This is a genomic window from Parendozoicomonas verongulae (assembly GCF_009711465.1).
GTDB lineage: Bacteria > Pseudomonadota > Gammaproteobacteria > Pseudomonadales > Endozoicomonadaceae > Sansalvadorimonas > Sansalvadorimonas verongulae.
Genome location: NZ_SMME01000859.1, coordinates 601 through 58,022, shown reverse-complemented (window position 1 = coordinate 58,022; position 57,422 = coordinate 601). Strand labels below are relative to the sequence as shown.

At 51.1% G+C, this 57,422-nt stretch carries 53 protein-coding genes and 5 tRNA genes (1 of these 58 running past the window's edge); 43 read left to right on the top strand and 15 right to left on the bottom strand.

Annotation, left to right across the window (positions count from 1 at the left end):
* A protein-coding gene (locus tag E1189_RS17095; RefSeq protein ID WP_155161831.1) for a DUF2062 domain-containing protein crosses the window boundary here: on the bottom strand, positions 1-464 show its 5' portion. 70 nt of this gene lie to the left of the window's left edge; the window shows 464 of its 534 coding nt (coding positions 1-464); its start codon is at positions 462-464; its stop codon lies beyond the left edge, outside the window.
* Positions 465-622: 158 nt separating this feature from the next.
* Between E1189_RS17095 and E1189_RS17090 the strand changes: the two genes are divergently transcribed.
* From E1189_RS17090 to murB, 8 genes are read left to right on the top strand one after another with little or no spacing between them, the layout of a single operon-like run.
* Complete coding sequence (locus E1189_RS17090) at positions 623-2,983, top strand: DNA internalization-related competence protein ComEC/Rec2 (RefSeq protein ID WP_155161829.1); 2,361 nt, start codon at positions 623-625, stop codon at positions 2,981-2,983.
* 56 nt (positions 2,984-3,039) lie between these two features.
* Entirely contained in the window at positions 3,040-3,723 is a 684-nt protein-coding gene (locus tag E1189_RS17085; RefSeq protein WP_329602099.1) for a MotA/TolQ/ExbB proton channel family protein, read from the top strand.
* Positions 3,720-4,148: an ExbD/TolR family protein gene (locus tag E1189_RS17080; RefSeq protein WP_155161826.1), complete on the top strand. Its 429-nt coding sequence runs from the start codon at positions 3,720-3,722 to the stop codon at positions 4,146-4,148. The genes E1189_RS17085 and E1189_RS17080 overlap by 4 nt, the downstream gene beginning before the upstream one ends.
* A 31-nt stretch (positions 4,149-4,179) precedes the next feature.
* Positions 4,180-5,184 carry a tetraacyldisaccharide 4'-kinase gene (lpxK, locus tag E1189_RS17075; RefSeq protein WP_155161824.1) on the top strand — a complete coding sequence of 335 codons (1,005 nt, stop codon included), beginning with the start codon at positions 4,180-4,182 and terminating at the stop codon, positions 5,182-5,184.
* A gap of 36 nt (positions 5,185-5,220) precedes the next feature.
* On the top strand, positions 5,221-5,400 hold the full coding sequence (locus E1189_RS17070; protein WP_155161822.1) for a Trm112 family protein: 180 nt from the start codon (positions 5,221-5,223) through the stop codon (positions 5,398-5,400).
* Positions 5,401-5,421: 21 nt separating this feature from the next.
* On the top strand, positions 5,422-6,204 hold the full coding sequence (gene kdsB, locus E1189_RS17065) for a 3-deoxy-manno-octulosonate cytidylyltransferase (RefSeq protein ID WP_155161820.1): 783 nt from the start codon (positions 5,422-5,424) through the stop codon (positions 6,202-6,204).
* Complete coding sequence (locus tag E1189_RS17060) at positions 6,201-6,365, top strand: arsenate reductase/protein-tyrosine-phosphatase family protein (protein WP_155161817.1); 165 nt, start codon at positions 6,201-6,203, stop codon at positions 6,363-6,365. The genes kdsB and E1189_RS17060 overlap by 4 nt, the downstream gene beginning before the upstream one ends.
* A complete protein-coding gene (murB, locus tag E1189_RS17055) occupies positions 6,362-7,387 on the top strand; it encodes a UDP-N-acetylmuramate dehydrogenase (RefSeq protein ID WP_329602095.1) in 1,026 nt (341 codons plus the stop codon). The genes E1189_RS17060 and murB overlap by 4 nt, the downstream gene beginning before the upstream one ends.
* 65 nt (positions 7,388-7,452) lie before the next feature.
* Here the strand turns inward: murB and rne are convergent, their stop codons facing one another.
* Positions 7,453-10,557: a ribonuclease E gene (gene rne, locus E1189_RS17050; RefSeq protein ID WP_230460482.1), complete on the bottom strand. Its 3,105-nt coding sequence runs from the start codon at positions 10,555-10,557 to the stop codon at positions 7,453-7,455.
* 623 nt (positions 10,558-11,180) lie between these two features.
* Here rne and rluC point away from each other — a divergent pair.
* Positions 11,181-12,194, top strand: a complete 1,014-nt coding sequence (rluC, locus tag E1189_RS17045) for a 23S rRNA pseudouridine(955/2504/2580) synthase RluC (RefSeq protein ID WP_155161815.1) — start codon at positions 11,181-11,183, stop codon at positions 12,192-12,194.
* Between the two features lie 46 nt (positions 12,195-12,240).
* Complete coding sequence (locus E1189_RS17040; protein ID WP_155161813.1) at positions 12,241-13,203, top strand: S49 family peptidase; 963 nt, start codon at positions 12,241-12,243, stop codon at positions 13,201-13,203.
* A gap of 68 nt (positions 13,204-13,271) precedes the next feature.
* Here E1189_RS17040 and E1189_RS17035 read toward each other — a convergent pair whose 3' ends face one another.
* Positions 13,272-13,847 carry a Maf family protein gene (locus tag E1189_RS17035; RefSeq protein WP_155161811.1) on the bottom strand — a complete coding sequence of 192 codons (576 nt, stop codon included), beginning with the start codon at positions 13,845-13,847 and terminating at the stop codon, positions 13,272-13,274.
* 160 nt (positions 13,848-14,007) lie between these two features.
* Between E1189_RS17035 and E1189_RS17030 the strand changes: the two genes are divergently transcribed.
* From E1189_RS17030 to E1189_RS16970, 13 genes are all read left to right on the top strand, one after another.
* Complete coding sequence (locus tag E1189_RS17030) at positions 14,008-14,550, top strand: YceD family protein (RefSeq protein ID WP_155161808.1); 543 nt, start codon at positions 14,008-14,010, stop codon at positions 14,548-14,550.
* Between the two features lie 19 nt (positions 14,551-14,569).
* Positions 14,570-14,749, top strand: coding sequence for a 50S ribosomal protein L32 (rpmF, locus tag E1189_RS17025; protein WP_155161806.1), 180 nt, complete (start codon positions 14,570-14,572; stop codon positions 14,747-14,749).
* Between the two features lie 17 nt (positions 14,750-14,766).
* The gene (plsX, locus tag E1189_RS17020; RefSeq protein ID WP_329602094.1) at positions 14,767-15,777 is read left to right on the top strand and encodes a phosphate acyltransferase PlsX; all 1,011 of its coding nucleotides are present in this window, start codon (positions 14,767-14,769) and stop codon (positions 15,775-15,777) included.
* 168 nt (positions 15,778-15,945) lie between these two features.
* Entirely contained in the window at positions 15,946-16,872 is a 927-nt protein-coding gene (fabD, locus tag E1189_RS17015; protein ID WP_155161803.1) for an ACP S-malonyltransferase, read from the top strand.
* Between the two features lie 45 nt (positions 16,873-16,917).
* Positions 16,918-17,676: a 3-oxoacyl-ACP reductase FabG gene (gene fabG / locus E1189_RS17010; RefSeq protein ID WP_155161801.1), complete on the top strand. Its 759-nt coding sequence runs from the start codon at positions 16,918-16,920 to the stop codon at positions 17,674-17,676.
* A gap of 157 nt (positions 17,677-17,833) precedes the next feature.
* Positions 17,834-18,067 (top strand): acyl carrier protein, encoded by a 234-nt coding sequence (acpP, locus tag E1189_RS17005; RefSeq protein WP_087111464.1) that lies wholly within the window; start codon positions 17,834-17,836, stop codon positions 18,065-18,067.
* A gap of 150 nt (positions 18,068-18,217) precedes the next feature.
* Positions 18,218-19,459: a beta-ketoacyl-ACP synthase II gene (gene fabF, locus E1189_RS17000; RefSeq protein ID WP_155161799.1), complete on the top strand. Its 1,242-nt coding sequence runs from the start codon at positions 18,218-18,220 to the stop codon at positions 19,457-19,459.
* A 35-nt stretch (positions 19,460-19,494) separates the two neighbouring features.
* Entirely contained in the window at positions 19,495-20,313 is an 819-nt protein-coding gene (pabC, locus tag E1189_RS16995) for an aminodeoxychorismate lyase (protein WP_329602098.1), read from the top strand.
* Positions 20,306-21,358, top strand: a complete 1,053-nt coding sequence (mltG, locus tag E1189_RS16990) for an endolytic transglycosylase MltG (protein ID WP_155161797.1) — start codon at positions 20,306-20,308, stop codon at positions 21,356-21,358. The genes pabC and mltG overlap by 8 nt, the downstream gene beginning before the upstream one ends.
* A gap of 14 nt (positions 21,359-21,372) precedes the next feature.
* Positions 21,373-22,035 carry a dTMP kinase gene (gene tmk, locus E1189_RS16985; RefSeq protein ID WP_155161795.1) on the top strand — a complete coding sequence of 221 codons (663 nt, stop codon included), beginning with the start codon at positions 21,373-21,375 and terminating at the stop codon, positions 22,033-22,035.
* Entirely contained in the window at positions 22,028-23,020 is a 993-nt protein-coding gene (locus tag E1189_RS16980) for a DNA polymerase III subunit delta' (RefSeq protein ID WP_155161793.1), read from the top strand. Before tmk ends, E1189_RS16980 begins: the two co-directional genes overlap by 8 nt.
* A gap of 58 nt (positions 23,021-23,078) precedes the next feature.
* Positions 23,079-23,429, top strand: a complete 351-nt coding sequence (locus E1189_RS16975; RefSeq protein WP_155161791.1) for a PilZ domain-containing protein — start codon at positions 23,079-23,081, stop codon at positions 23,427-23,429.
* 16 nt (positions 23,430-23,445) lie between these two features.
* Positions 23,446-24,231, top strand: coding sequence for a TatD family hydrolase (locus E1189_RS16970; RefSeq protein ID WP_155161789.1), 786 nt, complete (start codon positions 23,446-23,448; stop codon positions 24,229-24,231).
* 176 nt (positions 24,232-24,407) lie between these two features.
* Here E1189_RS16970 and E1189_RS16965 read toward each other — a convergent pair whose 3' ends face one another.
* The 6 genes from E1189_RS16965 to gloB all read right to left on the bottom strand — a co-directional run bounded on the left by E1189_RS16965 (position 24,408) and on the right by gloB (position 32,478).
* Complete coding sequence (locus tag E1189_RS16965; protein ID WP_155161787.1) at positions 24,408-25,985, bottom strand: ABC transporter ATP-binding protein; 1,578 nt, start codon at positions 25,983-25,985, stop codon at positions 24,408-24,410.
* Positions 25,978-27,021 (bottom strand): ABC transporter permease, encoded by a 1,044-nt coding sequence (locus tag E1189_RS16960; RefSeq protein WP_155161784.1) that lies wholly within the window; start codon positions 27,019-27,021, stop codon positions 25,978-25,980. Before E1189_RS16960 ends, E1189_RS16965 begins: the two co-directional genes overlap by 8 nt.
* Complete coding sequence (locus tag E1189_RS16955) at positions 27,021-28,112, bottom strand: microcin C ABC transporter permease YejB (protein WP_155161839.1); 1,092 nt, start codon at positions 28,110-28,112, stop codon at positions 27,021-27,023. Before E1189_RS16955 ends, E1189_RS16960 begins: the two co-directional genes overlap by 1 nt.
* The gene (locus E1189_RS16950) at positions 28,112-29,893 is read right to left on the bottom strand and encodes an extracellular solute-binding protein (RefSeq protein ID WP_155161782.1); all 1,782 of its coding nucleotides are present in this window, start codon (positions 29,891-29,893) and stop codon (positions 28,112-28,114) included. Before E1189_RS16950 ends, E1189_RS16955 begins: the two co-directional genes overlap by 1 nt.
* 134 nt (positions 29,894-30,027) lie before the next feature.
* Complete coding sequence (locus tag E1189_RS16945; RefSeq protein ID WP_155161780.1) at positions 30,028-31,659, bottom strand: LysM peptidoglycan-binding domain-containing protein; 1,632 nt, start codon at positions 31,657-31,659, stop codon at positions 30,028-30,030.
* Positions 31,660-31,698: 39 nt separating this feature from the next.
* Entirely contained in the window at positions 31,699-32,478 is a 780-nt protein-coding gene (gloB, locus tag E1189_RS16940) for a hydroxyacylglutathione hydrolase (RefSeq protein WP_155161777.1), read from the bottom strand.
* An 81-nt stretch (positions 32,479-32,559) separates the two neighbouring features.
* Here gloB and E1189_RS16935 point away from each other — a divergent pair, with 81 nt between their 5' ends.
* The 5 genes from E1189_RS16935 (at position 32,560) to nudC (ending at position 37,137) form a co-directional block, all read left to right on the top strand.
* Complete coding sequence (locus tag E1189_RS16935) at positions 32,560-33,342, top strand: class I SAM-dependent methyltransferase (protein WP_155161775.1); 783 nt, start codon at positions 32,560-32,562, stop codon at positions 33,340-33,342.
* On the top strand, positions 33,339-33,788 hold the full coding sequence (gene rnhA / locus E1189_RS16930; protein ID WP_155161772.1) for a ribonuclease HI: 450 nt from the start codon (positions 33,339-33,341) through the stop codon (positions 33,786-33,788). The genes E1189_RS16935 and rnhA overlap by 4 nt, the downstream gene beginning before the upstream one ends.
* Before the next feature lie 12 nt (positions 33,789-33,800).
* Complete coding sequence (gene dnaQ / locus E1189_RS16925) at positions 33,801-34,526, top strand: DNA polymerase III subunit epsilon (protein ID WP_155161770.1); 726 nt, start codon at positions 33,801-33,803, stop codon at positions 34,524-34,526.
* A 120-nt stretch (positions 34,527-34,646) separates the two neighbouring features.
* Positions 34,647-36,350, top strand: a complete 1,704-nt coding sequence (locus tag E1189_RS16920) for a FimL-related protein (protein WP_155161768.1) — start codon at positions 34,647-34,649, stop codon at positions 36,348-36,350.
* Between the two features lie 106 nt (positions 36,351-36,456).
* Complete coding sequence (nudC, locus tag E1189_RS16915; protein ID WP_230460480.1) at positions 36,457-37,137, top strand: NAD(+) diphosphatase; 681 nt, start codon at positions 36,457-36,459, stop codon at positions 37,135-37,137.
* Between the two features lie 76 nt (positions 37,138-37,213).
* Here the strand turns inward: nudC and E1189_RS16910 are convergent, their stop codons facing one another.
* A complete protein-coding gene (locus E1189_RS16910) occupies positions 37,214-37,528 on the bottom strand; it encodes an SCP2 sterol-binding domain-containing protein (protein WP_155161763.1) in 315 nt (104 codons plus the stop codon).
* Positions 37,529-37,803: 275 nt separating this feature from the next.
* On the opposite strand from E1189_RS16910, the gene sohB reads away from it, so the two are divergent.
* A complete protein-coding gene (gene sohB, locus E1189_RS16905) occupies positions 37,804-38,850 on the top strand; it encodes a protease SohB (protein ID WP_155161761.1) in 1,047 nt (348 codons plus the stop codon).
* Between the two features lie 113 nt (positions 38,851-38,963).
* Here the strand turns inward: sohB and yjjX are convergent, their stop codons facing one another.
* Together yjjX and E1189_RS16895 are read right to left on the bottom strand one after the other, a co-directional pair.
* A complete protein-coding gene (yjjX, locus tag E1189_RS16900; protein ID WP_155161759.1) occupies positions 38,964-39,503 on the bottom strand; it encodes an inosine/xanthosine triphosphatase in 540 nt (179 codons plus the stop codon).
* A gap of 174 nt (positions 39,504-39,677) precedes the next feature.
* Positions 39,678-39,830: a hypothetical protein gene (locus E1189_RS16895; protein WP_155161757.1), complete on the bottom strand. Its 153-nt coding sequence runs from the start codon at positions 39,828-39,830 to the stop codon at positions 39,678-39,680.
* A gap of 85 nt (positions 39,831-39,915) precedes the next feature.
* Here E1189_RS16895 and E1189_RS16890 point away from each other — a divergent pair, with 85 nt between their 5' ends.
* On the top strand, positions 39,916-41,616 hold the full coding sequence (locus E1189_RS16890; protein ID WP_155161754.1) for a glutamine--tRNA ligase/YqeY domain fusion protein: 1,701 nt from the start codon (positions 39,916-39,918) through the stop codon (positions 41,614-41,616).
* Positions 41,617-41,629: 13 nt separating this feature from the next.
* The gene (cysS, locus tag E1189_RS16885; protein WP_408014757.1) at positions 41,630-43,012 is read left to right on the top strand and encodes a cysteine--tRNA ligase; all 1,383 of its coding nucleotides are present in this window, start codon (positions 41,630-41,632) and stop codon (positions 43,010-43,012) included.
* 55 nt (positions 43,013-43,067) lie between these two features.
* Here the strand turns inward: cysS and E1189_RS16880 are convergent, their stop codons facing one another.
* A complete protein-coding gene (locus E1189_RS16880) occupies positions 43,068-44,690 on the bottom strand; it encodes a serine/threonine-protein kinase (RefSeq protein ID WP_155161752.1) in 1,623 nt (540 codons plus the stop codon).
* Positions 44,691-44,831: 141 nt separating this feature from the next.
* On the opposite strand from E1189_RS16880, the gene E1189_RS16875 reads away from it, so the two are divergent.
* Complete coding sequence (locus tag E1189_RS16875) at positions 44,832-45,599, top strand: DUF3581 family protein (RefSeq protein ID WP_230460479.1); 768 nt, start codon at positions 44,832-44,834, stop codon at positions 45,597-45,599.
* Positions 45,600-45,678: 79 nt separating this feature from the next.
* Here E1189_RS16875 and E1189_RS16870 read toward each other — a convergent pair whose 3' ends face one another.
* The gene (locus E1189_RS16870) at positions 45,679-46,251 is read right to left on the bottom strand and encodes a PhnA domain-containing protein (RefSeq protein ID WP_155161750.1); all 573 of its coding nucleotides are present in this window, start codon (positions 46,249-46,251) and stop codon (positions 45,679-45,681) included.
* A 260-nt stretch (positions 46,252-46,511) separates the two neighbouring features.
* Between E1189_RS16870 and E1189_RS16865 the strand changes: the two genes are divergently transcribed.
* The 11 genes from E1189_RS16865 to E1189_RS16815 all read left to right on the top strand — a co-directional run bounded on the left by E1189_RS16865 (position 46,512) and on the right by E1189_RS16815 (position 56,706).
* A tRNA-Pro gene (locus tag E1189_RS16865) sits at positions 46,512-46,588 on the top strand.
* Between the two features lie 81 nt (positions 46,589-46,669).
* Positions 46,670-46,746, top strand: a tRNA-Arg gene (locus tag E1189_RS16860).
* 165 nt (positions 46,747-46,911) lie between these two features.
* Positions 46,912-46,987: transfer RNA gene (locus E1189_RS16855), tRNA-His, on the top strand.
* 36 nt (positions 46,988-47,023) lie between these two features.
* Positions 47,024-47,099: transfer RNA gene (locus E1189_RS16850), tRNA-His, on the top strand.
* Positions 47,100-47,148: 49 nt separating this feature from the next.
* Positions 47,149-47,233: transfer RNA gene (locus E1189_RS16845), tRNA-Leu, on the top strand.
* A gap of 284 nt (positions 47,234-47,517) precedes the next feature.
* Positions 47,518-48,873, top strand: a complete 1,356-nt coding sequence (gene tig, locus E1189_RS16840) for a trigger factor (protein WP_155161747.1) — start codon at positions 47,518-47,520, stop codon at positions 48,871-48,873.
* 87 nt (positions 48,874-48,960) lie between these two features.
* On the top strand, positions 48,961-49,608 hold the full coding sequence (clpP, locus tag E1189_RS16835) for an ATP-dependent Clp endopeptidase proteolytic subunit ClpP (RefSeq protein ID WP_155161745.1): 648 nt from the start codon (positions 48,961-48,963) through the stop codon (positions 49,606-49,608).
* 295 nt (positions 49,609-49,903) lie between these two features.
* Positions 49,904-51,196 (top strand): ATP-dependent Clp protease ATP-binding subunit ClpX, encoded by a 1,293-nt coding sequence (gene clpX, locus E1189_RS16830; RefSeq protein WP_155161743.1) that lies wholly within the window; start codon positions 49,904-49,906, stop codon positions 51,194-51,196.
* 310 nt (positions 51,197-51,506) lie between these two features.
* Positions 51,507-53,921 (top strand): endopeptidase La, encoded by a 2,415-nt coding sequence (lon, locus tag E1189_RS16825; protein ID WP_155161741.1) that lies wholly within the window; start codon positions 51,507-51,509, stop codon positions 53,919-53,921.
* A 336-nt stretch (positions 53,922-54,257) separates the two neighbouring features.
* Complete coding sequence (locus E1189_RS16820) at positions 54,258-54,533, top strand: HU family DNA-binding protein (RefSeq protein WP_329602093.1); 276 nt, start codon at positions 54,258-54,260, stop codon at positions 54,531-54,533.
* Between the two features lie 253 nt (positions 54,534-54,786).
* Positions 54,787-56,706: a SurA N-terminal domain-containing protein gene (locus E1189_RS16815; RefSeq protein WP_155161739.1), complete on the top strand. Its 1,920-nt coding sequence runs from the start codon at positions 54,787-54,789 to the stop codon at positions 56,704-56,706.
* 267 nt (positions 56,707-56,973) lie between these two features.
* On the opposite strand, the gene E1189_RS16810 is transcribed toward E1189_RS16815, so the two are convergent.
* Entirely contained in the window at positions 56,974-57,120 is a 147-nt protein-coding gene (locus E1189_RS16810) for a hypothetical protein (RefSeq protein WP_155161736.1), read from the bottom strand.
* Positions 57,121-57,422 lie beyond the last annotated feature (302 nt).

The following is a 57,422-nucleotide window of genomic DNA, read 5'->3' as shown; positions in this document are numbered from 1 at the left end:
AACAGGCGTATGCCTATGTAGCTGATAATGGCAAAAAACAGTCCTGTAAGGAAGGAGCCCAGATAGAGAGGCATCCAGATTCGGCTGAATTCTGTAGTGAACCACTCCACGCTCACCTCAAAGCCCGTATGGGCTGCGACGGGGGTTTGCAGAATAAAGCAGCCAATTTTATAGGTGCTGTACCACATGATAGGCATGGTCACTGGGTTGGTTATCCACACCAGAGCGACGGATACAGGCAGGTTGCACTGGATAATCAGCGCCAGACAGGCTGATACCACCATTTGAAAGGGTATAGGGATAAAGGCAACCAGAATCCCAACAAAAAACGCCGATGCAACCGACCGGCGATTCATATGCCAGAGATTGGGGTTAAGAATGTGGTCACCCAGAAACCTCAGAGATTTGTTATCCCTGATTTGGGCGGGGTCCGGTAAATACCGTTGAATCAATTTCCTTGCCATGCCGAATAGAGTAGGCCTGTTCCTTGATAATTCACAACGTTGCAGCAGCCTGCTAACTGAGCCTGCCTGAACAACAAAATAGTCTATGATTCAGGCTTTTCAGGCAGCACAGCAGTATGCCCTGAAATCTGTTTATTCTCCATACGTGACAGGTGCTTATGTGGCAGGTACTGGCCGCTTCGGCCGTGGGCATAATGGTTTCTCCCTGCCTGTTTACAGATTTCTCACCTGTCGCGGTGGCTGTGCTGGTGTTTTGCCTGTTGCTTCTGACATTGGTTGCCCGTAAATCGTTCCCTGCAGTGACGTGGATGACCTTGGTTGCACTGATAGTGGGGAGTGTTTATGGAGGCTGGAGCCAGCTGTATCGTTATCAGGGCTGGCTGCCGGAGAGTTGCAGCAATCAGAATGTGCTGATTACGGGTGAAATCGTTAATCTGCCTTCGATCAGGGAGGGGCGTGGGCGCTTTCAGTTTCTGGGAACTTTTAATCAGCACGAATCACATTTTAAAGGGCTGCTTTCCCTGAGTTGGTTTGACGCGCCGGAGTTGAAGCCAGGCCAGCAGTGGCAGCTGTGTGTGCGTTTAAAGCGTCCCCACGGTTTTGCCAGCCCCGGAACCTCTGATTATGAAACAGTTTTACTGCGGCAGGGCATAACGGCAACAGGCTATGTCCGTGATGGAGAGCAGGTGGAGAACCTCTTGCTGTCTGAAGCTCGTGGTGTTTCTGTTCTCGGCCTGCGCAATCGGTTAAGTCTTTGGCTGGCGGAGCACTTGTCTGAAAAAGGCGGTGGCATGGTGCGGGCACTGCTTCTCGGGGATACACGAGGTATGCCGCCCGAAGTTTGGGAATTGTTTCGTAAGACAGGCACCGTGCATCTGCTGGTGATTTCCGGACTGCATATCAGCTTGATTGCCCTGTTTGGCTGGGGTGTGGTGCGGCTTTTGGTGCTGGCTGGAGTGATTCCTGTTTACCGCGTGCCATTGCCGTATTTCTCTATGGCAGCAGGGTTGGGAATGGCTGTTCTCTATGGTTGTCTGGCCGGGTTTGGTCTGCCGGTGCAACGGGCACTGATTATGCTGGCTACCGGAGTGGTTGCCCTGGGTTTTGGTTTTCGTCTTCCCTTACTTACGGTTTATCTTCTTGCCCTGTGGCTGGTGCTTGTTATTGAGCCACTGGCGGTGACGGCTTATGGGTTCTGGCTCTCATTTCTGGCGGTGGCTGCGTTACTGTATGCCTTCAGTTATCGCAAAGGTTCTCTCAGGCTAAGCCGGGTGTTTTCGGCGCAGATTGTTGTGGCGCTTGCGCTGGCACCGGTACTGGCCTGTATGCATCAGCCTGTGAGCTGGCTTTCTCCACTAGTGAACCTTGTATCTATTCCTCTGGTGGGTACGCTGCTTATTCCGCTGATGTTTGTTGGATTAGGGCTTTCGGTGTTCTGGGAACCGGCAGGCATCGAAGTTCTCAAGGCTGTAGCGGTTGCTTTGGAGTGGTGGCAGAGAATGCTGCAGTGGTTTGTTGAGTTTGGCCCTGAGGGATTCAGTGTTCCAGTACCATCCCTATGGCAGTTGGCAATTGTTCTTACCGGTGTTTTACTACTGTTAACCCCACGGGCTTTGGGTTGGCGCTGGCTGGGGCTGGCCTGTTTTCTGCCATGGCTTTTTCCGAATATAAAAAAGCTGAATGAGGGCGAAGCAGACATCACTGTGCTGGATGTGGGGCAGGGGCTGGCGGTGGTAGTTCGTACTCGGGATCATACTTTGGTTTACGATACTGGTGATCGTTTCTCCCCCCACTTTACTGCGGCCGGTGCGGTGATTCTTCCTTATCTGAAGCAGGCTGAAATTATGGCACCTGATAAGGTTTTGGTTTCCCACAGTGACCGCGACCATATCGGCGGTCTTGATGTTCTGAAAGAGTATTTCCCTCATGCTGAGGTCATGGCACCGGACGATCAGGGTTTCGCATACTGTCTGCCTGGCTGGAAATGGCATTGGAATGGTGTGGAGTTTCTCACTCTTGGGGCAGGACAGGAGTTTGAGAGCCTGCCGGTTAATGACCGTTCCTGTGTGTTGAAGGTGTGTACCGGTGAACAGTGTGCACTGCTGGCGGGGGATATTACCCGCCGCCGTGAGAAACTGTTGGTGGAAGAGTATGGCAGTGAGTTAGAAGCCCAGCTTTTGATTGTGCCCCACCACGGCAGTGACACTTCTTCTTCCGATATTTTTCTCGACGTTGTGAAACCGGAGTATGGCGCAGTCTCGGCGGGTTTTTACAATCGTTTTCATCACCCATCAAAACGGGTTGTGGGGCGTTATAGGGAACGGCATGTGAAACTGCTGAATACGGCCGAAACGGGCACACAAACCTACCTGCTGGGGCACGCTGAAAGTATCACAGCGAAATGTTATCGGGGAGAGTCAGGAGGCTGGTGGCGGCGATTGTTGCCTGATGGTCGACAGCTTGAAAACTGTGAGCCTGTTCCGTCCCACGCTGGTAGACTGGCTCGGAGGTTGTGGTAAAGTGAGCGAAATTGCTTTTACAAGCCGATTCCCATCATAACAAGGTGTTACCACAGGTGTTCGAACTGTTTAAAGCTGGTGGCTGGTTGATGCTGCCGATTGTCCTCTGCTCTATGCTGGCTATGGCCATTGTTATCGAACGTTTCTGGGCTCTGCGAAGGGAAAAAGTTGCGCCTAAGAACCTTCTGCCCCAGGTATGGAAGTGGTTTAAGGATGGCGATCTGAATAATGACAAACTGAAAGAGCTGCGTCGGAACTCTCCTCTGGGGGAAATCATGGCTGCCGGACTGGCCAATGCACGCCATGGCCGTGAGATCATGAAAGAGAGTATCGATGAGGCTGCCAGTAAGGTGGTTCACGAGCTGGAGCGCTACCTGAATGCTCTGGGTACAGTAGCAGCTATTGCCCCACTGTTAGGTTTGTTGGGTACGGTGATTGGTATGATCGACGTATTCACCGTGATTATGCTGGAAGGCAGTGGCAATGCTGCGATTCTTGCGGGGGGTATTTCCAAGGCGCTGGTCACCACTGCAGCGGGCTTGAGTGTGGCGATTCCTGCAGTCATCTTCCATCGCTTTCTGGTACGTCGTGTGGACGAGCTGGTTGTTACCCTGGAACAGGATGCAACCCGATTGGTTGAAGTTGTACAGGGTGAGCGTCAGGTTGATTTCAAGGAGATGGGAAACGGTACGACCAAGAGTGCCGGTAAGAACACGTCTAACAAGGGTGTGAAGGCATGAGGTTTCGCCGCCAGCCTGTTCAGGAGGTGAGTGTAAACCTGACACCGCTGATTGACGTTGTCTTTCTGCTGCTGATCTTCTTTATGGTATCCACCACATTTACCAAGGAATCCCGGCTGGAAGTGGATTTGCCGGAAGCTGCGGAGGTGACCACTGCAGTGAAAGAACGGCGGGAAATCAGTATCGAGATCAGTCAGACCGGCGTGTATGCTATCTCTGGTCAGGTTCTGCCAGGTAACAGCCTTGAGGTTGTGAAGGCCGCTCTGGAGCGTGCTGCCAGTGGCGATACTACCCGTCCGGTGGTGTTAACGGCTGATGCCAAAACACCCCATGAGTCTGTGGTTGTCGCCATGGAGGCGGCGGGTGAGCTTGGATTTTCCAAACTCAGTATTGCTACCCAGCAGCCCGTAAAAAACACGCGTTGATTGATATTCGTCGCAACAGGTACTGATTTTTTTGTCCCGCTTTACACACGCACTTTCTGAAAAACTGGTTCAGGCCTGGTACAGACCTGAACTCAGTTTTGCTTTGCTACCTCTCCTTCCTCTGGCAGCCCTTGTTAAGCGTGAAGCCTCCAGGCGCTATCAAAACTTTCGGCAGTTTCCCCCATGGAAACCGCCGGTGCCTGTCATTGTGGTGGGTAATGTAACTGCTGGTGGCACCGGTAAAACGCCTATGGTGGCGGCGCTGGTAAAAAGGCTGGTTGCGGAAGGTTATCGGCCGGGTGTGATCAGCCGGGGTTATGCCTCTAACAAAAGCTCATCCCCTGTGCTGGTTGGCGTGGGAAGTGACCCGGAACAGTGTGGTGATGAACCGGTGATGCTGGCAGAACTGACTGGTGTGCCGGTAGTCGTGGATGCTGATCGCCAGCGGGCGGTGAGGCACCTGTTAGATGTGACGGACTGCAATCTGGTGATCAGTGATGATGGGCTTCAGCACTATCGCCTGCACCGGGATCTGGAGATCGCACTGGTGGATGGCACAAGAGGGCTCGGTAACGGTTACTGTCTGCCCGCAGGGCCGCTGCGGGAGTCCGGTGATCGATTACGGGATGTAGATTTGGTGGTGACCAATGGCCCCTGCCAGAGAGCATTGCCCGTTGACCCTGTTTTAATGACTCTTAAATCGTCACAGGTTCTACCCGTTGATGGTAAATCCCGTGACTTTACGGGTGGCAGTGGTGACGCTGTTCACGCAGTCGCCGGAATTGGTAACCCTCAACGTTTCTTCTCAACCCTGGAAAAGCAGGGCTTTACTGTGCATCCCCATGTTTTTCCCGATCATCACAGCTTTGTCGTTGATGATCTGTCGTCCCTTGGGGACGGAACCGTTATAATGACCGCCAAAGACGCAATCAAGTGTCGGCCCTTTGCCCGGGACAACTGGTGGTATCTCACAGTTGAGGCCCAGCTTCCGGAGTCCTTCTGGACTACAGTACTGGGCCGATTATCTAACCTCTGAATCCGGCTGTAACCGGTGCTTACTAGTGGTGATTTCATGGATAAAAAGCTATTTGAAATCCTGGCCTGCCCCCTGTGCAAAGGGGATTTGAAGCATGAATGCGAGCAGGATGAGTTAATCTGTCGCCCCTGTGGGCTGGCGTTTCCCGTTCAGGATGAGATTCCGGTGATGCTGGAATCTGAAGCGCGCACCCTGACCACCGATGAGCGCCTTTAAGGCCGGAACCCGTCTCTTTTTATGTCCTATACCGTAATTATTCCCGCCCGCTTCGCCTCCACACGCCTGCCAGGCAAACCTCTCGCTGATATTGGAGGCAAGCCCATGATTCAGCATGTGTGGGAACAAGCCTCCCGTAGCAAGGCTTCCCGCATCATTATCGCCACCGACGATAAACAGGTGCAGAGCGCTGCTGTGGGCTTTGGTGCCGAAGTGTGCATGACCCGCGCAGACCATCCCACGGGCACTGACCGCTTGCAGGAAGTGGTGACCCAATACAATTTCGCTGAAGATGACATTGTGGTGAATGTGCAGGGTGATGAGCCTCTGGTTCCTCCAGCGGTGATTGATCAGGTGGCTGAAAACCTGAAAGCTTGTGTGCAGGCATCGGTGGCAACGCTGTCTCACCGTATTACCGAAGCAGAGGAACTGTTTGACCCTAACGCTGTTAAGGTGGTATCCGATCAGACCGGTCTTGCTCTTTATTTCAGCCGTGCGCCCATGCCCTGGGATCGTGATCACTTTTCTGCAACCCGTGAAAGTGTGGGCAACAGTGCTTTGCATCAGCGTCATCTGGGTATTTATGCCTACCGCGTGGGTTTACTGAACCGCTTTGTCACTTGGGGAGAATCCCCTCTTGAAGTCACAGAAAGTCTGGAACAGTTGCGTATTCTTTGGAACGGTGATCGCATTCATGTAGCCGAAGCCTGTGAGATGCCTCCTGCTGGTGTGGATACTCAGGCTGATCTTGAGCGCGTTCGGGTTGTTTATGCATCCCGGCAGTGTGAAGAGGCTGTGGTGTGAAAAACGGCGGCTATCGAAAACGGGTATTGCTGATTTGTCTGGATAATATCTGTCGCTCTCCTCTGGCCCATGGTGTTTTACAGGCTAAGGTGGATCAAGCCGATCTGGTTGAAAAAGCAGCGGACATTTTGGTTGCCCGCCTCAGGGATGATGAATTGTGAATGTTAAAGTGGATCAATATGTTGATCTTAAACCCCATAACACCATGGGGATTTCCTGCTTTGCACGGTATCTGACCCGTGTCACTTCTGAACAACAACTCAGCGAAGTGCTGCTATGGGCGAAGGCTGAAAATCTACCGGTTTGCCCTTTGGGTGAAGGCAGTAATGTGGTGTTCAGTGGCGACTACGAAGGTTTGGTGATTCTTGTCGCCATAACCGGCTGTGAAACTACAGAGAGTAACGGCCGTGTTCTGGTGAAAGCCGGTGCCGGTGAAAACTGGCACGGTTTTGTGCGCTGGGCTCTGGATCAGGGATTGTATGGTATTGAAAATCTTTCCCTGATTCCCGGTTGTGTGGGTGCGGCTCCTATTCAGAATATCGGTGCCTATGGCGTCGAAATCAAAGATGTTTTTCACTCACTGCAAGCTATGGATGTGACCACTGGGGAAGTGATTTCTCTGGATGCTGACGCGTGCCAGTTTGGCTACCGGGATTCGGTGTTCAAGGGTGAATTGCGGGATCGCTACGTGATCACTTCTGTAACCCTTTCTCTGTCAAAAGTCTTTGAATCATGCCTCGGTTACGGCCATCTTCAGAAAGAGGTTTTGCAGGAGGCAGGAGATCAGCCTGTTACCGGGCAGCTGGTGAGTGATGTCATCTGCCGTATTCGTAATGCCAAGCTGCCTTCTCCTGAGCACTTGGGTAATGCGGGTAGCTTCTTCAAAAACCCGGTGATTTGTGATGGTCACTATAAGGAACTGTTAAAAACAGAGCCGGATATCGTACTGTTTCCTGCTGGAAACGGGCGCTGGAAGCTGGCAGCTGGCTGGGTGATTGAGCATTGTGGGTTTAAAGGCGTTGTTCGTGAATCCGGAGCGGGTGTTTATAAGCATCAGGCCCTTGTGCTGGTGAATCATGGTTCAGCTGATGGGCAGGCTATTCTCGCTCTGGCTGAAGAGATTCAACAGGCTGTACGTGAGCGTTTTGGAGTATTGCTTGAGAGGGAACCCCGAGTCTATTAGATTTCTTGCCTATAAAAAAAGCCCCGCCAACGTGAGTTAGCGGGGCTTTTTTGCCTCAGTAGAGATTACTGAGCAGGGTTGAAAGGTTCGTCAGTCGTTTTGGTTGCTGGCTTTTCTTCAGCGGGTGCTGCGGGAGCAGCGTTAGCTTCTGTCTTAGCAGCTTCCTGTTGAACAGGTGCTTCCTTGGTGGGAGCAGGGGCAGGCTCAGGCTTAACTGGCGCGCTCTCAGCTTTTGCAGGTGCCGGAGCCGCTGCAGGTGCAGGCTTCTCTTCTGCAGCCGGTGCTGGAGTGGCAGCAGGCTTGGGCACTTCCACAGGCTTGGCTGCTTCCACTGGCTTAGGTGCTTCCGCAGCAGCCTTGGCCTTTGCTTCTTCTTCCAGACGACGGCGACGAATCTCACGAGGGTCGTTGGCGGCACGGGATGCGCGACGGCGACGGCGTGGAGCTGGCTCAGCCTCGGTTTCTGCTTTTTCAGAAGCAGCCTTTTCAGGAGCTTTCTCTGCAACAGTTTTTTCTACAGCAGGTGCCTTTTTCTCTTCCACTTTTGGTGCAGGAGTTGCGGCCGCAGCAGGCTTCTCTGCCTTAGCTTCAGAGGCTTCTGTCTCAGGCGCTTTTGTGGGAGCGGCTTCTACAGGCCTGGCCTCTTGTACAGCTTCTGGCTTTTCCGCAGGAGCTGGCCTGGTGTCCTGTTGAGGTGCAGCGGTTTTTTCCTGCTTTTCCTGTACGGGAGTCTGTGGCTTGGCAGCCGCGGGTTTTTCAGCTGGGGCAGCTGCAGGAGCGGCTGGCTGAGGCTTACTTTCTGTCTTTTCGACAGGAGCTTCAGTTTTTGCAGGCCTGGTTTCAGCAGGTTTGGCGGCATCAGCCTTGGTTGGAGCTTCTCTCTGTGGCTTCTGCTGTGCAGGTGCTGGCTGCTCGACAGGCTTCTGATGCTGGCTTTCCTGTTGAACAGGTACGGCAGCTTCCTGAGTTTTCTGTGCTTCAACAGGGGCGCGATCCCGCTGGGATGGACGGTTGTTGCGGCGACGGTTCTGTAGGTTGCGTGGGCGACGGCGCCTCTCTTCCTGATCACCGGTGGCAGTGTTTTGCTGCGGACGGTTCATGGATTCAGAGGTACTGGCTTCGTTCTGACGTTCGTCTTGCTGCTGACGGCGGTCATCACGACGACGATCGCGGCGCTCCTGCTGATCGCCACGCTGTTCGTTGCGACGCTGAGGTTGGCGACGGTTCTGACGCTCTTCCTGCTGGCCATCACGTTGTTCGTTGCGTTGCTCGTTACGAGCATTGCGCTGCTCGTTACGGGTGTTGCGATCATCACGACGGCGGTCGTTGCTACGTCCGCGATCATTGCGACGGTTGTCTCGACCTTCACCGCGGCTGTCACGGCCTTCGTTGCGGTTGCTGCCTTGACGACGAGGCTTGTCCTGACGCTGTTGCCTGGCCTTTGGCTCAGGTTTCACTTCCTCTTCAGGAGCTGAGAACAGGTTGCCGAAGGTTTTGGCAATCGCTTTCAGCAGGCCGCCACCAGACTCTTGTGGAGCCGCCTGGGAAGTGGGTTTGCGGGCAGGGGCAGGCTGGTTGGGGGTAATGTTGCTGACAGCGGCCTTGGGAGTCTTCTGAAGTTCCTTGTCCTGCAGGTATTCCTGAGCTTCTGGTTGGATTTCATTACTGATTTCCAGACTGCTGGCAGGGATTTCACCGACATGATCATCACGCAGACGCTGTACTTCGAAGTGTGGTGTTTCCATGTGAGGGTTAGGAATCACCAGTACACGGGTGTTGCTGCGCTTCTCAATGCGGCTGATCATGTCACGCTTTTCATTCAGCATGAATGTGCCGACGGCTACAGGGACTGTGGTGCGGATTTCAGATGTACGCTCTTTGAGTGCTTCCTCTTCAACCAGACGCAGAATCGACAGTGCCAGAGAGTGAATGTCACGGATGGTGCCCTGACCGTTACAGCGTGGGCAAACGATGCCACTGGTTTCACCCAGAGAAGGGCGCAGGCGCTGGCGGGACATTTCCAGCAGGCCGAAACGGGAGATGCGACCCAGCTGAACGCGGGCACGATCCATCTGTAAGGCTTCGCGCATCTTGTTTTCAACGTCGCGCTGGTTCTTGTTGGCGCTCATGTCGATAAAGTCGATCACGATCAGGCCGCCAATATCACGCAGACGCAGCTGGCGGGCGATTTCTTCTGCCGCTTCCAGGTTGGTGTTGCGTGCGGTTTCTTCGATATCACCGCCACGGGTTGCGCGAGCGGAGTTGATGTCGATAGAGACCAGAGCTTCGGTAGGATCGATAACGATGGAACCACCGGAAGGCAGTTTCACTTCGCGTTGAAATGCAGATTCGATCTGGCTTTCAATCTGGAAACGGTTGAACAGAGGTACTTCATCCTGGTAAAGCTTCACACGGTTCTGGTACTGAGGCATGACCTGAGAGATAAACTCCAGAGCTTCTTTATGAACCACTGGGTTGTCCACCAGAACTTCGCCGATGTCCTGACGCAGGTAGTCACGAACTGCGCGGATAGTGACGTTGCTTTCCTGATAAACAAGGAAGGGAGCAGGGCGGTTCTGGGTAGCGTCCTTGATGGAGTTCCACACTTTCAGCAGGTAATTGAGATCCCATTGCAGGTCGGCGGCGTCACGGCCCAGGCCAGCGGTACGCACAATGACACCCATTTCGGATGGGATATCCAGTTGGGCCAGAGCTTCGCGAAGCTGGGTGCGCTCGTCACCTTCAATGCGGCGAGAGATACCACCGGCACGAGGGTTGTTAGGCATCAGCACCAGGTAACGACCAGCCAGACTTATCAGAGTGGTAAGGGCTGCGCCTTTGTTGCCGCGCTCTTCTTTGTCCACCTGAACAATGACTTCCTGGCCTTCCTTAATAACATCACGGATGCTGGGACGGCCGGAACCCGGGTTGCCGGTAAAGTATTCGCGGGAGATTTCCTTGAGAGGGAGGAAGCCATGTCGCTCGGAGCCGAAGTCTACGAAAGCCGCTTCAAGGCTGGGCTCTACGCGGGTAATTTTACCTTTGTAGATGTTGGCTTTCTTCTGTTCTCGTGCTCCAGACTCAATATCGAGATCATAAAGCTTTTGGCCATCGACCAGTGCAACACGCAGCTCTTCCTGCTGAGTTGCATTGATTAGCATTCTTTTCATGCAAATCCGGTTCTATCTGTTAGGCCATCCTCTTCATGCCTGGTGCGTCCTATTATTCATTCTTCTTTTCATCCTGAAGCTGTGGGGTGTGTTCGTTTTACGAACTCCACACAACAGGGAATGCCCTGAGCGCTTTCGGCTCAGGGGCTAATCTCGCCTTGGGCGAACCAGGGTTCAGGTCTTACCTGTTGCCGAGTTTTAAAGCCTTTACATGATCTGGGCGTTTCTCAGCAGGGATCGAGTGCCTGAACCCTTGACTACTTGAATTTGTAATAGGAGCGTCCAGTCAATCTGGATAGCGCTGGTTAACTCGCAGTGCAGAGTCTCTTTCTATCTCTCTGCGCCATTCTGTAAATGTGCCTTAGGGGCATGTCCGACAGAGATAACTGATGGATCATCCGGTCAGGCGCGCCGTACAGGGCACTGGTCTGTTGGACTGCCATAAGGGCAATTTTCTCCATGACCTTAGTGCAAAAATACGGACTTCTTATCACTTTGTTACCTATTTCTGCTGTGATTGCCTGCAGCTTTTATGTAGCGCACGTTCAGCTCACAGCAGTATTGGAAATATATCAGCTATTCCTAAGTGCTTCAAACTGCAGGAAAACTGTTACCATTGGCGGATGAGAAATGAAGTTTTTAAATCCGGCCGTCCGGATGTACGAAAATCCCCTGAGCGCCCTCGCAAAACGTCTGATACAGGTAGCCCGGCTGTTCGCTTTATCGCTGTTGATGAGGATCAGGCAGGTCAGCGCCTCGACAATTTTTTGCGTTACGTTCTGAAGGGCGTCCCCAAAACCCGTATCTACCGTATAATCCGAAAAGGTGAGGTGCGGGTGAACAAGGGCCGTGCCAAGGCGGAAACCAAGCTCCAGAGTGGCGATGTAGTACGTGTACCCCCAGTTCGGGTGTCCGAAGCGAAAATGCCGGTGGCTCCTGGTATGGATGTGGCGAGAAAGCTGGAGGCTGCCATCTTGTTTGAGGATGATTCCCTTCTGGTGCTTAATAAGCCCAGTGGCCTGGCGGTTCATGGCGGTAGCGGTGTCACTCTCGGTGTTATTGAGGCTTTGCGGCAGTTACGCCCGGATTGCCGTTTTCTGGAGCTTGTGCATCGCATTGATCGGGATACCTCCGGCTGTCTTCTGGTTGCCAAGAAAAGAAGCATGCTGCGTCATCTCCATGCCCAGATTCGTGAACATCACATGCTGAAGGTTTATAACGCACTGGTAGATGGTCGCTGGCCAGCCCGCAAGACAGCAGTGTCGGCGCCTTTGCAAAAGAATGTGCTGCAATCCGGTGAGCGGATGGTGAGCGTACATCCTGATGGCAAAGCATCCCGTACCCGTTTTAAGGTGCTGCAGCGCTATGGAGAGTCCACCCTGATTGAGGCAAGCCTTGAGACAGGGCGCACCCACCAGATTCGTGTGCACACTCTTCATGCCGGGCATCCGATTCTGGGTGACTCCAAGTATGGTTATGAGCGCACAGCACAACTTGCAGAGCAGGCAGGGCTGAAACGCCTTTTTCTGCATGCGGCAAAGGTGGGTATTAACCTTCCTGATGGCAGCTATCGAGAATTTGATGCGCCCCTGCCTGATGAGTTGGTGGAGGTGCTCAACGGATTGCCACAGGTCTGATATATTCAGGATTGCACCCGAATAAAAAGCATCGGGAGAATAATAAATGTCCGATAACCAGGATGGTGGAAAATCCATGGCTTCAGAAGATCGTGAGTTAATTGAAAAGCTGCTGTTCAGTGCTGCACAGGAGCAGCGTCGTGCAAGACGCTGGAGTATATTTTTCCGATTTCTGTTCTTTATCTGGCTGTTTGCAGCTATCGCTTCTGTGGCCTTCTCTCTGAAAGGAGGGAAGCCCGCCCCGAGCGAATACGTAGCGCTGATTGATATCTCCGGCCCCATTGCGGCAGGTAAACCTGCCAGTGCGGACACTATCGTGACAGGTCTGCGACGTGCTTTTGAAGATGAAAAGGTTAAAGGTGTCATCCTGCGTATTAACAGCCCTGGGGGCAGTCCGGTGCAGGCCAGTTATGTGTACGATGAAGTCAATCGTCTGAAGGCTACCCGTGACGACCTGAAGGTTTATGGTGTGATTGCAGATGTGGGCGCTTCAGCTGCTTATTATATGGCAGCGGCTACAGATGAGATTTATGCGGATCGTGGTTCGGTTGTTGGCTCTATCGGTGCCTACATGGCTACCTTCGGATTTGAAGGTGTTATGGAAAAGGTGGGGGTGACTCGCCGCTTCTATGCCTCTGGCGAGCATAAGTCTTTGAGTGATCCATTCCAGCCGGAAGATCCTGAAATTGCCCAGCACCTGCGTGGTACGGTGCGCAATATTCATGAGCAGTTTATTGAGAAGGTGAAAGAAGGGCGTGGTGATCGCCTGAAAGATGATCCTGAAATTTTCTCAGGTCTGATCTGGACGGGGCAGCAGGCCCTTGAGCTTGGTTTAGTTGATGGGCTTGGCAGTTCAGGTTATGTGGCCCGCGAGGTGATCGGAGTGGAAGAGATTGTTGATTTCACTTCCAAGCCAAGTGTCGTTGAACGTTTTGCCCGCCAGATAGGGGCGAGTGCTGCCGAGACTCTTGGCGTTCAGCTGGGTCTTGAGGGGCCGGTTGTTCGCTGATTGTTTGTTGGATAACACGGCTGTGGCTTTTGGGTCGCAGCCCTGTTTTGCCTACGGTCAGTGAGTTGTCAGGGCAGGTTGATACCTCGCTGCCGCAAAAGCTTACACAACGTAATCAGCGGTAACCCTTCCAGTGCTGTTGGGTCACTTCCTTCCATCTCTTCAAACAGACTTATACCCAGCTGCTCCCACTTAAAACTTCCGGCACAATCCAGAGGATTATCTGCCTGAATGTACCGTGTGATTTCACTATCGCTTAACGAACGGAATTTGACCTTGTAAGGAACGACACAGGTTTTAGGTTTGTTCTGGCTGGGAATGATAATCGTGATGCTGGTCAGAAACTCAACCGTTCGTTCACTGGATTCCTTGAGCTGTCTAAAGGCACTTTCTTCTGTTCCCGGTTTGCCCAGAATGGTTTGGCCTAGCACGGCAACCTGATCAGAAGCGATAATCAGGCTGTCAGGGTTGTCCCTGGCAACAGCCTGTGCCTTTTCTTCACTAAGCCTGCCTGCAAGTTGACTGGGTGTTTCTCCGGGGCGTGGAGTTTCATCAATGTCCGGGCTGATGCAGGCAAATGTGAGATTGAGGCGCTTAAGCAGTCGTTTGCGATAAGGAGAGCCGGACGCCAGAATGATCTTCATGGTGATTTTTTGAAGCTTTGTCTGGTATGTTAGGAAAGTTTCGCCATAGAGTGGCATATAAAATAGCGATTGTGCACTAGTCTATAGGGTCAATCCGGTGCGTGGAAATCATGTATTGCATCTTTACACCGAGTTTTGATGTCCCTATTATTGCGCGCTTATGTTTAACGGACAGTTACCCAAGCATATTTCACCCCGCAAGCTGGCTTATCAAAGTGCCGAGCTGCAGGGTGTTTTGCCTGTAGCCTCATGCCCCAGGCTCAAAGACATGCTTGCTGATGATCGGGCTGAAATCAGTGTTAACCTGCGCTTTGAGGTGGACGAACAGCGTCGGCCTCTGGTAACAGGTGAACTGGAAGCAACCCTCTCCATGGTTTGTCAGCGTTGTCTTGATGTGGCTGAGATTCAGTTTGTTGCCTGTGTCAACATGGCAGTCGTACGGAACGATGAGCAGGCCCGGAATTTACCGGCCAATCTCGATCCGCTGTTTGTGGAAGACGAAGCTGTTGAGTTGTTGCCCCTTCTTGAGGAAGAGGTGATTCTTAATATGCCAGCGTTCGCTTACCACGAGAACGATACCTGCCATAGCAACCAGGAAACATACAGCACTCTGCCGGAAGGCGGTGCTGATGAGTTGGATGTCGAAGACGTCCAGCGCCCCAACCCGTTCAGTGTGCTGGCCGGCTTGAAAACCGGCAAGTGATTTTTAGGAGATTATTCCAATGGCAGTTCAAAAAAATCGTAAGACTCGCTCCAAGCGTGACATGCGTCGTTCCCACGACGCTCTGACCGCTCCTTCTCTGTCTGTAGATGCGGCTTCCGGTGAAACTCACCGCCGTCATCACGTGACTGCAGACGGCTTCTACCGTGGTCAGAAAGTTATCGCTGACAAAGGCGAGTAATTCACGCTTTGGGTCCTGTGAAGACCATTGCGCTGGATATGATGAGTGGGGACTGCGGTCCCCATTCTCGTATTCAGGCTGCGCAGGAAGCGCTTGTCAGGCATCCGGATTTACATCTGGTGCTTGTCGGGGATGCCTCTTTCATTCGTGTAAGCCTGAAAGAGAATAATTTCCCCTCCGATAACGATGGCAGAGTCACCGTCGTGCATGCGGGTCAGACCGTGACTATGGAGGATCGCCCCTCTCTGGCTCTGCGCCGTAAACAGGACTCCTCCATGTGGCTTGCCCTTGAGCAGGTTGCTATGGGTATGTCTCAGGCCTGTGTCAGTGCCGGCAATACCGGAGCGCTAATGGCTATGGGGCGCCATCTCCTGAAAACCCTTCCCGGAATTGATCGCCCCGCACTGGTTGGGCAGGTGCCGTCTGCATCTGGCCAGACCCTGTTGCTTGATCTGGGGGCGAATGTCGACAGTTCTTCTGACCAGCTTCTCCAGTTTGCCGTGCTTGGCTCGTTAATGATGAGTGAGGTGCATGGTATTGCCCAGCCTCGTGTGGGGCTGTTGAATGTGGGTGAAGAGGATATAAAAGGCTGTGAGCGGGTGCGCCTTGCGGGGCAGCTGCTGGAATCTCATGAAAGCCTGAACTATTTCGGCTATGTGGAGGGGACTGATCTGTTCTCTGGCCGTGTGGATGTGGTTGTGTGTGATGGCTATCCGGGGAATGTGGCCTTGAAAGCCAGTGAAGGGGCCGTCCGTCTGGTTGTATCCAGGCTGCTTCAGGGAGAAGGTTTGTCCTGGAGGGGCAGGCTGCTGCTAAAGCTTGTGCGTCCGTTTGTTAAAGGGTTGTCCTCTGCAATAGATCCATCCCAGTTTAATGGCGCCACTCTGCTGGGTTTGCAGGGTGTGGTCGTTAAGAGCCATGGCGCTTCAGATAAGCGACAGTTTGGGTATGCAATAGATCAGGCTGTGAAGGCTGTGGAGCAATCCGCTGTGCTGCATATAAACGAGCGGTTAGAGTTGATGCTCTAGCTATCGGCACAGGAATGTCACCTTTCTGTTACCTTGCAGCAATGTCTGTGCAACATATTTTTACCGACTGTCGACTTCGATTTCCCTATAATGAGTACCCGATCATGTAGACGCCGATGTCTTCATATTTGATGCTCAACCTTTTCAGTAACAGGATTTTCAGAACCAATGAGTTCCAGTACTGCTTTTATCTTCCCAGGGCAGGGTTCCCAAAAGGTGGGTATGCTGGCCGAAATTGCGGCTCAGGAAGCCATTGTCAACGACACGCTGGTGGAAGCCAGCGATATTTTAGGTTTCGATCTGCGAGGGATGATTCTCGAAGGCCCCGCAGACGCATTGAACTCTACAGAAAACACCCAGCCAGCGTTGCTGACGTCCAGTGTTGCCCTGTGGCGCCTGTGGCAGGCCCGTGGTGGTGCACAGCCGGAGTTTGTGGCAGGCCATAGCCTGGGTGAATACTCTGCGCTGGTTGCGGGGGGAGTGTTGAGCTTTGCTGATGCTGTACATCTGGTGCGTAACCGGGGTATCTATATGCAGGAAGCTGTTCCTCCGGGTGAGGGTGCCATGGCTGCAGTGCTGGGGCTGGACGATGAAAAGGTTATCGAACTGTGCCAGGACACTGCACAAGACGGTGAGGTTCTCTCGGCCGTTAACTTTAATGCTCCCGGTCAGGTGGTCATCGCAGGCTCTGCAGTTGCGGTTGAGCGTGCGGCTACCGTATTTGCTGAGGCTGGTGCCCGTAAGGTGATGCCCCTGCCTGTCAGTGTGCCTTCCCACTGTGCCCTGATGAAGCCCGCGGCCGAACGTCTGGCAAAAGATCTTGACTCTATTATGCTGTCTGCGCCATCTATATCGGTTGTGCAGAATGTGACGGCAAGCGTAGCGAATGATGTCAATGTGATCCGTACGAATCTGGTGAGTCAGCTGAGTCAGCCTGTACGTTGGGTGGAATCTGTGCGCTATATGGTTTCGAATGGTGTAGCGGGGTTTAACGAATGTGGCCCTGGCAAAGTGCTGGCAGGGCTTGGGAAGCGAATTGAGCGTTCTGTGCCGGTTGTCGGGATGGAAAATCTTTCAGCCTTACCTGACGCATAACATGTGCAGAAAAGCTGATCTGAGTTAATGGGAGGATTCATAGGCATGCAGCAGGATAATGCTGGTCTGTCTGGAAAGGTGGCTTTGGTCACAGGTGCCAGCCGGGGGATTGGTCGTGCTATTGCGCTGCGGCTGGGGGCTGCAGGCGCAACGGTCATTGGTACTGCAACCAGTGAGTCTGGTGCGGCTGCGATAGCTGAAGTTTTATCTCACAATGGTGTGGCGGGCACAGGTATGTGTTTGGATGTTTCCAGCCCGGAATCCATCATTGCCGTTGTAAAAGAGATTGCTGAAAAATTTGGCGCCCCGACAATTCTGGTGAATAATGCAGGGATTACCCGGGATAATATCCTGATGCGCATGAAGGATGATGAATGGGACAGTGTGATCAACACGAATCTCAGTTCCATCTATCGCATGAGTAAGGCGTGTGTTCGTGGCATGACGAAGGCACGCTGGGGTCGGATTATTAACATCAGCTCCGTTGTTGGTTCCATGGGGAATGCCGGCCAGTCCAACTACGCTGCCGCGAAGGCAGGCCTTGAGGGTTACACTCGCTCTCTGGCCCGTGAACTGGGTAGCCGTCAGATTACCGTAAATGCGGTTGCCCCAGGATTTATCGATACAGATATGACCCGGGGTTTACCAGAAGAACATCGTTTGAATCTGCTGGCTCAAGTTCCTCTTGGGCGTCTGGGTGATCCGAAGGAAATTGCTGGTGTCGTGGCGTTTTTGGCGGGCGACGAAGGTGCTTACGTAACGGGTGAGACCTTGCACGTAAATGGCGGAATGTATATGGGGTGATACTTGGCGTATGCATAGGTGCATAACTAAGGTATCACGCTATAGACTCGCATTGATAAGTTTGATTGAATTAGCCGCTTGAAATTCATTCAAGCGTTTATATACACTACTCTTTCGCAGTTCAGTCTGCATGGAATAGATAGGAGCGAAGCAAGGCATGAGTACTATTGAAGAACGCGTCAAGAAGATTGTTTGCGAGCAACTTGGCGTTAAGGAAGAGGAAGTAAGCAATGAGTCTTCCTTTGTTGAAGATCTCGGCGCCGACTCCCTTGACACGGTAGAACTCGTGATGGCTCTGGAAGAAGAGTTCGAAACCGAGATTCCCGATGAGGAAGCTGAAAAGATTACTACTGTGCAGGAAGCTATCGATTACGTAGTTGCTCACCAGTAATCATTTTCACGTCATCCTTTGACGAGAATTCCAAAGAGGCCGCACATGACCAGCTCTTAACTGACTGGAAACAGTGCGGCCTTTCTTTATTTGGGTGAGGAGACCAGGGCACCATAGCCCTGCTGCAACAGGATATTGCAGGAGAAAAAAATGAACCGCAAACGTGTTGTTATTACCGGCGTGGGGGCTATTACACCACTGGCATCAGGTTTCCAGGCAACCTGGGATAAACTTTTAGAAGGGCAGAGCGGTATTGGCCTGATAGAGCACTTCGATACATCCTCTTATCCCGTGAAAATCTGCGGGGCTGTTAACGACTTTCAGGTGGCTGACTGGCTTAATCCCAAAGATGCCCGCAAGATGGATCTGTTTCTTCAATATGGTCTGGCGGCTTCTATCGAGGCCATACAGAATGCTGGCCTTGAGGTTGATGAGGCCCTCAGCCCCAGAGCGGGCGTTGCCTTTGGTTCTGGTATTGGCGGTATCACCACTATTGAGGAGACTGTTTCCCTGCTGGAGAAAAAAGGTCCTCGCCGTGTTTCACCCTTTTTTATTCCTTCTTCTATCACCAATATGGTAGCGGGTTGGCTTTCTATGCAGTACAACCTCCGGGGCCCTAACTTTGCCCTCACAACGGCTTGTACGACAGGGACTCACTGTATCGGTATGGCTGCCAGGACTATTGCCTGGGGTGATGCGGATGTCATGATTGCCGGCGGTTCAGAGAAGGGCTCTGCGGAAGTAGGTATTGCTGGTTTCTCTGCGGCTCGTGCGCTCTCTTCCCGTAATTGTGAGCCTGAGAAGGCAAGCCGCCCCTGGGATAAAGACCGTGATGGCTTTGTATTGTCCGATGGTGCTGCCGCTGTCGTGCTGGAATCACTGGAGCATGCTCAAAAGCGTGGTGCTAACATTCTTGCGGAAGTCAGTGGGTTTGCCATGAGTGGCGATGCCTATCATATGACGTCTCCACCAGAAGACGGCCATGGTGCTATGCAATCCATGACCGGAGCTTTGAAAGATGCAGGCCTGAATGTTGATCAAGTGGACTATATCAATGCCCACGGTACGTCGACCCCTGCAGGGGACGTGGTGGAATCCCGGGCAGTTGAGCGGGTGTTTGGTGATCATGCACAGCATCTGGCGATGAGTTCTACCAAGTCCATGACCGGCCATCTTCTTGGTGCTGCCGGGGCATTGGAGGCAGTATTGGTAGCGCAGTCCATCCACGAGCAAGTGGCTTTGCCCACTATCAATCTTGATAATCCTGATGAGGGCTGTGTGCTGGATTATGTGCCACACAGCTCACGCTGTATGCGCATTGAACATGCGCTTTCCAACTCATTTGGTTTTGGCGGATCCAATGCCACGCTGGCGTTTTCCCGTTATAAATAGCGTGCAATACACTGCAATAGGCTGATATTTTGAGCGTGTCTCTTCCTCTGTTTCTGGTGGATGGTGAGCCGGCTGATGTTGTACCGGTCTCTGATCGAGGTTTTCAATATGGAGATGGTGTTTTTGAAACGATTCGGGTCGTAAATGGGCGGCTGCCGCTGAAGTTATTGCACTTTCGTCGTTTACAGAGGGGGTGCGACCGTCTTCGTTTGCCTTTGCAGATGCCAGCGCTTGAGCAGCAGGTGGAACGCTTTATCCAGGGTTGTGAAGATGGTGTGCTCAAAATTACTGTCACCCGTGGCAGTGGTGGGCGAGGATACAATCCGCTCGGAGCAAAGGGGCGCACTGTTTTAGGTTTATTTCCCAGAACGCCGGCCGCTAATGATTGGGTGAACGACGGTGTAAGAGTGAAGGTATGCGAAACCCGTCTCGGTCATTCTCCAACTCTGGCAGGCTTGAAACACCTGAATCGTCTCGAACAGGTGCTTGCCCGTGGGGAGTTTACTACCCAGGATTTTGCAGAAGGCATGGTGCTTGATATTCACGACAATGTGATAGAAGGCACTATGAGTAATGTTTTTCTGGTAGCATCAGGAGATGTCCTTGTACCTGATCTTTCCCTGTGTGGGGTAGAAGGGGTCATGCGGCAGTGGTTGATTGATTCTTTCTCTCAGAATGTATTATTTCGTGTAGGTCAGTACACATTGGATGATGTGCGGCAAGCCGACGAAGTATTTTTTGCCAATAGTGTGATGGGAATATGGCCTGTGCGCGAATGTGCTGGCCGAACATGGCTTCCCGGTCCGGTGACCCGAAAGTTTCGAAAAGAGGTAGTTCAGCTCTTTAATGATTAAACGTGTTCTTCAAATCGTTTCTCTTTTGATAGTACTGGCTGTTGCTTCTGTAGCTGGTGCCTATGCTTATGTTTCCTCCTGGCTGAAAAAGCCTGTTGTTGATACTGATACCCAGTTTGTAGTTGAGCGTGGGGAGAATTTCTCCGGTGTTGTTCATCGCTTAACGGAAGAAGGTTTGGTCGACCAGCCTCTGCTGTTAAAGGCTTATGGTCGTTTAACAGGCAAAGATACAGGCCTTGTGGCAGGTGAATATAATATTGAGTCAGGTTCAACGGTGGTTGCTCTGGTTGACCATCTCTCCTCAGGAAATGTGATTCAGCATGCGGTGACTCTGGTAGAAGGAAAAACTCTGGCAGAGAATCTTCAGGACTGGTCGGACACCCGACTGGAAAAAGTGCTGGCAGCAGATGATGGCAAGCTTGAGGCGATTTTAAAAATTAGTGCGCCGTCTCCCGAAGGGTTGTTTTTCTCCGACACGTATTATTTCGAAGCCGGTGATACCGAGCTTTCCATTCTCCGCCGCGCCCATCAGCGTCTGCTGGATGTGCTGAATGATGAGTGGAAAGGGCGCCAGGAGGGACTTCCCTATAAAACACCTTATGAGGCACTGGTGCTCGCGTCTGTTATTGAACGGGAAACAGCTGTACCTGCAGAGCGGTCAGTTATTGCTGGGGTATTTGTGCGCAGATTGCAAAAAGGCATGCGTCTGCAAAGTGATCCAACGGTGATTTATGGTATGGGCAGTGCTTATGACGGCCGTATTCGTCGAAGGGATTTGAATACGCATACCCCCTACAATACATACCGTATTAATGGTTTGCCGCCCACACCGATTGCATCTGTTGGACGTGAATCTATCCATGCCGCGCTCCACCCGGCCGATGGAAAGGCGCTATATTTCGTAGCTCGTGGCGATGGCTCTCACAAATTCTCTACAACGCTCGCAGAACACAATAGAGCTGTGAGAAAATACCAGTTGAACAGGCGTGATGATTACCGGAGTACGCCTTTACCTGTTGCCAATGAGGCAACGGTGCAAAATTAGAGACAGGAAGAGATATGTCTGACTTGGGACATAACAGCGCAAATGCTGATTACCCCGGATTTTTCCTCACAGTTGAAGGTGGGGAAGGTGCGGGAAAAACAACCAGCATTGAATTTATTTCTACCTGGCTGAAAGAGAGGAATATCGACTTTATCCAGACCCGTGAACCCGGTGGCACACCGTTCGCGGAGCGTATCCGCGAATTGCTGTTGGCACCTGGTGATGAGAAAGTTGCGGATATGACCGAGCTGCTGCTGATGTTCGCAGCCCGTGCCCAGCATATCGAGTCTGTGATTAAACCAGCTTTGGCGGCTGGCAAGCTGGTGCTGTCTGACCGGTTTACCGATGCCAGCTTTGCCTATCAGGGAGCGGGGCGTGGTTTGAGCCTTAAGGCTCTTTCTACATTGGAGTCTCTTGTTCAGGGTGAGCTTCGCCCGGATATGACATTGCTGCTGGACCTGCCAGTGGAAGTGGGTATGGCCCGGGCATCGGGTCGTGGTGAGCTGGATCGTATCGAACAGGAAAAAACAGATTTCTTCGTGCGTGTGCGTCAGGGCTACCTGGCCCGCGCTGACGACGAACCCCAGCGGTTTGAGATTGTGGATGCATCCCAGTCTATCGAGAACGTACAGGTGGCCATAGCCGAAGTACTTGGCAAGCGAGTCAATCATGGCTGATCTGCATCAGCCTATGACCTGGCACGGGGGTAACTGGCAACAGTTGTCCCAGCGCCTTGCGGATAACCAGCTTCCCCATGCTTTGTTACTGCGTGGGCAGTCTGGCGTTGGCAAACGGGAGTTTGCACTGGCTTTTGCCCAGTATGTACTGTGTCAGGAGAAAACGTCCGGCATGGCCTGTGGACGTTGCCGGAACTGTCAGTTGAATAAGGCGAGAACTCACCCCGACCTTCTGCTCATTGAGCCTGAAGAGCGGGGCAAGCAGATCAAGGTGGCACAGGTGCGCGCCATGATTGAGTTTACCGAGAAAACCCCACAACAGGGTGGTTTTCGTGTTGTCGTTCTGTGTCCGGCTGAAGCCATGAACATCAGCTCAGCTAACGCACTGCTGAAGTGTCTGGAAGAACCCGGCCGTGATACCTTGATGCTATTGGTCAGCCAGCAGGTAAGCAGCCTGCTGCCTACAATTCGCAGCCGTTGTCAGCAGGTACTGTTCTCACGCCCTTCCACGGAAGATGCCTTACTCTGGCTGAAGAAACATGTGCCGGAAGATGAGAAAGCCAGAATCCTACTACAACTTGCGGCTGGTGAGCCTTCCACGGCTTTGCGCTATGAGCAGGAAGGCCTGCTTGAACAGCGAGAGGCTATGAAATCCGGCCTGGCAGGTCTTAGCCGAGGCAAGCTGACACCGGCGGAGTTGGCACTGAACTGGCAGGCTTATGATCAGGTTATTGTGCTGGAATGGCTGTGTCTGTGGGTGCAGGAGATGATCCGCTACTCCACTACGGGGCAGAATAAGTATCTGGAAACAGATGATATGGCGAAAATGTTCCGGTATATCGGTGATCGTGCGGGTAGCCGCAGGCTGCTGAATACACTGCAATGGCTTCTAGAGCAACGGGCCATTGTGCAATCTCAGGTGACTTTGAATAAACAACTGCTGATTGAAGCGGTTCTGGGTCGCTGGCTCGCGTTAACCGTATAGAATGTAAATAAGACAGTTTTTAAGAACGACGATTGAGAAGAATAACGGGGGAGTCTTTATGGCAGGGCTGGGCGGTGCGAAAGCTAATATTTTTTCTGTGGTCATTCAAGATGAAGCTGTACTTTATTCGTCCTATATGCCTTTTCTGAAGGGGGGAGGGCTATTTATTCCAACAAAAAAAACCTACAAAGTCGGGGATGAAGTGTTCCTTCGCCTGACCTTGATGGATGAGCCGGGCAAACTGCCTGTGGCCGGCCGGGTAGCCTGGGTGACCCCCAAAGGTGCTCATGGTAACTTCAAACAGGGTATTGGTATTCAGTTCACGGACTCAGATGATCTGGTTCGTGGAAAAATCGAAACTTATCTGGCCGGCACAATCAGTTCCGAGCGCCCGACCAGTACAATGTAAGCTATTTAGAATCTTCATGTTTGTAGACTCCCACTGTCATCTCGATCGACTGGATCTTGCTCCCTATAACGGAGATATAAGGGCAGCCATTGCCGCTGCCAATGAAGCAGGGGTGAATGGAATCCTTTGCGTTTGTATCGATATGGAGAACTTCCCCGCTGTTTTGAAGCTGGCTCAGCAGAATAATGTCTGGGCCTCCGTAGGGGTACACCCGCTGGAAGGCAAGTCCCGCGAGGCCACAGCCGAAGAACTTCTTGAGTGCACAAAGCACGATAAGGTGGTAGCTATTGGTGAAACCGGGCTGGACTACTACTATGCCAAAGATGAAAAAGAGAAGATGCAGCAGCGATTTGTCACTCAGCTGCAGGTAGCTGCTCAAAGCCAGTTGCCGGTGATTATTCATACCCGCGATGCGCGGCGGGACACTCTGGACCTTATGCATGCCCATGCTTCTCAAGAATCTGCGGGTGTTCTGCACTGCTTTACGGAAAACTGGGATATGGCAAAGGCTGCCATGGATATGAATTTCTATATCTCACTTTCTGGTATCGTCACCTTTCGCAATGCCGACGCTCTGCGCGATGTGGCTAAAAAAGTGCCTCTGGATCGTCTTCTGATTGAAACCGATGCCCCTTATCTGGCGCCGGTTCCCCATCGTGGCAAATCCAACGAACCCAAATATGTAGCAGATGTAGCTCGTTACCTTGCTGAGTTAAAAGGGGTTTCTGTAGAAGAGCTGGCGCAAGCGACAACTGACAACTTCTTCCGTCTGTTTAATAAGGCCTCTCTCACCCAGTCCTGACCCTAGCTGCTTTAACTATCCTTTCGTAACATCTTGCGCAGACTCTTCGCCTGGCCTGATTCTTATAGATATATTATACAATCATATATCTATACGAATAGATGAAACCTGCATCGACTACGTATTGAAATATAGAAAGCAGGGGGAACTGTCAGGAGGAGGCTCGTTAGAGCCTGTTATTCCGAGAGCGCAGCGTTAAACAGGGCTTGAGTGTAACTATGTTGTGGGGAGTTCAGGATTGTTTCTGTGTCTCCCCGTTCCACTATCTCGCCATCCTTCAAAACGGCAATGCGGTGGCTCATGGCACGAACAACAGAGAGATCATGACTGATAAAAATATAAGACAAGCCGTATTTTCTTTGTAATTCACGGAGCAAGTCAATCAGCTGTAACTGCAATCGGCGATCCAGAGAGGAGGTCGGTTCATCCAAAATCACCAGAGCGGGGCGCAGTACGATGGCTCTGGCAAGAGCGATGCGCTGGCGTTGACCGCCGGAAAACTCATGGGGATAGCGGTTAAGAACATTCGACTCAAAACCCACTTCCCCAAGGGTTTGCTGCATCCGCGTCAGGCGCTCATCCGCGTTTAATATCGTGTGAATCATCAAACCCTCTTCCAGAATGTCACTGATAGTCATGCGAGGGTTTAAACTGCCAAAAGGGTCTTGAAATACTAATTGAATATCTTTGCGAATAGGGCGGAAGGCTTTTTCGTTCAGGGTGTGAACAGCCCGCTCCTTCACATAAATCTCACCTTCCGAGTTCAGCATCTTGAGAATAGCAAGCCCCAGTGATGTTTTGCCGCTGCCGCTTTCACCAACAACCCCCAATGTTTCCCCGGCTTTTATGGACAGCGTAATGTCCTTAACAATCATTTGCCTCTGGTGTGCTTTAAACCATGTTTTCTGGCTGCGATACCAGGCAAACAGGCTGCTCAAGTGTAATGTCATAGTCTGATTTTGTGCCGGAGGGTAGGGAGAGCCTGATGGTCTGCTGTTAATCAGTTCTCGAGTTACCTGATGTTTTGGTGCAGAAAAAATCAGGTTTGTTGGCGCCTGCTCGATGATTGCCCCGTCAGCCATCACGCAAACCTTGTCACAATAGCGTTTTACAATACCTAAGTCATGGGTGATAAACAGAACTGCCATCTGATATTTACGCTGCAATCTTTGTATCAGCTGAAGAACTTGTTGCTCAACCGTCACATCCAGTGCCGTTGTGGGCTCGTCGGCAATTAATAGCCTGGGCTTGTTAGCGATAGCCATGGCAATCATCACCCGCTGTCGTTGTCCGCCGGAGAGTTGATGGGGCAAACGGTTCACTAGTTCTTCCGGCTGAGGCAATTCCACATCACGGAACAGCGCAATGGTTTTTTTGAGGGCTTCTTTTTTTGTCATGCTCTGGTGGATCAGTAGATTCTCTTCTACCTGTCTGCCCACCTTATGAAGTGGATTGAGCGATGTCATAGGCTCTTGAAAGATCATGCCAATCTGCTTCCCACGGATACGTTTCATTTGTTCAGGGGGCAGGGAGAGCAAGCTCTGGTCTTCATAGTGAATTTGGCCGGTCACCACCATATCCTCAGGAAGAAGGCCGGGGATGCTGTATGCCGTCAGGGATTTTCCAGCACCAGAATCTCCCACCAGAGCGACTGTTTCTCCAAGGTTGATAGAAAGACTCAGACGATTGACTAAGACCTTGTCCTTCAATGAGATGGTGACGTCTTGCATGGTGAGTAAAGGAGTATCAGCCATGAACCACCCTCGGGTCTAATGCATCTCTCACACCTTCACCTACAAAAACCAGAAGGATCAGAAGTGATGATGTGACAGTGAACGCTGTTATGCCCAGCCACGGTGCTTGCAGATTATGTTTACCTTGAGCAATTAACTCTCCCAGTGAAGGGGAGCCGGAAGGCAGACCAAAGCCAAGAAAGTCCAATGAGGCCAGGGTGGTAATTGCACCGCAAAGGATAAATGGTAAATAGGTCACGGTGGAGACAAGCGCATTCGGGAGAACGTGTCGGACAATCACTCGAGAAGGTGGAACCCCCATAGCCCGTGCGGCCAGAACATATTCATAGTTCTTGGCTTTCAGAAATTCTGCCCGTACCAAATCAACCAATGGCATCCAGGAAAACAGTAACAGGATGGTCAGTAATGCCCAGAAGCCGGTATTGATTAATCCCGATAAAATAATCAGTAAGTACAAAACCGGCAGACCAGACCATACCTCCAGAAAACGCTGCCCTGCTAAATCTACAGTGCCTCCGTAATAACCCTGAATCGCGCCTGCTGTGACACCAATCAGCGAGCTTCCCAGCGTAAGCAACAGGCCAAATAGAATGGATGTGCGTAAACCATAAAGAACTCGGGCCAGTACATCCCGGCCTTGATCGTCAGTCCCCAGTAAATTTTCCAGAGAAGGGGGGGAGGGACCGGATTTGTTGTAATTGACTGAGCTGTAACTAAACGGTATGGGGGCTGTGATCACCATTCCGTCGGCTTCTTGTATGCGTTGGTAGATATAGTTATCCTGCCAGTCGGGTTCCAGTTCCAGCTCGCCCCCAAAGTTTGTTTCTGTATAGGTCTTAATGAATGGGAAATAGAGCTGACTGTTATAGGCAATGAGCAGCGGCTTATGGTTGGCAATGACATCTGCAAACAGACTGACGAAAAACAGCACACCAAAGACTTTCAGAGAAATGATGCTGCGGCGGTGAGAGCGGAACACGTTCCAGCGTCTTCGATTAAGCGGGCTCAAATCGCAGAGTTTTTTAATCGCTGCCATCACAGAGTTGTCCTCGATTCAAAGTGAATACGAGGATCAATAGCAACGTAGGTCAAGTCACTAAGCAGCTTTATCAAAAGTCCCAGCAGGGTGAAAATATAGAGTGTTCCGAACACCACCGGATAATCCCGCTGAATCACAGCTTCAAATCCCAGCAAGCCGAGACCATCCAGTGAGAAAATAATTTCAATCAGCAGACTGTTGGTGAACAAAATACTTAACAGTGCGGCTGGTACCCCGGAAATCACTAGCAGCATGGCATTACGAAAAATGTGCCGAAATAATATCTGCTGTTCAGTTAACCCTTTAGAGCGGGCCGTAACGACATACTGTTTGCGAATTTCCTCAAGAAAGGCATTGCGGGTAAGGAGTGTGAGAGTGGCGAAATTTCCCACCACCAAAGCAGTAATGGGCAAGACCATATGCCAGGCATAGTCCTTGATCTGCTCAAACCAGCCCAGCTCTTCAAAGTTGTCGGATACCAGCCCCCTTAGGGGGAAAACCTGCCAGTAGGAACCACCAGCAAACAGGACCACCAGTAGCATTGCAAACAGGAAACCCGGAATCGCATAACCTGTTGTAATCACCAGGCTCGTCCAGGCATCAAAGGTGCTGCCTTGTTTAAGAGCTTTGCGAATACCCAGTGGTATGGAGATCAGATAAACCAGCAGGGTACTCCACAGTCCGAGGGAGAGGGATACGGGCATTTTTTCGAGAATCAGATCTGTTACATCAATGGTGCGATAAAAGCTTTGTCCCAGATCCATGGTGATATAGTTTTTTAACATTTTCAGAAAACGCTCATGGGGCGGGCGGTCAAAGCCATACTGCTTTTCTATCTGTTTGATAATTTCCGGAGAAACCCCTCGGCTGCTCTGGCCTTCATTCAGCTCAAGTGCGTTCAACTGGTTGGCGGCAGAGTTATCGCCAGATATGCGACGGGTTACATTGGTATCAAATCCCTCCAGCTGGGCAATCATTTGTTCCACAGGCCCACCGGGGGCGGCCTGAACAATGATGAAATTCAGCAAAAGAATGCCAAACAGAGTTGGCACCAGCAGTAATAAACGACGAAGGAGATAAGTAGCCATCAGTGAGGTTCTGCCCACCAGGTGGCTCTTTCCAGACTGAATTTTGGCAATCTTTCAGGGTGTTTGATGTTGCTGCTATGAATGACTCGCCAGCTGGAGTTGTAGAACAGGGGCACAACCTTGAAGTCCCAGAGCAGGCTGCGATCCAGAGCATGAACCAGAGTGACCAGTTCTGGCCATGTTTTGGCTGATGGTATTCTGTGTACCAAATTGTCTATAGCAGGATTGTTCACACCTGCAAAATTCAGAGTTCCGGGCTGGTCGCTGCCTTCACTGCCCCAGAAACTCATTTGTTCCTGACCCGGTGAAGGAGTATGTCGAAAACTGTGCAGGATGATATCGAAATCCAGTTCGCGAATATGTTTGAGGTAACGTGCGCTTTCTACAGTACGCAGACGCATCTCAATACCCGCTTCTGCAAGCCGTTGTACTTGCCCTTGCATAAGACGTTCAAGGCTGGGATCACCCAGCAGCATTTCTACGATAACGGGTTGACCATCTGCCTGCATTATTTTGCCGTTCACTAATAGGAAGCCTGCCTGCTGGAAAAGGTTGAGGGCATGCTTTAACTTCTCTCTCTTTTTCATCCCCGTAAACGGTGGCCATTGATGGGTAAAGACCCGTTGGGGCAGGTGATCTTTCAAAGGGGTAAGAAGGGCAAGTTCCTCTGAGTTGGGTAACCCTGCAGCAGCCAGCTCAGAACCAGCAAACAGGCTGGTTGCCCGTTCAGACGTGTTGTTCAACAGGTTTGAGAGCACCCAGTCAATATCGAAGAGGGTGGCAATGGCTTCTCGTACCCGGACATCGCTGAACAAAGGTTTGCGTGTGTTAAAAACAAGGGAGTCGGTTTGCGGGTTGTGGTTCACCCAAGTGCTTTTGACAAGCTTTCCTTTATCAAGAGCACGTTGGCTGTAGCCTTTTTCCCAGAAGCGTGGGTCACTTTCCAGTTGCCAGTTCAGCTGACCGCTGTTTATCGCTTCAACAGTGATATGGTTATCCCGAAAGAAGTCGTAGCGAACAATGTCGAAGTTGTAGCGGCCAATATTTGTGGGGATGTCTTTGGCCCAGTAATTGGGGTCGCGTTTGTATTCCACAAACCGACCGGGTTGAAAACGATGGATTTTGTAAGGCCCGCTGCCTATAGGGATATCCAGTGTGGTTTCACTGAAATCCCGATTTTGCCACCAGTGGCTGGCAAGAACAGGAAGCTGGCCGAGAAGCAGGGGTAGCTCCCGGTTTTGGTTGTGTTTAAATGTGAACAGTACGCGCTGGGGGGAAGTGGCTTCGACCGTGTCGACATCCTGATAAAACTGGCGCCAGAACAGGCTGCCTTTTTCGGTAATAGTTGTGAAACTGAATACCACATCGTCCGCCGTTATCGCTTTGCCATCGTGGAAGTGAGCTTTGGGGTTGATGTGAAAGGCAACCCAGCTGTTATCCTCGGGGCTTTCGACTTTTTCAGCTACTGCACCGTACTTACTTAATGGTTCATCCCACCCGCGCATCATCAGTGTTTCATTGGTATAGGTCAAACCGAAAGGTACTTTGCCGTTAGGGCCGTAGGCATTAAATGTGTCGAAACTGCCGATCTGTGCGACATTCAGTGTGCCACCTTTTGGAGCGTCGGGGTTGACAAAATCAAAGTGCTTCATGTCCGCGCCATATTGAGGCGTGCCATAAAGAGAAATTGCATGACTGAAGGTAACCGAATTATCACCTTCAGCCTGCAGGAAGTGAGCAAGCGTCCATAAAAAAACGACAGCGATAAAGCGAAGCGACATGTTTAAGCAGGCCTGATTATTTTCTGTGTCCTGCTTGAAACTATAGTCTGAAACTGTGTGTTCTCAGGTGTTTCTGTTTTAGATAAAAGAAAGGGGAGCGTTTGGCTCCCCTTGTCGTTTTTTTGTTTGAGTGATCAGCGCGTTACATCAACAAACAGAGTCAGGGTATCACCAGGCTGGAGATACTTGCCGAGAGTGTTGTTCCAGTTACGGATATCACTGACTTTCACGCCATATCGGTAGGCGATCACAGATAGGTTATCGCCACTGCGTACACGGTAGGTTAATTTTCGTACTACTCCCTGGCTGCTTTGCTTAGCAGCGGTGGTCCAGATCACCAGCTTCTGACCAATGCGCAGAGTGTCCCGTGGTGTCATGCTGTTCCAGGACGTGAGTTTGGAAACGGTTACATCATACTCTCGGGCAATATCCCAGAAGCTATCGCCGCTTTTCACCACATAATCAATTTTGTTGTGGCCCTTAACCGGACGGCTGGCTTTGGCCAGACGACGCTGTTCTGCAGTCAGACTGTAGTTGTCGCTATCTTTAGAGGGAACAGGAATCAGCAGAGTCTTGCCTGCCACAATACGGGAACCGGAAATCTGGTTGATGTCGCGGATCAAATCTACAGAGGTGCTGAAACGTTTGGCAATGAGGATCAGACTGTCACCGGAGCTGATGGTGTAACGCTGCCACTTGAGTCGCTGCTCAGGAGGAAGAGCATCCAGAGATTCTTTGAATGAGTCGGCCTTTTCAATGGGAATCAGTAGCGTATGCGGGCCGTCTGGATTGGTGGCCCAGCGGTTAAAGGCTGGATTCAGACGGTAAAGATCATCCAATTTCATCTCAGCCAAAGAGGCCGCGCGGGCAAGATCAATTTGCTGACCAATATTCACCTGTTTGAAGTAAGGCTCGTTAGGCACAGTGTTCAGCTTGATGTTGTATTTTTCAGGATTACGAACAATCTTACTGATAGCCAGCAGCTTGGGCACATATGCGGAGGTTTCCCGGGGCAGAGAGAGGGACCAGAAATCAGTTGGCTTGCCTTTTTTGCGGTTGCGCTTGATGGCATTTGCCACAGTGCCACGGCCGGAGTTATAAGCGGCCAGTGCCAGCTCCCAGTCGTTAAACTGTTTGTTTAACTCTTCCAGATAGGTATAGGCAGCGTCGGTTGCAGCAACAACATCACGGCGGCCATCGTACCACCAGTTCTGTTCAAGCCCGTAGTGACGACCCGTTGCAGGCATAAACTGCCAGAGGCCAGAGGCGCGGGCGAAAGAGTAAGCGAATGGATCAAAGGCGCTTTCTATAACTGGCAGCAAAGCAATTTCCATGGGAATATTCCGCCGCTGGGCTTCGCTGACGATGTAGTAGAGATAAGGTTCTGAGCGTTTGAGCACGCGATTAAAATAGGATTGGTGTCGGCTGTACCAGCGCAGCTCTGCACGGATGCGCGGATTATCGGCATCAAGGTCCAGATTCAGTCCTTCCCGAATCACTGTCACCAGATCTTCAGGGGGAAGGTCTGGAACAACAACGGGAGCGACTTCTTCAGAATTGGCAACTGCAGCCGGGTCAGCACTCTGGGTATCACTGATAAGGCTGGTGTCAGCAGTAGTCTGTTGCCCCCCCTCTACAGTGTGAACATGACTCAAAGACTGACAACCGCTAAGGGCAACTGCAAAAGCCACAGGTGTCAGCAGTTTGAGAGAGTGGCCGAACAGGCCTTTGGAACAAGCGTCCTGAGTGGGCGTCTTATCGTACATTGGGATCCGTGAGTTTTTATTAACAGTGTAAGACATACCTTAAAAGTTATCCTTCCACTGACGGATAATTGCGAAGGTGTCTTCTGCAGAAGTTGGGGTGCGCCCACTGTGACGGCTGGCTGCCTCTTGAACATCAGGGATGGAAGCACGAAGAAATGGATTGGTTCTCAGCTCTGTATCCAGAGTGGAGGGGACAGTTGCCTGCCCTTGTTCACGTAACTGCTGTACGTCACTGACACGCTGTTTCAGCGCACTGTTATCAGGCTCCACGGCCAGAGCAAAGGCAAGGTTGCTCTGGGTATATTCATGGGCACAGTAAACCAGAGTTTCCGATGGTAAAGCGGTCAGTTTGTTGAGAGATTTAAGCATCTGGGCAGGAGTGCCCTCAAGCAGACGACCGCATCCACCTGCAAACAAAGTATCACCACTGAACAGCACAGGCTGTGCAAGCTGAGCGAAGTAGCTGATCCCCCCGGAGGTATGGCCGGGAGTATCGATCACCGTGAAGGTTTGTTCGGCGATCGTAAAGGTATCACCCTCAGAAAGGGGGTGGGTAATACCAGGAATGGATTCAGATGCGGGACCATAAATGACCAGTTCTTTTGCAGCTGCACTTGCCAGCTGGCGAAGGCCACCGGTATGGTCTGCATGGTGGTGAGTTATCAGAATGCCTGCGAGGGTATAACCTGTTTGCCGACAGGCTGCTTCTACAACACTGGCATCACCAGGATCGACAACATAGCATGTACGACTTTCGGAGTCAGCCAACATCCAGATATAGTTGTCATTAAATGCCTGCAGGCCACGGATAGAAAGCATATTTCAGCCTGGTTTGATAATAGTGAACGATATGTGATCGTACTGGTTAAGTTGTTTCATGCCAATAGTCATGGATACTGAATGTTTGTAAGAAAGAACAACCCGGAATACTGTACATTCGCTGAAGCCTTACCCGCTGTAAGGGAATGGTTTACTTCTGAGCGTGGCCAGTTTCTACTGGAAACCGAGCAGCGGCTGCTCGGCACGTTATTGCCAAGAATGTTCGGACACCATGCCTGCACATTAGGTATACTGCCTGATGCGTCTTTACTGGACGAAACCCCGATTGTACACAAAACTTTTCTCTCGCCGCTGGATGAACGTCCGGTTGAAAGGATGGTGCGGCTGTCTGTGACCGACTGGCCTATTCAACCCCGGAGTATGGACGTGGTTCTGCTGCATCATGCACTGGAGTTTGCCGAGCGGCCCCACCGGATGCTGCGGGAGTCCTGTCGGGCGATTTTGCCGGGAGGGCGTTTAGTTGTTGTAGGTTTTAATCCTCGCAGTCTTTGGAACCCGGTACGTATGCTGGGTTTAGGGCAGGATCGCGCCATTCGGCGGGCAAAATTTTACCATCCCAGGCGCATAAAGGATTGGCTGACCCTGCTGAATTTTCGCACTTGCCATGTACACTATGGTGGTGGACTCTTTCCACTCACCACACGCTTTTCTCCCGCAAAACGGCGCAGAGTAGAAGACTTTATTGCCGACAGCCCTCTGGGGCTGGGAAGTTTTTATGTGCTGGTTGCCGTGAAGGAACGTTCCGGCCTGATCCCCTATGATCGCCGGTGGCGCAACACTCGCAATGGCCTTTTAGGTAGCACAGCTTACACAGCTGGTAATTTGATGAAGGATAAACGTTGAGTACAGTGGTTGAGATTTTCACCGATGGCGCCTGCAGCGGCAATCCCGGCCCCGGTGGCTGGGGAGCGGTTCTGCGATACGGTACCAAAGAAAAGCACATTTACGGTGGAGAGAGAGAAACTACCAACAATCGCATGGAGCTAATGGCAGCTATTGAAGCGCTGGCACTGCTGACCCGGCCCTGTAAGGTGAAACTGACGACAGACTCCCAGTACGTTCGTAAGGGTATTACCGAGTGGATGGCAGGTTGGAAACGTAAGAACTGGATGACTGCCAGCAAAAAGCCGGTAAAAAACGTAGACCTCTGGAAACGTCTGGAAGCAGAAGCAGCTAAACACGACGTGGATTGGCACTGGGTGAAGGGTCATAGCGGTCATCCGGATAATGAGATGGCAGATGAGCTGGCCCGCAAGGGTTCAAAAGAAGCTGCCGGTTCATCAAAGTAATGAGTTGAAAATATGTCCCGAATCATTGTACTGGATACAGAAACCACCGGCCTGGAACCCTCTTTGGGTCACCGTGTGATTGAAATTGGTTGTGTGGAGCTGGTGAACCGTAAACTAACGGGCAATCATTACCATGTTTACATCAACCCGCAGCGGGAAGTGGAAGCCAGTGCGATAGAAGTGCACGGTATCACCAATGAATTCCTGCAGGACAAACCTGTCTTTTCCCAGATCGCCCAGGACTTCCTGAATTTTGTAAATGGTGCAGAACTGGTGATCCATAATGCACCCTTTGACGTGGGTTTTATTAACCATGAATTCCGCATGCTGACGAATCCTCCCGGGAATATCGAAAGTTACTGCAAAATCACAGACAGCTTGGCACTGGCCCGAAAAAAACACCCCGGCCAGCGCAATAGCCTGGATGCTCTGTGTAAACGTTATGGTGTAGATAACTCCAGTCGCACACTCCACGGTGCATTGCTTGACTCCGAAATTCTGGCAGATGTATACCTGATTATGACTGGCGGTCAGACCTCCCTGTCCCTGGGGAACCTGACGGGCGGTGGTGAGAGTGGCGCATCGGGCATACGCCGTTTATCTGCTGATCGCCCTCCCTTAAAAGTGATAAACCCTTCTGAAGATGAGTGGGTGGCCCATCAGAAGAAACTGGATGTACTTGAGAAAAAGGCTGGGAGCTGCCTCTGGAAAACCACATTTCCTGAAGAATATCACTGATTGGGTACCTGAGGGTGTATCGCCTGAAGGGCTGCTGATATAGTTGGGAAACTCTGAGTGTCAGTTTGGGGGAGTGGTATGGCTGGCCTCATATAAGCCTATAAAAAGGGAGTGTTAACGATGGCTGGTGTATTATCCCTGTCGCCACTTCGAGAAGAGCTTGACAGCACAGTGGAATCTATCGTTCATCGGTTGGGAACCTTCTCGGAAGATCGAAACAAAACTGCACTGTTGCAGGAAGCGTCCCGCGAAATTGACCAGGTTTACGGCGTTGTCCAGATGATGGAGCTCAGTGGTGCAGAGCTGCTGGTGAACGAGCTGGTGCACCTTTGTCACAACATTCAACAGGGCAATGGTGGGCAGGATAATACTGACGATAATCTGGAAACTCTCGGTAAAGGGCTTTTCATCTTTCAGCGTTACATCGATTTTATACTTACCCGCAATGATGAACTGCCAGAAATATTGTTGCCTGCCATCAACCACATGAGAAAACAGCGTGGTGTAGCTGTTTTACCTGAGAGCCAGTTTTTTTCCATGACTCCCAGTCATGCTATTGGCAATGAATCCCAGGTGGATATGGCCGGTAAACCGCTGTGTACTGACCCTGAGCGCAGCCGATATACCACCCGCCGGTTGCGTCAAATGTATCAGGTGGGGCTGCTGGGTATGTTGAGCCATAAGCGCCCCTATGCAGGAATGCGCTTAATGCAGCGATCCTGCTCCCATCTTTCTGCACTACACAGTCATCTTCCCTTTTCCCGTTTCTGCACTGTGGTGTCTGCCTGCCTTGAGGCATTCGTGGATATGGAGATGGAGCTGACCCGGCCCCGCCGCATCCTCTTTAGTCGTGTGGATCAACTATTGCGCAAGTTGCAGCTGCCAGCAGGGCTGGAAAGTCTTGAAGTTGCGGACCAGTTTCTTAAAGAGATGCTTTATCTGATTGCCGTGTCAGGTAGCTGCGGACAACAGTCCAATCAAGTACTGGAGCAGTTCTCTATCCTGCCACTGCCGTTTAGCGAAAAGTCTTTGCAGGAGGCCCGCAATGCTATGGCTGGCCCTGCCTCGGAAGTGTTGGAGTCGCTCTCTCACGCACTGACCGATGAGTTGAGTGCGGTCAAGGACATGCTGGATCTGGCTGAGCGTGGTGCGAACAGTACTGATCTGGACTACACAGGACTGGCGGCATCTATGTCTACACTGTCGAAAACGCTGGGGGTTGTCGGATTGCACTCAGCAGCGAGCACTCTGCAAAAACAGCAGGCTCAGGTACAACTTTGGCAGGAGCAGGAAGCTTCTGTGGAACGACTCCATGAGGTGGCGGACTCTGTGCTTTATGTGGAAGCTATGGTGAGTTCCCTAAGCCAGCTGTCAGCTATTGTGACGGTATCAGAAGAGAAGGTACCGAAAATGTCGGTACTCGATGGGCAGCTGGGTGAAGCGCGATTGGTGGTATTGGATGAGGCGATGTCTGGCCTGACGCTGACTAAACGAGCCATCAATGCTTATCTGGAATCGGGCTATGATAAAATCCATCTGGATAACCTGCCTAAAATTCTGCAGGCCGTTCGTGGCGGGATGCAGTTCTCCGGTGAAGAACGGGGCGCACAGCTGATGCAGTGCTGTGCCGACTTTATTCGTGATAAAGTACTGCAAAATGAAGAGCGGCCTGCAAACAGCGTGCTGGAAACCTTCGCTGATGTGTTGTCCAGCCTGGAATACTTTATAGAGTCTGGTTCTTCCGATGGTGCTTATGGGGATCAGGCTCTGGAACTGGCCGAGGCCAGTTTGCTCGAACTTGGATATAACGTTGCTGCAGCCTGATTTCTCCCCTCATTTTAACGAGCTATTGCCTGAGGCATGGCTCGTTTTTGTTGAACGTCTTATGCTTCCCTCACCGGCTGGAGGGTTCCTTTGGGAGCCGTCTTTATTGCCGAAGTCTGAAGTTTTACAAACCTTCACCCTTGGCACTATTGGTGGCTTGCAAGTGAAAGCTGTGCAGGTGGTGTCCCAGCCGTCTTTTCCGGAAGGCATGTCTGTACGCAGTGCGCTACTGCAGGATGATGGTTCCCATGGTTTTCTCTTTCATCAGGCTGCCAGCCTTATGAATTGGGGGGCGAACTTCAAGTTTTGCCCCCGTTGCCAGGCTCATTTAGTGATTACTGATAATATCCATGATCGAGGCCGGAGTTGCAGTCAATGCAGCTACAGGGGTTATCCCACAGTCAGCCCCTGTGTGATCACTCTTATCCATCGGGGTGACCATGTGCTTTTGGCCCGTGGGCTTAATCACCCGCCGGGATTCCATTCGTTGATAGCCGGTTTTGTGGAACCCGGTGAAACACTGGAACAGGCTGTAGCACGGGAGATCATGGAAGAGACAGGGCTTGAGGTCGATAATATTGTTTACCAACACAGTCAGCCCTGGCCGATGCCCCATAATTTGATGATGGGTTTTCATGCTCGGTACAAAAGTGGTGACATTAATATTGATACGCAGGAGCTGGCCCATGCCCAGTGGTATCCTTTAGCAGATCTGCCAGCGTTACCGCCACCTCAGACCATTGCCTGGCAGCTGATTGATAAATATCGTAAGAATTTTCAGCCCTGAGGATTAAGTACCCGGATCATTGGGTAGTTAGTAGAAAAGCTCCCGGGCGGGAGCTTTCTTCAGGCAGAGTCTGATATCAGGCAGGGAACAGTTCGCTCAGCTTGGTAGCCAGCATCATGTCACCTTCAGCACGCAGTTTGCCCATCATGAACGCTTGCATACCGTCCATTTCACCACTCATAACACCGCTCAGAGTTGCGCTGTCCATGATCAGGGTTACGTTGGGATCATCGTTTGCACCTTCAACGATTTCACAGGCACCATCCTTGACGATCAAGTGGTAAGTGTCACCGTCTTCGATGTCGAACTGGAATACCAGATCCAGGCCGGCAGCGGCATCAGAGTTGAATTTGCCCTTCATGTCGTCGAAGACTTCAAGGAGATTTGCCATTGGTCATGTCCCTTTCTGAATTAACTCAACAAAATCTACTTAACAACTGGCCAGCTTATTATTATTGCTGTCGCATTATTGGGCTTATACCAGGTTACAGGTAGTGTTCGCGGTTACGAATTATTACGAACTGCGTCAGGGTATTTGACGCTTATATGGGTGTCAACCGAAAGGTTCTATCTTTCTTCCCCAAAAGTTTTTATTTCCCCTCTTGTTCTGGTTTACTCTATTGCGCGAATAAAAGCAGACCTCTGACTTGAATTGGGAGACGGGTATTGGAATTTTTGGTGGAGATTGGTCTGTTTTTGACCAAGGTTGTGATTATCGTAGGTGGTATCCTTGCCATTGTGGCGGGTGTAGCAGCTGCGGGGAGTAAGGGGAAGGGGGAGGCGTCCGGGCGTATCAAGGTGCGTAACCTGTCCGACGAGTATGCGAATACCCAGAAGTCCCTTGAGTCTTCCCTGCTGGATAGTGATGCGCTGAAGAAAAAGCGCAAAGAAGAAAAGAAGCAGGCGAAAGCGAAAAAGAAAGCCGACAAAAATAAAGAGGATGAAGCTCTCAGGCCTCGAGTGTTTGTGCTGGATTTTCATGGGGATATTCGTGCCTCTGCGGTGAGTCGTCTGCGTGAGGAGGTGACAGCTGTTCTCGGTCAGGCTCGGCAAGAAGATGAAATCATGGTTCGTCTGGAGAGTGGTGGCGGCATGGTTCACTCCTATGGCCTTGCCTCATCTCAGCTGCAGCGTATCCGAGACAAAGGTATTCCGCTGACTATCTCTGTAGATAAAGTGGCAGCCAGTGGTGGTTATATGATGGCGTGTCTGGCGGATAAGGTGATTGCGGCACCTTTTGCTATTATCGGGTCTGTGGGTGTTATGGCCCAGATCCCTAACATTAACCGCTTACTGAAAAAACATGATGTGGATGTCGAGCTGCATACTGCAGGTGAATTTAAACGCACACTGACGGTGATGGGTGAGAACACTGAGAAGGGCCGTGAGAAGTTTATTGACGACCTGGAGAACACCCATAAGCTGTTTAAGGACTTTGTTCTTCGAGCTCGCCCAGCGGTAGATGTCGAGCAGATTGCAACAGGTGAAATCTGGTACGGCTCTGAAGCCATTGGTAAGCAGTTGGTGGATGAGTTGAAGACCAGCGATACGTATCTGACGGATTGCTATGCCCGTGAGATGGGTGTGTACCATGTGAGCTGGAGCGAGAAAAAGTCTTTGACTAAGAAGATTGGGCTGGGTGCACAGGGAGCTATGACAGGTTCTCTGGAAGCCCTCTGGGAAAAACTGGCGTCTTCACGCTTTCCTGGCTGATCATCATGATAGGGATTCAGGATATTGTGACTATTTATTAACGTCAGTTAGTAAAAACTCCGGCCTGCTGAAAGGTGTGCCGGAGCTTTTTGGTTTTGTGCTGTAAGGAAGAGTCAGGCAAACAGCTTTTCGTTGATAAACGGAATCAGTGCCAGTATCAGTGCCTGGTGGTACACGGATGATCGAGAAAGAATGCCGCCGGTCAGTAAGCCGATTGCCCCACCTCTCTGTTTGATATTGACAGTTTGGAACTGCTCGTCCATCACATCTCCCAGCTCTTTTCCTTTCTGAACACTCTGTAAGACTGCCGGTGGTAGTGGCAGGGCAGCGGAGCGTGCTTCGCCAGACCGATCACTGTTGCTGATCACCATCCAGGCAAATGTGTGTTCGCCCTCAATGCCGGCTTCCAATCCTACCCAAAAATCTGCGTCTGGTTTTTTCGTTTGCGCGTTCTTCACCCTGTTTATTGCGCCAAGTCGAGTTTTCTCATCGGATAGAGGCTGGTCGGGTACCTCGCTGGGTACGGATAGTCCGCTGACTTCCAACGATTGCCCAAACACTTCGGCAAAAGCACTTTCTACAGCGCTGATTTTTGCGGGATTGGTGGAAGCAACAATAATTTTTAGTGGGTCAGAGGAAATATGAACAGACAAGTTGCGTACCTTTGTGGAAATCAACAGTTATTTTCTCGGTAAATTGTACCTGTTCCGGCGATAATGATAATCTGCACTTTTATAGATATTTCTCTCTTATTTGGATCTTTTCCTTTCGAGCTTCTCTTTTGGAGTTTTGGAAGGTGATATGAGGAATCTGTTCTTATGATGCGCTCAAGGCTGGTCAGTGAACTGACAGCGGTAATGATTAACATGAATACTGGTCACCGCGGCTGTTGCGCCGAGTGTTGTACCGGTGCATGTGATCAGGCGCAGCAGGTGACTCAGCGACAGGCCATTCAGCCGCCTCAATAGCAGCGCACTCATTCGATTTCTTTTGGTTGTCACGCTATTTTTAGCGAGGCAGCCTGTATTTATTTCTCAGAAGCTATCCAAGCTAATCAAGCGACCCATGAGCAAAACAGACAACGCCACCGAAGCGACCAGGCCCAGTAACTTTCTGGAGCAGATTATTGAGCGCGACCTCGCCGAAGGCCGTGTGCCTGACAACAATGTTGTCACCCGTTTCCCGCCTGAGCCTAACGGCTTCCTGCATGTTGGTCACGCCACGTCCATCTGCCTGAACTTTGGTCTGGCGGAAAAGTATCAGGGCGAGTGCAACCTGCGCTTTGACGACACCAACCCTGAGAAGGAAGAACAGGTTTATATAGACGCTATTCAGGAAGATATTGAGTGGCTGGGCTTTAAGTGGGCGGGCAATGTTCGCTTCGCGTCCAGCTACTTTGATCAGTTCTACGAGTGGGCTCTGCACCTGATTCGTGAAGGCAAAGCCTATGTGGATCATCAGGATGCAGAAACCATGCGTGAAAACCGAGGCAATTTTAACAAGCCCGGTGTTGAAACTGCTGATCGCAGGAAGAGTGTGGAAGACAACCTGGCCGAGTTTGAAAAAATGCGTGCCGGTGAGTACGAAGAAGGTCAGGTTACTCTGCGAGCCAGGATTGACCTGCAAAGCGCCAATATGAATATGCGTGATCCGGTGCTGTATCGTATTCGCAAGGTGCCCCACCACCAGACTGGTGATAAGTGGTGTATCTACCCAAGCTACGACTTTGCCCATGGTCAGGAAGATGCGATTGAGGGGGTCACCCACTCTATCTGTACTCTGGAATTCCAGGATCATCGTCCTCTGTATGAATGGTTCCTGGAAAACCTGCCGGTGCCTGCAAAGCCAACTCAGTATGAGTTTGCCCGCACCAACCTGAACTATGTGGTGACCTCCAAGCGTAAGCTGAAGCGTCTGGTTGATGAAGGTTTGGTAACCGGTTGGGACGATCCCCGTATGCCGACAGTATCCGGTATGCGCCGCCGTGGCTACACACCTGCATCTATTCGTAAGTTTGCCGAGATGGTGGGCATCAGTCGTACCGACGGTATTGCGGACTTCTCCATGCTGGAGCACGCCATCCGTGACGATCTGAACACCAACGCAGCCCGTGCCATGGCTGTTCTGAACCCTCTGAAGGTGGTGATCACCAACCTGCCAGAAGGTGACGTGCAGGAGATGACTGCAGCGGCTCACCCGAACCGTCCTGAACTGGGTGATCGTACTCTGCCGTTTACCCGTGAGCTGTACATTGACCGTGCTGATTTTAACGAAGATAACAGCCTGTCCCGTAAGAAGTTCAAGCGTCTGGTGACTGACGAGTACATTCGTCTCCGTGGCAGCTACGTGATCAAGCATGAAGAAACTATTAAGGATGATAACGGCGAAATTACCGAGATTCGCTGCAGGTACATTCCCGGCACCGTGGGGGAAAACCCTCCGGAAGGCGTGCGTCCTCGCGGAGTCATTCACTGGGTGTCTGCGTCTCACGGTCAGGAAGCGGAACTGCGCATCTATGATCGTCTGTTCACTCACGAAGCGCCGGATCGCGGCGAGGAAGACTTTCTTGTTCACATGAACCCTGAGTCTTTCAAGGTTACAAAGGCATGGGTTGAGCCAGGTCTGGCAGCGGCCAGGCCTGAGCAGGGCTTCCAGTTTGAGCGTGAAGGCTACTTTGTGGCGGATCGCTACGATCACAGCTCTGAGAAGCCCGTGTTTAACCTGACCATCGGCCTCAAGGACACTTGGGCATCCAAGGCTAAGTAATAGGGAGATTGACGTGTTACAGATTTACAATACCCTGTCCCGTAAAAAGGAAGAGTTTAAGCCGATTGTTGACGGCGAGGTGAAAATGTATGTGTGCGGCATGACCGTATACGACCTCTGCCACATCGGCCATGCCCGGGTTCTGGTGTCTTTCGACGTGGTGACCCGTTACCTGCGTTCCCGTGGTTATAAAGTCACTTACGTGCGCAATATCACCGACGTGGATGACAAGATCATTCGTCGTGCCAATGAGAACGGTGAAGACTTCATCGCACTTACCGAGCGTATGATTGCGGAAATGCACAAGGATTCCGGTGAGCTGGGTGTACTGCCCCCTGATGCTGAGCCAAAGGCGACGGCTTACATTGATGAGATGCAGGCTATGATCACCACTCTGATCGAAAAGGGTTATGCCTACGCGCCGGGTAACGGTGACGTGTACTACCGCGTTGGTAAGTTTGAAGGCTACGGCAAGCTGTCTGGCAAGGTTCTGGAAGAGCTGCAGGCCGGTGCCCGTATCAGTGTAGAAGAGCAGAAAGAAGATCCGTTGGACTTTGTGCTCTGGAAAGGCGCCAAAGAGGGTGAGCCAAGCTGGGAATCCCCTTGGGGGAATGGTCGCCCTGGCTGGCACATTGAGTGCTCCGCCATGGGTAAGTGCTGCCTGGGCGAGACATTCGATATTCATGGCGGTGGTCCGGATCTGAAATTCCCTCATCACGAGAACGAAATTGCCCAGAGTGAAGCGGCTAACGGAAAGACTTTCGTGAACACCTGGATGCACGCCGGTGCTGTGCGGGTGGATAACGAGAAGATGTCCAAGAGCCTGGGTAACTTCTTCACCATCCGTGAAGTGCTGGAAAAGTACCCTGCTGAAGTTGTGCGTTACTTCCTGATATCCAGCCAGTACCGCAGCCCTATCAACTACTCCGAGGAGAGCTTGAAGGAAGCAGCTGTTCGTCTGGAGCGCCTGTACACTTCTCTGGATGGTCTGGATGTTGAAGGTGTGGCTGCCGAGCAGGGCACTGAATTGGAGCAGCGTTTCCACAGGGCGATGGAAGATGACTTCAACACGCCAGAGGCGCTGGGTGTGGTGTTTGAGCTGGTGCGTGCCTTGAACAAGGCTCGCGCAGAGAATGCAGAAAACACTTTGGCTTTGGCGGCTCTGGTTAAGAAGCTGGGGGCAATTCTGGGTATTCTGCAGGATAATCCGGAGTCTTTTCTGAAGTCCGGCGGCGATGTGGACGTGGCGTGGATCGAAGAGATGATCGAAAAGCGCAAAGCAGCCAAGAAAGCCAAAGACTTCGCCGAAGCCGACCGTGTTCGTGAGGAGCTGGCCTCCAAAGGTGTTCAGCTGAAGGATACCCGTGAAGGGACAACCTGGCAGATTGAGCGCTGATACAGATTTTTATAGATGGTGATAAAAGGGCGTCTGCGGACGCCTTTTTCTGTTTTTATGGTGTGGTAGCTTTTTTGTGGTCTTTGGCAGCCAGATAAGGGTGCAGGAGAACCTGATTGATATCCGGGCGCATCTGGGGATCCTGGTTGCAGCACTCCTGAACCAGTATGACGGCTTGCTCTGGTGGCCGAGGATCTAATTTTCGCAGGGTTTTTAAGGAATGGGGGGCGCCGACCTCTTTTGCAGGGTGGTGGTAACGCCATCCTGTAACATTATATGGTTCTTGTAAGTCTTGTAGAGCATCGGGAATAGGAGGTTGTTTTGTAAGGCTAACATAAAGAATCACGCCAAGTCCCCAGATGTCACTTTTCTGTGGATAGAGGAGAGGAGGCTTTTTGTGAAATAGTTCTGGTGCTGTGTAAAGAGGGGTTCCTGGCATTCTCATAATGGGGAAACTTGTATTGACACAGGCAGACAGATTGAAGTCGGCAATCTTGATGCGAATCAGTTTATCTCCCTCAATTGCGACAAGGATGTTTTCTGGTTTCATGTCTCGATGGACAATGTTCTTGCTGTGAAGAAATTGTATGCCACAGGCAATATCTCGAATAACCTTTAAGACATTGTATTTGTTAAAGAGATTGGGTTTACTCTGTAATGCCTGCATCAGATTGCCATCAGGCATATATTCCAGAGCGACCCAGAGTTCTTCTTGGCCCCTGGTATTAACAACTGTGGTTATTCCCTGCAGATTAATAATACGATCATGTTTCATTTCGTGGAGAAAGGCCGCTTCTCGGGTCAGCTCCTTGAAGTACTCGGAATCTGTTTTTAGTCGTTTAACGGCGAGATGCTCCTGTTTTCCTTTGGTGGATTGATAGAGAACAATTTTTCCGTGCAGGCCTGATCGTATTGTCTTGACTCTATTCCAGCTTGGGAGCTCTGGCATAGAGGGGATGCCGAGATCTGTAAGTTGTGGGATCGACAGGTGATCCTCTTCTTTTGGCAGGAGTGCATGAATAGGAGGAGTGGGGGGGAGAGACGCTGTAACAGGTGTAAGAGTGCTCAGTGAGAGTGCCTCCAGCTGCCTTGACAGCCTATCCTGCTTTGCTGGAGTTAGACGAAGCTCTTTGGTCTCTTCGGTTGAATGCTCTTCAAAATGAAAGACAAAAGGTGTCGGGTCATCTGCAGGGACGATAGTCAGAAGGGTGGATTTGAGGTGTTGGGTCACAGTTTGAAGTGGGGGAAGTGGTGTGAGTGGGGCACCAGGATAGCTGGCTAACAGGCGGCCTATTTGAGAATCTCTATCGGATTTTTTATGGGGCAGTGAATCCATTGAAATCAACCACGAAATAAGCCCATCGGAATCGGGACAGCCCTGTTCGGTATAGAGAAAATCCTGGCCGATGATGTCGAATGCTTCCAGCCTCCCGTCGAGAGCGGCTTTGCTGGTTTCCTCTATAAGAGTGCTTTCATTTTTTATTGTGTCTTCTGGCAGTGCAAAGAGTCTCAGCTGTTTCCAGTCCTGCCTGAGTAAAGTTTGTGTGTGTGGTGCTGGGAATTGATCGGCGGAACGATGAATTGTCAGTATGGCGAGGTAGGTAGCTCCCGTCGCAGCACTTGAAAGTCCACAAAATAATATCAATATCAAATACAGGCTTCTCGTTCGCTTATGCATTAGTAGTACCTCTTTTTCGTTTGAGGCAAGTGTAGTCGTCAATGCTAAGTGTTTATGTCTGTATTCTGCTGATACCTGTGTACAAAAAACTACGTTTTTACCATACAGAATTAACAAGGCTCTGGTTTAAGATGGCTTCAGTTGTTTTTTCCGGAGAGATGTAAGGCGCTGTTCTTTGGTCGCCTTGGTAACCAGACTATGTTTTTGAATCGCTTTTTCACTGCCCATGCCGACAATCGTTTTTCTTTCACCAGGGAGCAGGCCAGTCAGTTTGCCAAGCAGGTAGCGAATGACTTTAACCCTATTCATGATGTAGATAGCAAACGCTTCTGTGTGCCTGGCGATCTCCTGTTTGCCAAGGTTCTGATTGAAGAGGGTTTAAGTAAGCATCTGCGGGTTCAGTTTAAAGGCATGGTGGGTGACGGGGAATCTCTCTCTTTGCAGGATTTATCTGGTGGCTGCAAAGCGCTGATCAATGATGCCGGAAAAGAGTACCTGGAAATCTGCAGTGATGGGGGGCGGATTACCGATGCTGATATTATTGAAAAGTTGGTGTGCAGTTATGTGGCATTTTCTGGCGAGAACTTTCCCCATGTGCTGGTGCCATTAATGAAAGATGGCGGCGTTATGATCAATCCAGCCCGCCCTCTGGTGATTTATGAAAGCATGTCAGTGGAGCTGGATTCTGTTGATCTGGTTGATCCCTGTATTGAAGCTGCTGGTTCAGCTTTGAATGTGGATGGCCGCAGGGGCAATGTCAGCCTTGAATTCGTCTTTAAGGATAGTGGCAAGGTTGTTGGTCGCGGTAAGAAGACTATGGTGTTATCCAGCCTGCGGGAATTTGAACAGCCTGCCATGGATGCACTGGTGAATCAGTATTTCGAGCGACGGGAGCAGTTTGCTGCCTGATTACGGGAAAAGTTATAAAAAGGAGGCACTTCAAACAAGGTGTCTCCTTTTTTTAAGTTTTCCTTCTGGAAAGAATGGTTTAGTTAGACTTTTTCAGATAGCAGCTCAACAGAACGATACGGGTACCATTCACACGACCTTCAATATGTTCAGGGTTGGAGGTGAGGGAGATATTGCGAACAGCGGTGCCACGTTTGGCGGTAAAACCTGCCCCCTTAACAACAAGATCTTTAATAATGGTGACGGTGTCGCCATCCTGTAATGGTGTGCCATTGCTGTCCAGGGTGGGGGTGTTATCGTCATCTTCAGCATTGCTCAGGCCCGCTTCGGCCCACTTCTGTATGTCATCCTCCAGATACATCATATCCAGAAGGTCCTGTGCCCAGCCGCCAGCAGGCAAACGTTTGAGCATACGCCAGGCCAGAACCTGTACTGCAGGATTGGGGTTCCACATGCTGTCCCGCAGGCAGTGCCAGTGGTTTTCATCCAGTTCTGCGCCGCTGATCTGAGTCTGACACTGTGTGCAGAGAAAAGCAGACTGCTCGGCAGAGCTGTCGGAGGGGGCAACTTCAAAAACATTCAGGTCGTTTTCACTGCCGCAGAGTTCGCATTTGGATTCGCTGCGCTGGCGCAGGGTTTGTTCGATGGTCATGACTTCAATCATTCATGGGTGGGGGAAGGCGATATAGTATGAAGGCAGTATCTGTTATAAGGAAGGTGGCTGATTCTCCTATTTCTGTTTACCCTGATACAAGTTTGAGGGAGCATTCAGTGATGTGCCGTAAGAGGTTGGTTATGTCAGTGTGGCTAACTGATTGTTGGTGATGTGTTTTTTTGCCGTTGACGAAGCTCGCCGGGATCAGTAATATTCGCCGCGTCTTCTGAGAGCAGCGATGCACTCAATCGGGCATTCGGGGTATAGCGCAGTCTGGTAGCGCGCCTGCTTTGGGAGCAGGATGTCGGGAGTTCGAATCTCTCTACCCCGACCATATTTTGTAAATGCTAGCGAATGGATTCGGATTGATTTAATCTCATTAATAATGAGACTGTTTAATCTGGACAGTTTTCGAGCGCCCGTAGCTCAGTTGGATAGAGCAATGGCCTTCTAAGCCATCGGTCGCAGGTTCGAATCCTGCCGGGCGTGCCATTTCCAAAGATGCTTCACGATATCCTTTCACATATTCTGATCACCCTCCGGTATCAATTTTGTGTTTCGATTTTCATCTTTCGGTTGGGCTTGCAAGTTTAGGATGGTTGGGTAATATGCCAGCCTGTTGTAAGAGGATAAAGCCTCTTCGATAAAAGAATAGTGGTGGACGTAGCTCAGTTGGTAGAGCCCAGGATTGTGACTCCTGTGGTCGAGGGTTCGATCCCCTTCGTCCACCCCATTCTTATTGAGGTATATCTTCTTTCTTGTTTTGCTGGTGGACGTAGCTCAGTTGGTAGAGCCCAGGATTGTGACTCCTGTGGTCGAGGGTTCGATCCCCTTCGTCCACCCCAGTTTGATTGGTAGTATATATCTATACTTTCGGTCATGGGCTTTTGTCCCGCGGATGTGGTGGAATTGGTAGACACGCTGGTTTTAGGTACCAGTGCCGGAAGGCGTGAGAGTTCGAGTCTCTCCATCCGCACCATTTAATTTGAAAAAAGGGGGTAAGCATGCTTATCCCCTTTTTTCGTGCGCGTGTGTTTGAGCTATTGTTAGTCCTGCTCCGGCGATGAAACTTCGTCATAAAGTGGAAAGATACCGCCAGAATGGGGAATGACAGCAGTTTGGATGCGTAAAGTTTCGTGTGAATCCTAAGTTCACGAAATGCCTGGTTCTGTACAACAAAAGAATCTGATACTCTGTTGCACTTTTCTGAGCTTTTAACTTTAAGAAACGCTCGTTGCAACACTTGGTTTATGAGGATTAACCATGCAAGTCTCACTTGAAACGACTTCCGGCCTCGAGCGCCGTTTGACCATCACGGTGCCTGCTGCAACCGTAGAAACTCAGGTGGATGACCGCCTGAAGAAAATGAGCAAGCAGGTAAAGCTGGACGGTTTCCGTCCTGGCAAAGTACCGTTCAAGGTGGTTAAAAAGCGCTATGGTCAGAGTGCTCGCCAGGAAGTTCTGGGTGAGGTTATGCAGTCTTCCTACATGGAAGCTGTGATCAAGGAAGAACTGCACCCAGCAGGCGCTCCTAAGATCGAACCCAAGACTATTGAAGAAGGAAGTGACCTGGAATTTGTCGCTGTCCTGGAAGTCTACCCTGAAATCGAACTGGGTGATTTCTCCAAGATCGCAGTAGAAAAACCTGTTGCTGAAGTGGCTGACGAAGACGTTTCCAAAATGCTGGAAACTCTGCGTGAGCAGAGCAAGACTTTCGAAGATGCCGCTGAAGATGCTGCTGCCGAAATGGGCGATACTGTTGTTATCGACTTCAAGGGCTCTATTGATGGTGAAGAGTTTGAAGGCGGTGCAGCTGAAGATCAGAACCTGGAGCTGGGTTCCGGTCGCATGATCCCAGGCTTTGAAGATGGTATCGCTGGTATGAAGGCTGGTGAAGCGAAAGACGTAACCGTCACCTTCCCAGAAGACTACCAGGCTGAAGATCTGAAAGGCAAAGAGGCTGTTTTCGCAATTACTGTGAAGAAAGTACAGAAGCCAGCTCTGCCTGAAATGGACGAAGAGTTCTTCGCACGTTACGGTGTGAAAGAAGGCGGCATGGAAGGTTTCCGCACTGAAATCACCAAGAACATGAACCGTGAACTGACTCAGGCTGTTAAGAACAAGGTCAAGAATCAGGTTATGGACGGTCTGCTGGAGGTTCACACTGTTGACCTGCCAGATGCTCTGGTTGAACAGGAAATCGATCGTCTGAAAGAGCAGGCTGTACAACGTTTCGCTGGTCAAGGCATGCAGGGTCTGGACGCATCTGCACTGCCAGGTGAAATGTTCAAGGCTGAAGCTGAGAAGCGCGTACGTCTGGGGCTGATCGTTGGCGAAATCGTTAATGCGAAAGAGCTGAAGGCCGATGATGACCGTGTTCGGGCTATGATTGAAGAGATCGCTTCTGCTTACCAGGAGCCTCAGCAGGTTATCGACTGGTACTACGGTAACGAGCAGCAACTGAGTCAGGTTCAGTATGTTGTGCTCGAAGAGCAGGTGGTAGATACTATTCTTGAAGCTGCTCAGGTAACTGAGAACACCTGCAGCTACGAAGAAGCTATCAAGCCGGCCCCGGCCAAAACTGAAGAGGGTGCCGAAGAGGATGAAGCTGAAGCCTGATCTGGCAGATGCTTAAGTCCAACCGGCCCCTGAACGGGATGTCGCCATAAGGCAGCATCCCAGACTGACAAGGAGCCATTCAAGGATATGTCCCATTTTATCGATTACCGCGCTCCCGACATTAGCGCCAGCGGGCTGGTGCCAATTGTTGTGGAACAAACTGCTCGCGGTGAGCGGTCCTACGACATTTACTCCCGTCTGCTCAAGGAACGGGTGATCTTTTTGGTTGGACAGGTCGAAGACCACATGGCCAACCTGATTGTCGCTCAAATGCTGTTTCTTGAAGCGGAAAATCCTGACAAGGATATTCACCTTTATATCAACTCCCCCGGCGGTTCTGTAACAGCAGGTATGGCAATTTACGATACCATGCAGTTCATCAAACCAAACGTCTGCACCTACTGCATCGGTCAGGCGGCCAGTATGGGAGCGTTACTGCTGGCGGCCGGCGAGAATGGCAAGCGTTTCTGTCTGCCTCATTCCCGTGTGATGATTCACCAGCCTCTGGGTGGATTCCAGGGCCAGGCCTCTGATATCGAAATTCACGCCCGTGAAATCCTGACCATCAAGGAAAAACTCAACAAAGTTCTGGCTCACCACACAGGGCAGCCTCTGGACGTTGTTGAGCAGGATACTGACCGTGACAACTTCCTGTCTGCTGAAGATGCGATGAAATATGGCCTTGTTGACAAGGTTATGGATCGCCGTATTCAGGACGACAAAGCAGGCAAATAGTACGTTGCTTTGTTACAGCCTGCCTGGTCACATTGTGTGATCAGGTGGGTTTTTCTGTTTTTGAAATCCCGCATTTTGACAGGGTTTCGTGCCGGTTTTGTTACCAGTGGGGTTTTAACCTTGAAAAATGGCAGCAAAACCCGCATCTTGTTTCTGAGGCAACCGAATAAGCCGAAGCATCTGGAAGATGCTCCCCAGACGTCCGACACGGGCGGGTTACTGAAAGTAGTGCTTTATTCATGTGTCTTGATTACGTTTTTAATTATTAGAGTCCCGTGACAACAGGGTATAGCGAATGACCGACCAAACAAATGGAAAGGGCGAAGACGGCGGAAAGCTTCTTTACTGCTCCTTCTGCGGCAAGAGCCAGCATGAAGTGCGCAAGCTCATTGCTGGTCCCTCGGTCTTCATCTGTGACGAATGTGTTGATCTCTGTAACGATATTATTCGTGAAGAAGTTCAGGATGCTGTACCGGAAGGTACCAGTGAGAAACTGCCTGTTCCCCGTGAGATCAAGAATATTCTTGATGAATATGTCATTGGTCAGCAACGTGCCAAGAAAGTCCTTTCTGTGGCCGTTTATAACCATTACAAGCGACTGCAGGCCGGCGATAGCCGCAAAAAAGAAGATGTAGAACTCGGCAAGAGCAATATCCTGCTGATTGGCCCAACGGGTTCTGGTAAAACATTGCTGGCTGAAACCCTTGCCCGCCTGCTGAATGTTCCCTTCACCATGGCAGATGCTACAACACTGACCGAAGCGGGTTATGTGGGTGAAGATGTTGAAAACATTATCCAGAAGCTTCTGCAAAAGTGTGATTACGATGTGGAAAAGGCCCAGATGGGTATTGTTTACATCGATGAGATCGATAAGATTTCCCGCAAGGCGGATAATCCCTCTATTACCCGTGATGTCTCCGGTGAAGGCGTGCAGCAGGCACTGCTGAAGCTGATTGAAGGCACGGTGGCTTCAGTACCTCCACAGGGCGGTCGTAAACATCCCCAGCAGGAATTCCTGCAGGTGGACACATCCAACATCCTGTTTATCTGTGGCGGTGCATTTGCGGGTCTGGAGAAGGTTATCCGTGACCGTACAGAGAAGGGGGGTATCGGCTTCACCGCAGAGGTGAAGAGCAAGGATAACGGCAAGAGTGTTGGCGAAACCTTCAAGACGGTTGAGCCGGAAGATCTGGTGAAGTTTGGTCTGATTCCAGAGTTTGTTGGTCGTCTGCCAGTGATCGCAACACTGGAAGAGCTGGACGCTGAAGCTCTGGTTCGCATTCTAACCGAGCCCAAGAATGCTCTGACCAAACAGTACGGCCGTTTACTGGAAATGGAAGAAGTGGAAGTGGACTTCCGTCAGGACGCTCTGGAAGAAGTGGCCAGGCAGGCAATGGAGCGTAAGACCGGTGCCCGGGGCCTGCGTTCCATTCTGGAAAATGTGCTGCTGGATACCATGTATGATATTCCGTCTGACAAGACTATTACCAAGGTGGTGGTTGACGGTAGTGTTATTCGTGGTGACTCCGAACCGCTGCTCATGTACGAAAACAAAGAGCAGCCACCCCGCGCTCTGCCTGAAGAGTAAAGCTTCACAGATAACAGGCCGGATCAGCATCCGGCCTGGTTTTATTAGAAACCTGTTTTTATAACGTTTTACACGCCGCTCTACCCTGCCAGATTTTGTCTTTTCTCACTACTGTTATTGTCCCTGACCATCTCGCAGGAACCATGATGGCAAAGTGAGAGTCTGAGCTTTAACCCTGTTTAGCCTTGTATTTTGTGTTCTGAACCCTCATCTTAGATTCAGGCTCTTCGCGACACAGTTGGGTCAGTAGAACGCCGCCGGTCGGTGTGGTTATTTTGAGATCGGGAAGTACAACAAGAGAGGGCTGTATATGGAACAACAAGATACTCGTCAGCGCGAAAGGACAGAGCTGCCACTGTTACCGCTGAGGGACGTCGTCGTCTACCCTCACATGGTGATTCCCCTGTTTGTTGGGCGCGACAAATCCATTCAGGCTCTTGATGCTGCCATGGATGCGGATCGCCGTATTTTTCTGGTAGCCCAGCGTAATGCACAAAATGATGATCCGGTTACGGAAGACCTTTATGAGTTGGGTACCGTTGCCAATATTCTTCAGCTGCTAAAACTTCCTGACGGGACTGTGAAGGTTCTCGTCGAAGGTGGACAGCGCGCCGCTATGAAATCTATGAACATTCAGGGCAAATATTGCTCCGCTGTCGTTGATCTTCTTGAAGAAGACGAAGTGGAAGAGCGTCGTGGCGAAGTTCTTACCCAATCTCTTTACAGTCAGTTTGAGCAGTACGTTCAGCTGAGTAAGAAAGTGCCAGCGGAAGTGTTGAGTTCACTGTCTGAAGTGAATGAGCCTGCCCGTCTGGCCGACAGTATCGCTTCCCACATGGTTTTGAATGTGGAAGAGAAGCAGAAGATTCTTGAAATTGTTGATCTGGTAGAACGTCTGGAATACCTGATCAACCTTATGGAAACCGAGATTGATCTGCTACAGGTTGAGAAGCGTGTCCGTGGTCGCGTGAAAAAGCAGATGGAGCGCAGTCAGCGGGAGTATTACCTCAACGAACAGATGAAGGCGATCCAGAAAGAGCTGGGTACGCTGGAGGATGAGCAGGACGAACTGGAAGTTCTGAAAGATTCCATCGAAAAAGCGGGTATGCCCCAGGAAGCGATGGACAAGGCCATGGCGGAGCTGAAAAAGCTCAAGCAGATGTCGCCTATGTCCGCCGAAGCGACCGTGGTGCGCAGCTACATTGACTGGATGATCAATGTGCCCTGGAAGAAGCGCAGCAAAGTGCGTCATGATCTTAAACGTGCCGAAAAGATCCTGGATCAGGATCACTACGGCCTTGAGGAGGTGAAAGAGCGCATTCTGGAATACCTCGCCGTTCAGCAGCGTGTCCGCAAGCTGAAAGGGCCGGTTCTGTGTCTGGTGGGCCCTCCTGGTGTAGGTAAAACCTCTCTGGGTGAGTCTCTGGCTCGCGCCACAAACCGCAAGTTTGTGCGTATGGCGCTGGGTGGTGTGCGTGATGAAGCGGAAGTTCGTGGTCACCGTCGTACCTACATCGGCTCTATGCCGGGCAAGCTGATCCAGAAAATGTCCAAGGCCGGCGTAAAGAACCCCCTGTTCCTGTTGGACGAAATCGACAAGATGGGCGTGGATATGCGCGGCGATCCCGCCTCCGCACTGCTGGAAGTACTTGATCCAGAGCAGAACAGTGCTTTTAACGATCACTATCTGGAAGTGGATTACGATCTGTCTGACGTAATGTTCGTATGTACCTCCAACTCCATGAACATTCCTGCGCCTCTACTCGACCGTATGGAAGTGATTCGCATCCCCGGTTACACGGAAGATGAGAAGATCAACATCTCCCAGCGTTACCTCGTACCCAAGCAGCAGAAACGTACCGGCCTGAAAAAAGGCGAACTGGATGTAAGCGACGAGGCTGTGCGTGATCTGGTGCGTTACTACACCCGTGAGTCCGGTGTCCGTGGCCTTGAGCGTGAAATTGCCAAAATCTGCCGCCGTGTGGTGAAAGAGAAGGCATTGGGTCGTGATGATGTGATCGACACCGTAAAGCCTGATGATCTTGAACATTACTCCGGTGTGCGCAAGTTTAACTACGGTCTGGCGGAAGAGCAGGATCAGGTGGGTCAGGTGACCGGCCTGGCCTGGACATCTGTCGGTGGCGAGCTGCTGACCATCGAAACTGTATCCGTTCCCGGCAAGGGGCGTGTCACCAAGACCGGCTCTCTCGGTGATGTGATGCAGGAATCCATTCAGGCGGCGCTGACCGTTGTGCGCAGTCGTGCACAGGTCTTGGGTATTCCTGCCAACTTCCACGAAAAAAATGACATGCACATCCACGTGCCAGAAGGTGCCACGCCGAAGGACGGACCCAGTGCCGGTATCGCCATGTGTACTGCACTGGTGTCTGTGCTCACAGGCATTCCTGTGCGGGCTTCAGTGGCGATGACCGGCGAGATCACTCTTCGTGGTCAGGTGCTGGCCATTGGAGGTTTGAAGGAAAAGTTGCTGGCGGCCCACCGTGGTGGCATCCGTACGGTTCTGATTCCTGATGAGAATGCCCGTGACCTGAAAGAGATTCCGGAAAATATTAAACGGGATCTGGATATTCGCCCTGTGAAGTGGATTGATCAAGTACTGGAAGTGGCGCTGCAATATATTCCCAAGCCTCTGCCGGAAACTGAAGCCGTTGTGAAGGATGAAGAGAGCAAAGACGTGAAAGAGGCGGGTATCAATACCCACTGATAGCGTTTTGCGGTAAAGCATCCTTACACGAATGTGTAAGCCTGTAAGCCGATACGGGGCAACCTGTATTGGCTTTTCTGTATTTAATATCGCGTTTTCGCTTCAAGCCCTTTATTTTCAGGGTTTTCCGGCAGTTCTGCCTTGACAGTCACGGAAACCAGTTGGTATAAAAAATACCTTTAAAATCAGACATTGCCTGGATGTTCTGCCCGACGGGTTTTACCGTAGCTTTTCTGAGTTTACCGGTGTTCAGGGAGAGCACTGGAATATCTGCAGGGCAGATATTCTACCGGGTTTCACACACGAGAACGATGAGTAAATCGTAAGGGGAAAAGAGTGAATAAGTCAGAACTGGTTGATGCTATTGCAGCTTCTGCTGATATCCCTAAGGCTTCTGCTGGTCGCGCACTGGATGCAGTGATCGCTTCCATCACCGGCGCACTAACCAGCGGTGACGCTGTGTCTCTGGTTGGTTTTGGTACTTTTGACGTGAAGGACCGTGCGGCCCGTACTGGTCGCAACCCTCAGACTGGTCAGCCCATTGAAATTGCAGCCTCCAAGGTTCCAAGTTTCAAGGCTGGTAAATCGCTGAAGGACGCTGTTAACGGCTAATTTCTGCTGGTTAACACAAACACTGGAAAGGCGTATCCCATGGGTGCGCCTTTCTTTTATTCCGCTTTTGTGTAATGGAGGCGGACGTTGGGCAACAAAACGGCTATTTTACTGTCCATAAAGCGGGTAGTTGCAGATTCTTGATAAGGGGTCTGTTATGCTTCCGAACACTATTGGCCTGCTATACCAGATTGTTCCAATTGAGGTGAAATTGGGCAGGCCGTTGATTATCTAGGATGTTGCAGGGGACATTATGCTGCAGGACATGAGGGAGCGAGCGCAAGGCTGGGTCGCGAAAGTGATCGTAGCTGCTATTGCTTTTACATTTGCCGTATTTGGACTGGAGAGTCTGAGACCGAATACCAATAATCCGGATGTTGCCACTGTTGGCGGTGAGAAGATCACCCAACAGCAACTACTGGAAACCATGGATCAGCAGCGCCGTATGCTGATTCAGCAGATGGGGCAGAATTTTGACCCCTCCATGCTGGACGAACGCCTGTTGCAGCGTTCTGCCCTGGAGTCCCTGATTCAGCGTACCGTTATTCGTGATGCGGTGATCAAGAGTGATATGGCGATTTCTGATCAGATGATTGATCAGGTAATCCGCACCGCACCGGAGTTTCAGGTAGACGGCCGTTATAATTCCGACCGAGTACTGCAGTACGTGCGCAGCATGGGTATGTCTGTACCTCAGTTCCGCGCCATGCTCCGTGAAGAGATGATTACCACTCAGCTGCGTGCTGGTATCGCCGCCTCTGAGTTCATGACCCCTTACGAGCTGCAGAACCTCAGCGACCTCCAGAGCCAGACCCGTGATATTTCCTGGATGGTGCTCAGCGCTGAAAAGGCCCGCAACGCAGTGACCGTATCCGATGCTGAGATTCAGGCGTTTTATGATAAGGACAGCACCAGCTTTATGCAGCCTGAACAGGTTAGCGTGAACTATGTGATTCTTGATCGTGCCAAACTGGCGGAGCAGATCAAGATCTCAGATAGCGATATCCATACCCGTTACGAAACCCGTGTGGCTGAGCTGAAAAAGGCTGCCGATGAGCAGACAGTAGCGTCTATGATTCTGCTGGAACCAAACGATAAGCGCGATGACACTGCAACCCTGGCAGAAGCGAAAGAGATTCGCACCAAACTGGATAACGGTGCTGCTTTTGCTGATCTGGCTAAAGAATTCTCTGAGGATCCAGATTCCGCTGCCCAAGGTGGTAGCCTGGGTGAGATAGAAAGCGGCTTCTTCGGTGATGACTTTGATAGTGCGCTGGCTTCCTTGAAAAGTGGTGAAATATCCCAACCTGTGAAGACCGATTTCGGTGTGGTGATTATCCGTCGTGATGGTTCTTCCGAAGCCCGTATCCCTTCACTGGATCAGATGCGTTCCTCTCTGGTGAAAGAGTTGCGTGAACAAGCAGTTGACCCCATCTTCATTGATAAATCTCAGAAGTTGGCGGATATCAGCTTTGAAGCCTCTGATCTGGGTCAGCCTGCAGAAGCACTGGGTCTGACTATCGAAAAGACTGGTCTGTTTGGTCGTGACGGTGGTGAAGGCATTGCTGGCAATCGTGGTGTTATTGCCGCAGCCTTCAGCGATGATGTGCTGAATCTGGGTGCGAACAGTGACATCATTGAACTGTCTCCCGGGCAGGTTATGGTTCTCCGTGTGCGTGAACACAATAAAGCCGAGCGTAAGACGCTGGCAGCTGTTCGTAGCGAAGTGGAAGCTCAATTGCGCAGCGAGAAGGCTGAAAAGCAGTTGGAGGAGAAAGCCGGTGAATTGGTTGTCAGCCTGACTGACGGTGCCGATGTGGCAGCTGTTGCTAAGGACAATGCCCTGACCTGGACTGAAAAAGAAAAAGTCCAGCGCTTCGATAGTGAAGTGCCTGCTCAGGTTGTTGGTGAAGCCTTCAGGATTGCGCATCCTGCCAAAGATGCTTCCAGCTTTGCCTCTGTAACCCTGCCTAATGGTGATCTGGCCGTTGTGCGTGTGAGTAAGGTGACTCCAGGAACTGAGGTGGTCAGCAAAGATCAGATGCGTATGATGGGTGCAAATCTGGCAGTGCGTAATGGTACTCAGTTGTTTGATGAGTATGTGCGTAATCTGCGTTTGCATGCTGAAGTGAAGATCAATGTCGGTAACAACGAGGAAGGCGGTGAGGGTTAATTTCTCATTCGCTTTCTGAAACAAAAAAACCGAAGCAATTTGCTTCGGTTTTTTTGTTTGTCCGGCGAAGCGGGCAAACCTGGCAGGCTGAAAGAAGCCTGTACCATCCCGACTGAGGGGAAGGTAATCCGAATGGCAAGGGCGCTACTGGCCAACGGCAGGGTCTGAAGGAAGCCATAGGAAGTCAGAGGTACACAGCGCAAGCGAACCTGATTCGGCAGATTGGGAGCGGTAAGCGTGCAAAATAACGCAAAGCCCGGTACTCAGTCAGTCCCATCCCACTAATTTTACAATGGGTTCTCCGTTGATCAATCCAATCTCCTGTACCCCATAGGGTGTTTCCTTGCGGATGGCCGCCATGATCATCACTTTGTGGACATCAAGGCCGACACAGTTCTTCACATTAGTCTGCATTAATCTATGCTCCCTACGTTCATGGAGGGACAGCAGAGCCCGATGGCCAGAGCCGAAAGGCCATGCCCCCAGAGACGGAGGCAGGACTTTTTACCGTACATTCAATGTTGTGAGACATGAGATACTTGAGGGTGCGAGCGGTTCAAACCGGGTCAATTTACGCGCAGGGACGAACCCTGTAAAAAAACGACCACTCTCGGGCTCTGCACAAGGCTATTGTGGCGGGTAAATGATTTTCGTGTTTGGGGTGGCCACCAGTACTGCAAGAAGAACTTCAAAGCCGGAGGCCCCGACCATGAAGA

Excerpts from the sequence above, each read along its gene's own strand:
- E1189_RS17090 (WP_155161829.1), top strand. The coding sequence starts at position 623 with ATGTGGCAGGTACTGGCCGCTTCGGCCGTGGGCATAATGGTTTCTCCC.
- E1189_RS17080 (WP_155161826.1), top strand. The coding sequence starts at position 3,720 with ATGAGGTTTCGCCGCCAGCCTGTTCAGGAGGTGAGTGTAAACCTGACA.
- E1189_RS17070 (WP_155161822.1), top strand. The coding sequence starts at position 5,221 with ATGGATAAAAAGCTATTTGAAATCCTGGCCTGCCCCCTGTGCAAAGGG.
- kdsB (WP_155161820.1), top strand. The coding sequence starts at position 5,422 with ATGTCCTATACCGTAATTATTCCCGCCCGCTTCGCCTCCACACGCCTG.
- rne (WP_230460482.1), bottom strand. The coding sequence starts at position 10,557 with ATGAAAAGAATGCTAATCAATGCAACTCAGCAGGAAGAGCTGCGTGTT.
- rluC (WP_155161815.1), top strand. The coding sequence starts at position 11,181 with ATGAGAAATGAAGTTTTTAAATCCGGCCGTCCGGATGTACGAAAATCC.
- E1189_RS17040 (WP_155161813.1), top strand. The coding sequence starts at position 12,241 with ATGTCCGATAACCAGGATGGTGGAAAATCCATGGCTTCAGAAGATCGT.
- E1189_RS17035 (WP_155161811.1), bottom strand. The coding sequence starts at position 13,847 with ATGAAGATCATTCTGGCGTCCGGCTCTCCTTATCGCAAACGACTGCTT.
- E1189_RS17030 (WP_155161808.1), top strand. The coding sequence starts at position 14,008 with ATGTTTAACGGACAGTTACCCAAGCATATTTCACCCCGCAAGCTGGCT.
- rpmF (WP_155161806.1), top strand. The coding sequence starts at position 14,570 with ATGGCAGTTCAAAAAAATCGTAAGACTCGCTCCAAGCGTGACATGCGT.
- fabD (WP_155161803.1), top strand. The coding sequence starts at position 15,946 with ATGAGTTCCAGTACTGCTTTTATCTTCCCAGGGCAGGGTTCCCAAAAG.
- fabG (WP_155161801.1), top strand. The coding sequence starts at position 16,918 with ATGCAGCAGGATAATGCTGGTCTGTCTGGAAAGGTGGCTTTGGTCACA.
- acpP (WP_087111464.1), top strand. The coding sequence starts at position 17,834 with ATGAGTACTATTGAAGAACGCGTCAAGAAGATTGTTTGCGAGCAACTT.
- fabF (WP_155161799.1), top strand. The coding sequence starts at position 18,218 with ATGAACCGCAAACGTGTTGTTATTACCGGCGTGGGGGCTATTACACCA.
- mltG (WP_155161797.1), top strand. The coding sequence starts at position 20,306 with ATGATTAAACGTGTTCTTCAAATCGTTTCTCTTTTGATAGTACTGGCT.
- tmk (WP_155161795.1), top strand. The coding sequence starts at position 21,373 with ATGTCTGACTTGGGACATAACAGCGCAAATGCTGATTACCCCGGATTT.
- E1189_RS16980 (WP_155161793.1), top strand. The coding sequence starts at position 22,028 with ATGGCTGATCTGCATCAGCCTATGACCTGGCACGGGGGTAACTGGCAA.
- E1189_RS16975 (WP_155161791.1), top strand. The coding sequence starts at position 23,079 with ATGGCAGGGCTGGGCGGTGCGAAAGCTAATATTTTTTCTGTGGTCATT.
- E1189_RS16970 (WP_155161789.1), top strand. The coding sequence starts at position 23,446 with ATGTTTGTAGACTCCCACTGTCATCTCGATCGACTGGATCTTGCTCCC.
- E1189_RS16965 (WP_155161787.1), bottom strand. The coding sequence starts at position 25,985 with ATGGCTGATACTCCTTTACTCACCATGCAAGACGTCACCATCTCATTG.
- E1189_RS16960 (WP_155161784.1), bottom strand. The coding sequence starts at position 27,021 with ATGGCAGCGATTAAAAAACTCTGCGATTTGAGCCCGCTTAATCGAAGA.
- E1189_RS16955 (WP_155161839.1), bottom strand. The coding sequence starts at position 28,112 with ATGGCTACTTATCTCCTTCGTCGTTTATTACTGCTGGTGCCAACTCTG.
- E1189_RS16950 (WP_155161782.1), bottom strand. The coding sequence starts at position 29,893 with ATGTCGCTTCGCTTTATCGCTGTCGTTTTTTTATGGACGCTTGCTCAC.
- E1189_RS16945 (WP_155161780.1), bottom strand. The coding sequence starts at position 31,659 with ATGTACGATAAGACGCCCACTCAGGACGCTTGTTCCAAAGGCCTGTTC.
- gloB (WP_155161777.1), bottom strand. The coding sequence starts at position 32,478 with ATGCTTTCTATCCGTGGCCTGCAGGCATTTAATGACAACTATATCTGG.
- E1189_RS16935 (WP_155161775.1), top strand. The coding sequence starts at position 32,560 with ATGTTTGTAAGAAAGAACAACCCGGAATACTGTACATTCGCTGAAGCC.
- dnaQ (WP_155161770.1), top strand. The coding sequence starts at position 33,801 with ATGTCCCGAATCATTGTACTGGATACAGAAACCACCGGCCTGGAACCC.
- E1189_RS16920 (WP_155161768.1), top strand. The coding sequence starts at position 34,647 with ATGGCTGGTGTATTATCCCTGTCGCCACTTCGAGAAGAGCTTGACAGC.
- E1189_RS16910 (WP_155161763.1), bottom strand. The coding sequence starts at position 37,528 with ATGGCAAATCTCCTTGAAGTCTTCGACGACATGAAGGGCAAATTCAAC.
- E1189_RS16895 (WP_155161757.1), bottom strand. The coding sequence starts at position 39,830 with ATGAGTGCGCTGCTATTGAGGCGGCTGAATGGCCTGTCGCTGAGTCAC.
- E1189_RS16890 (WP_155161754.1), top strand. The coding sequence starts at position 39,916 with ATGAGCAAAACAGACAACGCCACCGAAGCGACCAGGCCCAGTAACTTT.
- E1189_RS16880 (WP_155161752.1), bottom strand. The coding sequence starts at position 44,690 with ATGCATAAGCGAACGAGAAGCCTGTATTTGATATTGATATTATTTTGT.
- E1189_RS16870 (WP_155161750.1), bottom strand. The coding sequence starts at position 46,251 with ATGACCATCGAACAAACCCTGCGCCAGCGCAGCGAATCCAAATGCGAA.
- tig (WP_155161747.1), top strand. The coding sequence starts at position 47,518 with ATGCAAGTCTCACTTGAAACGACTTCCGGCCTCGAGCGCCGTTTGACC.
- clpP (WP_155161745.1), top strand. The coding sequence starts at position 48,961 with ATGTCCCATTTTATCGATTACCGCGCTCCCGACATTAGCGCCAGCGGG.
- clpX (WP_155161743.1), top strand. The coding sequence starts at position 49,904 with ATGACCGACCAAACAAATGGAAAGGGCGAAGACGGCGGAAAGCTTCTT.
- lon (WP_155161741.1), top strand. The coding sequence starts at position 51,507 with ATGGAACAACAAGATACTCGTCAGCGCGAAAGGACAGAGCTGCCACTG.
- E1189_RS16815 (WP_155161739.1), top strand. The coding sequence starts at position 54,787 with ATGCTGCAGGACATGAGGGAGCGAGCGCAAGGCTGGGTCGCGAAAGTG.
- E1189_RS16810 (WP_155161736.1), bottom strand. The coding sequence starts at position 57,120 with ATGCAGACTAATGTGAAGAACTGTGTCGGCCTTGATGTCCACAAAGTG.